Origin of the sequence: Streptococcus hillyeri (assembly GCF_003686955.1) — a bacterium.
GTDB classification, from domain to species: domain Bacteria; phylum Bacillota; class Bacilli; order Lactobacillales; family Streptococcaceae; genus Streptococcus; species Streptococcus hillyeri.
The window spans coordinates 1-53,951 of record NZ_RCVM01000013.1 but is presented as its reverse complement, the minus strand read 5'-3'; the positions used below and the strand labels follow the sequence as shown (position 1 = coordinate 53,951).

The 53,951-nt window shown below is 40.3% G+C and carries 51 protein-coding genes and 3 tRNA genes; all 54 read right to left on the bottom strand.

Annotated elements, in window-relative coordinates; translation table 11 throughout:
* Positions 1–374: 374 nt before the first annotated feature.
* The gene (locus EAF07_RS07215; protein WP_121835908.1) at positions 375–1,655 is read right to left on the bottom strand and encodes an MATE family efflux transporter; all 1,281 of its coding nucleotides are present in this window, start codon (positions 1,653–1,655) and stop codon (positions 375–377) included.
* 46 nt (positions 1,656–1,701) lie between these two features.
* Entirely contained in the window at positions 1,702–3,042 is a 1,341-nt protein-coding gene (locus tag EAF07_RS07210) for a sensor histidine kinase (protein WP_121835907.1), read from the bottom strand.
* 31 nt (positions 3,043–3,073) lie between these two features.
* Positions 3,074–3,265, bottom strand: a complete 192-nt coding sequence (locus tag EAF07_RS07205; RefSeq protein WP_142925597.1) for a hypothetical protein — start codon at positions 3,263–3,265, stop codon at positions 3,074–3,076.
* A gap of 11 nt (positions 3,266–3,276) precedes the next feature.
* Positions 3,277–3,801: a DUF3278 domain-containing protein gene (locus EAF07_RS07200; protein WP_121835905.1), complete on the bottom strand. Its 525-nt coding sequence runs from the start codon at positions 3,799–3,801 to the stop codon at positions 3,277–3,279.
* A gap of 379 nt (positions 3,802–4,180) precedes the next feature.
* Positions 4,181–4,933 (bottom strand): response regulator transcription factor, encoded by a 753-nt coding sequence (locus tag EAF07_RS07195; protein ID WP_121835904.1) that lies wholly within the window; start codon positions 4,931–4,933, stop codon positions 4,181–4,183.
* Between the two features lie 3 nt (positions 4,934–4,936).
* Positions 4,937–6,424 (bottom strand): threonine synthase, encoded by a 1,488-nt coding sequence (thrC, locus tag EAF07_RS07190; RefSeq protein WP_121835903.1) that lies wholly within the window; start codon positions 6,422–6,424, stop codon positions 4,937–4,939.
* A gap of 360 nt (positions 6,425–6,784) precedes the next feature.
* A complete protein-coding gene (gene adhP, locus EAF07_RS07185; protein WP_121835902.1) occupies positions 6,785–7,801 on the bottom strand; it encodes an alcohol dehydrogenase AdhP in 1,017 nt (338 codons plus the stop codon).
* 305 nt (positions 7,802–8,106) lie between these two features.
* Positions 8,107–10,755 carry a bifunctional acetaldehyde-CoA/alcohol dehydrogenase gene (gene adhE, locus EAF07_RS07180; protein ID WP_121835901.1) on the bottom strand — a complete coding sequence of 883 codons (2,649 nt, stop codon included), beginning with the start codon at positions 10,753–10,755 and terminating at the stop codon, positions 8,107–8,109.
* Between the two features lie 410 nt (positions 10,756–11,165).
* Positions 11,166–11,633 carry an 8-oxo-dGTP diphosphatase gene (locus EAF07_RS07175; RefSeq protein ID WP_121835900.1) on the bottom strand — a complete coding sequence of 156 codons (468 nt, stop codon included), beginning with the start codon at positions 11,631–11,633 and terminating at the stop codon, positions 11,166–11,168.
* 8 nt (positions 11,634–11,641) lie between these two features.
* A complete protein-coding gene (locus EAF07_RS07170) occupies positions 11,642–12,262 on the bottom strand; it encodes a V-type ATP synthase subunit D (protein ID WP_121835899.1) in 621 nt (206 codons plus the stop codon).
* A gap of 3 nt (positions 12,263–12,265) precedes the next feature.
* Positions 12,266–13,651, bottom strand: coding sequence for a V-type ATP synthase subunit B (locus tag EAF07_RS07165; protein ID WP_121835898.1), 1,386 nt, complete (start codon positions 13,649–13,651; stop codon positions 12,266–12,268).
* Positions 13,638–15,422, bottom strand: coding sequence for a V-type ATP synthase subunit A (locus tag EAF07_RS07160; RefSeq protein WP_121835897.1), 1,785 nt, complete (start codon positions 15,420–15,422; stop codon positions 13,638–13,640). The genes EAF07_RS07165 and EAF07_RS07160 overlap by 14 nt, the downstream gene beginning before the upstream one ends.
* A 38-nt stretch (positions 15,423–15,460) precedes the next feature.
* A complete protein-coding gene (locus EAF07_RS07155) occupies positions 15,461–15,772 on the bottom strand; it encodes a V-type ATP synthase subunit F (RefSeq protein WP_121835896.1) in 312 nt (103 codons plus the stop codon).
* Positions 15,762–16,745 carry a V-type ATPase subunit gene (locus tag EAF07_RS07150; protein ID WP_121835895.1) on the bottom strand — a complete coding sequence of 328 codons (984 nt, stop codon included), beginning with the start codon at positions 16,743–16,745 and terminating at the stop codon, positions 15,762–15,764. The genes EAF07_RS07155 and EAF07_RS07150 overlap by 11 nt, the downstream gene beginning before the upstream one ends.
* A 13-nt stretch (positions 16,746–16,758) precedes the next feature.
* A complete protein-coding gene (locus tag EAF07_RS07145; RefSeq protein ID WP_121835894.1) occupies positions 16,759–17,310 on the bottom strand; it encodes a hypothetical protein in 552 nt (183 codons plus the stop codon).
* A 13-nt stretch (positions 17,311–17,323) separates the two neighbouring features.
* A complete protein-coding gene (locus tag EAF07_RS07140) occupies positions 17,324–17,797 on the bottom strand; it encodes a V-type ATP synthase subunit K (protein WP_121835893.1) in 474 nt (157 codons plus the stop codon).
* A gap of 4 nt (positions 17,798–17,801) precedes the next feature.
* On the bottom strand, positions 17,802–19,733 hold the full coding sequence (locus EAF07_RS07135) for a V-type ATP synthase subunit I (protein WP_121835892.1): 1,932 nt from the start codon (positions 19,731–19,733) through the stop codon (positions 17,802–17,804).
* Complete coding sequence (locus tag EAF07_RS07130) at positions 19,720–20,043, bottom strand: hypothetical protein (protein WP_121835891.1); 324 nt, start codon at positions 20,041–20,043, stop codon at positions 19,720–19,722. Before EAF07_RS07130 ends, EAF07_RS07135 begins: the two co-directional genes overlap by 14 nt.
* 633 nt (positions 20,044–20,676) lie before the next feature.
* A complete protein-coding gene (locus EAF07_RS07120) occupies positions 20,677–21,003 on the bottom strand; it encodes a hypothetical protein (RefSeq protein WP_121835889.1) in 327 nt (108 codons plus the stop codon).
* A complete protein-coding gene (locus EAF07_RS07115) occupies positions 21,000–21,761 on the bottom strand; it encodes a hypothetical protein (protein WP_121835888.1) in 762 nt (253 codons plus the stop codon). Before EAF07_RS07115 ends, EAF07_RS07120 begins: the two co-directional genes overlap by 4 nt.
* On the bottom strand, positions 21,743–22,066 hold the full coding sequence (locus EAF07_RS07110) for a hypothetical protein (RefSeq protein ID WP_121835887.1): 324 nt from the start codon (positions 22,064–22,066) through the stop codon (positions 21,743–21,745). The genes EAF07_RS07115 and EAF07_RS07110 overlap by 19 nt, the downstream gene beginning before the upstream one ends.
* Positions 22,067–22,074: 8 nt before the next feature.
* A complete protein-coding gene (locus EAF07_RS07105; protein ID WP_121835886.1) occupies positions 22,075–22,398 on the bottom strand; it encodes a PadR family transcriptional regulator in 324 nt (107 codons plus the stop codon).
* A gap of 279 nt (positions 22,399–22,677) precedes the next feature.
* Positions 22,678–23,640, bottom strand: a complete 963-nt coding sequence (locus EAF07_RS07100) for an oxidoreductase (RefSeq protein WP_121835885.1) — start codon at positions 23,638–23,640, stop codon at positions 22,678–22,680.
* A 471-nt stretch (positions 23,641–24,111) separates the two neighbouring features.
* Positions 24,112–25,113, bottom strand: coding sequence for a Holliday junction branch migration DNA helicase RuvB (ruvB, locus tag EAF07_RS07095; protein ID WP_121835884.1), 1,002 nt, complete (start codon positions 25,111–25,113; stop codon positions 24,112–24,114).
* Between the two features lie 266 nt (positions 25,114–25,379).
* Complete coding sequence (locus EAF07_RS07090) at positions 25,380–25,610, bottom strand: hypothetical protein (protein WP_121835883.1); 231 nt, start codon at positions 25,608–25,610, stop codon at positions 25,380–25,382.
* Positions 25,611–25,865: 255 nt separating this feature from the next.
* The gene (locus EAF07_RS07085; protein ID WP_121835882.1) at positions 25,866–26,780 is read right to left on the bottom strand and encodes a helix-turn-helix domain-containing protein; all 915 of its coding nucleotides are present in this window, start codon (positions 26,778–26,780) and stop codon (positions 25,866–25,868) included.
* Positions 26,781–26,968: 188 nt separating this feature from the next.
* Positions 26,969–28,264, bottom strand: a complete 1,296-nt coding sequence (purB, locus tag EAF07_RS07080; RefSeq protein WP_121835881.1) for an adenylosuccinate lyase — start codon at positions 28,262–28,264, stop codon at positions 26,969–26,971.
* Between the two features lie 23 nt (positions 28,265–28,287).
* Complete coding sequence (locus EAF07_RS07075) at positions 28,288–28,971, bottom strand: hypothetical protein (RefSeq protein WP_121835880.1); 684 nt, start codon at positions 28,969–28,971, stop codon at positions 28,288–28,290.
* Entirely contained in the window at positions 28,958–30,163 is a 1,206-nt protein-coding gene (locus EAF07_RS07070) for an AAA family ATPase (RefSeq protein ID WP_121835879.1), read from the bottom strand. Before EAF07_RS07070 ends, EAF07_RS07075 begins: the two co-directional genes overlap by 14 nt.
* 9 nt (positions 30,164–30,172) lie before the next feature.
* A complete protein-coding gene (gene purK, locus EAF07_RS07065) occupies positions 30,173–31,243 on the bottom strand; it encodes a 5-(carboxyamino)imidazole ribonucleotide synthase (protein WP_121835878.1) in 1,071 nt (356 codons plus the stop codon).
* Positions 31,230–31,718: a 5-(carboxyamino)imidazole ribonucleotide mutase gene (purE, locus tag EAF07_RS07060; RefSeq protein WP_121835877.1), complete on the bottom strand. Its 489-nt coding sequence runs from the start codon at positions 31,716–31,718 to the stop codon at positions 31,230–31,232. The genes purK and purE overlap by 14 nt, the downstream gene beginning before the upstream one ends.
* A 291-nt stretch (positions 31,719–32,009) precedes the next feature.
* The gene (gene purD / locus EAF07_RS07055; RefSeq protein WP_121835876.1) at positions 32,010–33,272 is read right to left on the bottom strand and encodes a phosphoribosylamine--glycine ligase; all 1,263 of its coding nucleotides are present in this window, start codon (positions 33,270–33,272) and stop codon (positions 32,010–32,012) included.
* Between the two features lie 523 nt (positions 33,273–33,795).
* Positions 33,796–34,779: a Gfo/Idh/MocA family protein gene (locus EAF07_RS07050; RefSeq protein ID WP_121835875.1), complete on the bottom strand. Its 984-nt coding sequence runs from the start codon at positions 34,777–34,779 to the stop codon at positions 33,796–33,798.
* A 59-nt stretch (positions 34,780–34,838) separates the two neighbouring features.
* The gene (locus EAF07_RS07045) at positions 34,839–35,102 is read right to left on the bottom strand and encodes a type II toxin-antitoxin system RelE family toxin (protein WP_121835874.1); all 264 of its coding nucleotides are present in this window, start codon (positions 35,100–35,102) and stop codon (positions 34,839–34,841) included.
* Positions 35,099–35,314, bottom strand: coding sequence for a type II toxin-antitoxin system RelB family antitoxin (relB, locus tag EAF07_RS07040; RefSeq protein WP_121835873.1), 216 nt, complete (start codon positions 35,312–35,314; stop codon positions 35,099–35,101). Before relB ends, EAF07_RS07045 begins: the two co-directional genes overlap by 4 nt.
* 232 nt (positions 35,315–35,546) lie before the next feature.
* Complete coding sequence (locus tag EAF07_RS07035; RefSeq protein WP_142925596.1) at positions 35,547–36,065, bottom strand: hypothetical protein; 519 nt, start codon at positions 36,063–36,065, stop codon at positions 35,547–35,549.
* Between the two features lie 151 nt (positions 36,066–36,216).
* Complete coding sequence (gene purH / locus EAF07_RS07025) at positions 36,217–37,764, bottom strand: bifunctional phosphoribosylaminoimidazolecarboxamide formyltransferase/IMP cyclohydrolase (RefSeq protein ID WP_121835870.1); 1,548 nt, start codon at positions 37,762–37,764, stop codon at positions 36,217–36,219.
* A 64-nt stretch (positions 37,765–37,828) separates the two neighbouring features.
* Positions 37,829–38,203, bottom strand: coding sequence for a hypothetical protein (locus tag EAF07_RS07020; RefSeq protein ID WP_121835869.1), 375 nt, complete (start codon positions 38,201–38,203; stop codon positions 37,829–37,831).
* Complete coding sequence (gene purN / locus EAF07_RS07015; RefSeq protein ID WP_121835868.1) at positions 38,200–38,751, bottom strand: phosphoribosylglycinamide formyltransferase; 552 nt, start codon at positions 38,749–38,751, stop codon at positions 38,200–38,202. The genes EAF07_RS07020 and purN overlap by 4 nt, the downstream gene beginning before the upstream one ends.
* Entirely contained in the window at positions 38,751–39,776 is a 1,026-nt protein-coding gene (purM, locus tag EAF07_RS07010) for a phosphoribosylformylglycinamidine cyclo-ligase (RefSeq protein ID WP_121835867.1), read from the bottom strand. The genes purN and purM overlap by 1 nt, the downstream gene beginning before the upstream one ends.
* An 87-nt stretch (positions 39,777–39,863) precedes the next feature.
* Entirely contained in the window at positions 39,864–40,073 is a 210-nt protein-coding gene (locus tag EAF07_RS07005; protein WP_121835866.1) for a hypothetical protein, read from the bottom strand.
* Complete coding sequence (gene purF / locus EAF07_RS07000) at positions 40,073–41,527, bottom strand: amidophosphoribosyltransferase (protein ID WP_121835865.1); 1,455 nt, start codon at positions 41,525–41,527, stop codon at positions 40,073–40,075. Before purF ends, EAF07_RS07005 begins: the two co-directional genes overlap by 1 nt.
* 152 nt (positions 41,528–41,679) lie before the next feature.
* The gene (locus tag EAF07_RS06995; RefSeq protein WP_121835909.1) at positions 41,680–45,405 is read right to left on the bottom strand and encodes a phosphoribosylformylglycinamidine synthase; all 3,726 of its coding nucleotides are present in this window, start codon (positions 45,403–45,405) and stop codon (positions 41,680–41,682) included.
* Positions 45,406–45,469: 64 nt separating this feature from the next.
* The gene (purC, locus tag EAF07_RS06990) at positions 45,470–46,177 is read right to left on the bottom strand and encodes a phosphoribosylaminoimidazolesuccinocarboxamide synthase (protein ID WP_121835864.1); all 708 of its coding nucleotides are present in this window, start codon (positions 46,175–46,177) and stop codon (positions 45,470–45,472) included.
* A 140-nt stretch (positions 46,178–46,317) separates the two neighbouring features.
* Positions 46,318–47,313: a phosphate acyltransferase PlsX gene (plsX, locus tag EAF07_RS06985; RefSeq protein WP_121835863.1), complete on the bottom strand. Its 996-nt coding sequence runs from the start codon at positions 47,311–47,313 to the stop codon at positions 46,318–46,320.
* Positions 47,314–47,371: 58 nt separating this feature from the next.
* On the bottom strand, positions 47,372–48,136 hold the full coding sequence (gene recO / locus EAF07_RS06980; RefSeq protein WP_121835862.1) for a DNA repair protein RecO: 765 nt from the start codon (positions 48,134–48,136) through the stop codon (positions 47,372–47,374).
* Positions 48,126–49,301, bottom strand: a complete 1,176-nt coding sequence (locus EAF07_RS06975; protein WP_121835861.1) for a pyridoxal phosphate-dependent aminotransferase — start codon at positions 49,299–49,301, stop codon at positions 48,126–48,128. The genes recO and EAF07_RS06975 overlap by 11 nt, the downstream gene beginning before the upstream one ends.
* A 74-nt stretch (positions 49,302–49,375) precedes the next feature.
* The gene (locus EAF07_RS06970) at positions 49,376–50,341 is read right to left on the bottom strand and encodes a ribose-phosphate diphosphokinase (RefSeq protein ID WP_121835860.1); all 966 of its coding nucleotides are present in this window, start codon (positions 50,339–50,341) and stop codon (positions 49,376–49,378) included.
* A 608-nt stretch (positions 50,342–50,949) separates the two neighbouring features.
* Positions 50,950–52,143 carry a peptidoglycan hydrolase PcsB gene (gene pcsB / locus EAF07_RS06965; RefSeq protein WP_121835859.1) on the bottom strand — a complete coding sequence of 398 codons (1,194 nt, stop codon included), beginning with the start codon at positions 52,141–52,143 and terminating at the stop codon, positions 50,950–50,952.
* A 111-nt stretch (positions 52,144–52,254) separates the two neighbouring features.
* Positions 52,255–52,749 (bottom strand): rod shape-determining protein MreD, encoded by a 495-nt coding sequence (mreD, locus tag EAF07_RS06960; RefSeq protein ID WP_121835858.1) that lies wholly within the window; start codon positions 52,747–52,749, stop codon positions 52,255–52,257.
* Positions 52,750–52,751: 2 nt separating this feature from the next.
* Positions 52,752–53,579: a rod shape-determining protein MreC gene (gene mreC / locus EAF07_RS06955; RefSeq protein WP_183121673.1), complete on the bottom strand. Its 828-nt coding sequence runs from the start codon at positions 53,577–53,579 to the stop codon at positions 52,752–52,754.
* Positions 53,580–53,643: 64 nt separating this feature from the next.
* Positions 53,644–53,731: transfer RNA gene (locus EAF07_RS06950), tRNA-Ser, on the bottom strand.
* A gap of 8 nt (positions 53,732–53,739) precedes the next feature.
* A tRNA-Ile gene (locus EAF07_RS06945) sits at positions 53,740–53,813 on the bottom strand.
* Positions 53,814–53,825: 12 nt separating this feature from the next.
* Positions 53,826–53,898 (bottom strand) — tRNA-Thr (locus tag EAF07_RS06940).
* Positions 53,899–53,951: the final 53 nt, after the last annotated feature.

The window sequence follows — 53,951 nt, the reverse complement described above, 5'->3', positions numbered from 1 at the left end:
AACAGTAATCAAGAAATTTAAAAGGTCTTCCATAACAAAATCCTCCACTTTTATTATAGCGAAGGATTTTGAATTCATCCATGAAAGTCTTTTCTGTAAGCCATATTTTCTTCATGCGTTTGTCGTGTCAGTTAGTGTCAAATGTTTACTTTTTGGTGTATAATAGTTTTGCATCTCAGAATCTTTCTAATTGTTGTTGTGGTGATTACAATTATATCTCTCTGAGATGTTTTTTGATACCCTTAGGTGGCTAACTTCATTTTAGAACTTTCCATTTTTTAACCTTGCTCTCACTTCTCTTAAAAAGTCAGAATTATCTTCGAAAATTTTCGTGTGATTTGTTCAAATGTATTAAACTGAACTCATCGTTTTAATCAATTTTTCGAGTGTTCGTTTTGATATCCCTGTCTTCTATAGATATAACTTAATACTAGCCATCTAAAGAGATTGTCCAAAATCGTTGCTATCCAGATACCCACAAATCCCTGATGTAGTACAATAACGATTAGATAGGCAAATAAGACTCTGACACACCACATTCCTATAGTTGTGGCATAGAATGGGAGTTTGGCATTTCCTACTCCTTGCCAGACTGCTGTATAGACTAAAGTCCCTGCAGTAGCCGTTGTTCCTAGAAACGACGCTAGTAATACTAACTCACTGGTTTCTGAGGCACTGCTATTTTCCGTAAAAAATGCAATAAGAGTTGGCCCAAACACTAGGACTAAACCACTTACCAACAGCATAAGGATCAAAGCTAGGACATAGGATGTCCTTATCAATTGTTTTCTATCTGCGTCAGATAATGTTCCTATCAAAATAACAACAGCTGTTGCAATCGAAACACCTGGTAGATAGTTAAACTGAGTAAGGGTTTCTCCAATTGCATTTCCAGATACTACTATCGTTCCTAAGGGGATAATAATCGAAAGAACGACAATATCTCCTGCCCTCATCATCAAGCGCTCCCCTGCCGCTGGTAGGCTTAAGCTCAGTAATTCTCTATTGATTCCCCAAGACCAAGGCTGAGCAGACCAGAGAGTTGGAAGCTGTTTAGTGATAATTATAATCCCTATAAAACGCGATAGAACCGTCGCTAGTGCAACACCAGTAATTCCAAAATCCCAAACAAATACCGATAAAGCTGATAAAAGAGCATTTAAAATATTCGTTGTCAAGCTAACATACATCGGTATTCTGGGATTTCCTTGAGAACGCAGGATAGCTCCAAGACTAGTCAGCAAACCTAAACTAATTGCCCCACCCCCAACAATAGCAAAATACCGATTCGCAGCTAAAAGAACCTCTCCCTTGACACCTAATAACGGCCAGATAAAATGACTTCCAAATATAGCTAAGATACCAAGAAAACCGCTAAGCAAAACGGTCAATATAACTGCCTGCCTTTGATAGAAAAGTAGTTTTTTAGAATCTCTTCTATTACGGGCAATCAGACTTGAGATCGCTGTTCCTAATGCGATAAAAAGGGCTTGGTAAATTGCTAGTAAATTGGTAGCTACCGATACCCCCGAGATAGCAATAAGACCAAGCTGAGCTATTAAATAACTATCAACAACTCCCATAAGGGTTTGGAGAATATTTTCCGCCATCGCTGGTAAAGCAATGGAGAGGATTTTTTTGGAATACTTGAACATTCTTCTATTATATAGAAAAAAACACTGAGAAAGCAACTCTCAGTGTTTAGGAATTCACCTCCAAACGTTGTTTGAAACGGTAAGCATCACTCTTTGTGTTCAATGATATTTGAGGATACCTATCCAAAATGCCTCTTACTTTAAATAAACCTAGCCCTCGATTTTCTCCTTTGGTCGAATAACCTTTATCAAACACCTTAGTAATGGAAATTTTTTCCTCTGCTGTGCTATTTTCAATAATGAGATGATAGGTACCGTTCTCCATAAAATAGGCCAGTATCAACTCAGGAGAGTCACTCACTTTAGCTGCTTCAATCGCATTTTCTAGGAATACCGATAACAACGTAATGTAATCTAATAAATCCATTGGTGGTTCATCAATCATCTCTTCTACTTCTACCGTTACAGCAATGCCTTCATACTGGGCTTCTCTTAATTTAGCAGAAATCACACTTTTAATAGCGGTATTAGCTATGCGTGAAAGGTTGCCAATTTCATATTTTTCTTGGTAGAAAGACTTCCCTGTATCCGCCAAGACACTGGTATAAATAGACTCAACCATTTCCATATCCTTATCCTCAATAGCACTGGATAGGCTACTTAAAATCGTCACATAGTCATGTCTAAAACTACGAATTTCTTGATACAACTGTTCAATATGCCGACTATAATCTGATAAGGAACGCAACTGGTGTTCATAACGGTCACGCGATTCTTTTTCTTGGTTGATACGGATGCGATAACTCAGTGACAGCATCGCTGCGATATACATCACACAACAAATCACTGCTATCTGCTCTGCAATGTGAAAAGCCAATTGCTCTGAAATCGTTACTGATAGTGTGAGACCTGCTTCAACCATGCCTTGTATCATGCCTAGCACAAATAGGCTAATAACTGTCGAAGACCAGTAAAATACCGTCAATATATTAATCGGTACTAATAGCTTGTCTAATAAGGCTTGCGAGGTGTAACGCCTAATCAAGGCATAATCAATATTCAACCATTTCGTTAATCCTTTGAATAACGCAAAGACCAACACGTAGCTCAATAGCGCAAACCAATCCTTATAGGAATTAACTATTGCTTCTCCGAAAAGCATTTTGAAATAAACCTCTAGGCTAATCTGAAAGAGACAAATCATCGTGTAAGGAGTGGCAGCATAGAAGAATCGCCGTGTCTTTGTTTCAAAAGGGAGCTTTTGGCGAACCAAGAGCCAGCAGTAACCAAAAACAAGTAACAGGGCAAAATCGTCAAAAATATACCAGATAGGAACTAGAAAGATGCTCTGTTGCCAGGTTATTGTAATCCCACTAATTGCTTTTAGCAGGTAGTTCAAACCAATAATCTGCATGGCAATAAGTAAGAGGTGTAAAACAATGTCCATATGTCTCCTTTGCTATTAGTCACCCACCACCCTATTTATGAAAATAGCGATAAAGTTCTCTGCCAAACTCATTGCCAACTTCATAAATTTTTGGCCACCATTCTGATATAAACCACATGATAGCTAAGAAAAACAAAATCCCAACGGTATAACGTAAAAACCAAGGTAGGTGATTAAAGCTAACTTCAATTTGTTTATCAATTCTTCTTATTAATTGTAACATATCCATTTTTCCTATTCTTTGATTACTTTAATTTTTCGACGATTACTGAAGAAGGCTATCATAAATATAATCGGTGTGTACAGCACCATAACGCCCGGCACAGCGATTTTCCAATAAACCTCAAAAGTGGTTCCAGCTTCTTGTGGAATCCCTGATTGCCAGAGCCAAACAGTTGTTAAAAGGAGAACAATAACATAAAACAGGGCCATTCTCAGTGTTTTACGAAACATTTTACGACGAGCCTCTTTCAGCTGAGAAGGAACTACTGTAAGCTTGTCCCAACCTAATTTTCGGGCAGTAGTCGCTTGATAGGCTAACGGATACCCAACAGCTATCAGATATGCCCAACTGGTTAAGTCAGTATAAAATAGCATAGATAATAAGAAACCTCCGATTAAGACTGTTATCATAAAAGGATAAACTTCTGATGACAATTTCTGAATCTCTAGCTCATGGTCAGTCGTAAAATCTCCTTCAATCCCGTAGAACCATTTCAAAAAACGATAATAGATCTTTGATTGGTATTCTTTTTTCATATTATTTACCTCCTAAACTTTATGGTCCAAGTATAACAAAAACCAGTTCTTGACTGGCTACCTTTCCCTAAACGGTCTTTTTTTCACCCTGAATGGTTGATTTATACTCATCCAAAATCAAAATTAGCATTTTAGAACCTCTAATACTTTTGATGGACTACCAAACGAAGTGAGGCTAAAATGTTTCTTTCGATATAGTGGTATTCATATCGAGAGTTTACCCTCGATATGAACGGATTTTTTGAGACCTAGGCTCAAAAAATAGCAATGAAACTCCGTAGGAGGTTGCTTGCGTCCGCACTTTTAAGAAAGAAACAAAAAGTAATTTTTGATTTTTGTTAAGTATTAACAGATAACTAAAAGGCTGAGAGTATGCTTCTCAACCTTTCTTAGTACTGCTTTCTAAAATGCGCTGTTTCAGCCCCTTCATCTTGAGACGTGACACCAGACAGGTCTCCTTATCTGGAAAGACGGCTACATTGTCCTTATAGTTCAACGCTAAAATATTTTCTGGGTTGACCACATAGGAGCGATGGCTCTGATAAAGTCGTTTATCTAAGGCGATGATATCTGACAGTTTTCCATAAAATTCTAAACGCTCTGTCTTTGTCCGAAGATTGATTTTATGGGATTTTTCCGAGGTCTCAAAATAAAAAATATCACGAAAGGGTACCTGAATATGAGCGTAAGCTGTTTTGAATAGAAAAATATCCTCCTGAGGAACCCCTGTTAACTGCTCAAGAACGTATGAAACAACCTCTTCCAAACATTCGGTCAGCTCTGCATCATTTTGCCCCTTATCAATAAAATCCAAGGCTGACACCTTATAGCGATAGGTCAAGGTTAGAAATTCAGAATGAGTCGTCACAAATACAATATGTGCTAACGGATCCAAGGCTCTAATTTCTTTAGCCAAATCAAGTCCTTTGCGTAACTCATCCTTAATTTCAATATCTAGCAAAAAGAGTTGATGACTACCCTTTTCAGAAATACTGTCTAATAGCTGACTAGGTTTTTCAAAAACATTCAGATGTCTTGCCTTGATACCTCTATTCGTTAAAATTCCCGCTACAATTTTTTCCAAACGAAACTGTTGTTGTAGATTATCTTCAAGAATAAAGATATTTAACATGCTCTACACCAAGCCTAGATAGCTTTCCACAGCTTTTTGCATGTCTGCTGTCGCAACGACTGTTTTGTGACGAACGTCAGCTGTTTCAAGACCATTTACCGCTGAAGGAATAGCAACAGTAGATAGGTCATGTAATTCTTGAACCGCTGTGAAATCATCACCTGAATCTTCCCCTGTCACAGCCTCAACAGCCACACGTGGGAATTTATATGGGCTAGCCGTTGACGCAATAACAGTTGGCGTTTTATCTCCTGTTTTGGCAACATAAGCTTGATATACTGCAGATGCTACGGCTGTATGAGGATCTTCGATGTACTTACTTTCTTCATACACACGTTTAATCTCAGCAACTGTCTCTTCTTCAGTCGCATAACCTGCTGCAAAGAGGTCAAGAATAGACTGATCAACATCCAAGAGCGTGTATTCTCCTGCTGTCGTCAAACTTTCCATTAAAGCCTTAGTTTTCGCTGCGCTATTGCCCACCAAATGGAAAATGAGGCGCTCTAAGTTTGACGATACCAAAATATCCATTGACGGACTTGTTGTCACTTTAAAGTCACGTTTTTTGTCGTAAGTCCCTGTTGCAAAGAAGTCTGTTAGAACCTTGTTTTCATTTGAGGCACAGATGAGTTTCCCAACTGGGACACCGATTTCACGCGCATAGTAGGCCGCTAAGATATTCCCAAAGTTACCAGTTGGCACCGTAATGTTAATCTTATCGCCGTTAGAAATATGCCCCGCCTTAACCATTTGTGCATAAGCATAAACATAATAAACGACTTGAGGTACCAAGCGACCAACGTTCATTGAGTTAGCTGATGAAAATTGCGCCTTGTTAGCTAAGAGTTTTTCACGCAAATCAGCGTCATTAAACATGCGTTTCACATCGGTCTGAGCATCATCAAAGTTTCCATCAATGGCAACCACATGCGTATTGGCACCTGTCTGTGTGGTCATCTGCAATTCTTGGATTTTTGACACGCCGTCTTTTGGATAAAAGACAATAATATCTGTTCCAGGGACATCAGCAAAGCCTGCCATAGCAGCCTTACCAGTATCTCCAGACGTCGCTGTTAAAATAACGATTTTATTGTCAACACCTTGTTTTTTAGCTGATGTCGTCAATAAATAAGGGAGAATTGACAGAGCCATATCCTTGAAGGCAATCGTTGAGCCGTGGAAAAGTTCCAAGTTGTACTGGTTCCCTAATTTAACAATAGGAGCGATAGCTGGCGTATCAAATTTGTCATCGTAGGCTGATGTGATACAGTGGTCAAGCTCTTCTTCCGTGAAATCATCTAAGAAAGCTGACAAAACGATTTTAGCAACCTCTTGATAAGACGCCTCTTTTAGTTGTTCAAAATCAAGAGCTACCTTAGGCATATTCACAGGGGTAAACAAACCACCATCTGTTGCTAAACCTTGTAAAATAGCCTGACTAGCTGTGACAGTATTTTTTTCATCTCGAGTTGATTGGTAAACTAGGGTCATGGGATATCCTCATTTTTTGATAATCTTTTATCTATTATAGCACAATGTTCAGAAAATTTACACAACTGACCATCTTGAACAGGACAAACGCATGAAACAGTTATTTCCGAATTATAGTACAGTTTAAAGTAGATACTCTCAATGCTTTTCCTATAGCAAAACAGCTCAATAATAAAACGTATTTTTGAAAAAGCCGAAAATTGAAATACAAAAAACTTTGCTTTCTTGCTAAAAATCTTTCATGCGATTGTCGTGCATCTTGAAAATCTTATCACTTTCCATCGGTCAAATCCTGCACTCAAAACCATAAACAAAGAGGTTGGCACCCCAACCTCTTCTTTTGCATGACTCTAATACTAATTATTTACTGAAGTCAAGTACTTTACGTCCTTGAATTTTACCTTCTTCCATTTCTTGGAAAACTTGAGGAGCACTATCAACTGGCACAGTTTCAACTACTGGTACCACCAAACCTTGCGCACCAAAATCAAAAGCTTCTTCCAAATCTTTACGTGTTCCCACAAGTGATCCAACAACCTTGATACCATCAAGAACTGTTTTCACGATTGACAACTCCATGTATTCTGATGGCAATCCAACAGCAACAACCGTACCACCAGCACGGACACTATCAACAGCTTGGTTAAAGGCTACTTTAGAAACTGCTGTTACAACAACACCATGGCAACCACCCGTTTTTTCTTGAATATAAGCTGCAACATCTTCAACTTCTTTACCGTTAACGATTAAATCAGCACCTACTTCTTTTGCTAGTTCAAGTTTGTCTTGATTGATATCAACTGCTACAACACGGGCGTTGAAAACTTTTTTCGCATATTGAACAGCTAGGTTTCCAAGACCACCAGCACCATAGATAGCAATCCATTGACCTGGTGCCGCACCAGCTTCTTTGATAGCTTTGTAAGTAGTAACACCTGCACAAGTGATTGATGAAGCTTGCGCTGGATCAAGTCCTTCTGGAACTTTAACCGCATAATCAGCTGTCACAACAGCATACTCACTCATCCCACCATCAACTGAGTAACCAGCATTTTTTACAGAACGGCAAAGTGTTTCACGACCTGTCGTACAATATTCACAGTGACCACAACCTTCAAAGAACCAAGCAATTGAGACACGGTCACCAACTTGAAGAGAGGTTACCCCTTCACCAAGTTCTGTCACGATACCGATACCTTCGTGACCAAGAATGCGGCCTGGTACTTGACCAAAATCACCGTGAGCCACATGGAGGTCTGTGTGACAAACACCACAATACTCTACCTTGACTAGGGCTTCACCATGACCAACTTTTGGAAGTTCATGGTCAACAACTTCAACACCTGTGCTTGCTTGATTTACTACTACTGCTTTCATAAAAGCCTCCAAATAATATTTTTTCGATTTTGAAATCGTTTACATATAAATTGTAAGCCATTTCACAAAAAATGTCAAGGTAATTTTCAAAGTTTTTTCTGAAAATATATTTAACCAGTTATATATTTCCTTAAAAGATTTATTGGACAACGCCATATCCCCACCAAAACAAAATGATGCAGATAAAACTGGAAGTCTTAGAGGGGATTAGAACTGACCTATCTTTTATTCCATTTACCCTAGTAACATCCAAACACTATAAAAAGCGGCCTTTCAGCCGCTCATTTGCTTAACATAAAATCTTATTATTTACGACGTCCTGGACGTTCTTCGTAACCATAGTAAGCATCTTCAATGATTTCTTGCATGTGGTCAACCATTGGAAGACGTGGGTTAGCTGGTGAACATTGGTCTTCGTAGGCAAGAAGTGCAAGTTCACGAGAGTATTCTTTTAATTCTTTCTCATCAATACCTTGGTCACGCAAGTTCATCTTAATGCCGAGGCGACATCCAAGATCATAAACTGCTTTAGCATAGGCATCAACAGCTTCTTCTGGTGTTGATGATGGTAAACCTAGCATTCTTGCAATGTCTTGGTATTTTTCATCCGCACGGTAGTAGTTGTACTTAGGCCATGTCGCTGTTTTAGCTGGGCGAGTACCATTGTAACGAATGACATATGGCAACAAGATAGCATTGGTACGACCATGCACCGTATGGAAGCGCGCACCAATTTTGTGAGCCATTGAGTGTGAAATACCAAGGAAGGCATTCGCAAAGGCCATACCTGCCATTGTTGAAGCATTATGCATTTTCTCACGAGACTCAAAATCAGCATCTTTTACTGATTTTTCAAGATAATCAAAGACAATCTTAATCGCTTGTAGAGCAAGACCATCTGTAAAGTCATTAGCCATCTGTGACACATAAGCTTCCGTTGCGTGTGTCAAGACGTCCATACCAGTATCTGCCGCAACAAAGTCTGGAACTGTCATTACAAGCGCCGGGTCAACAATTGCCACTGTAGGTGTCAATGAATAGTCAGCAATTGGGTACTTACGGTTGTTTGCTTTGTCTGAAATAACCGCAAATGGTGTCACTTCTGAACCTGTACCTGAAGTTGTTGGAATGGCGATAAATTTCGTTTTCTTACCAAGTTCTGGGAATTTGAAGGCACGTTTACGGATATCCATGAATTTTTGAACCAAGTCATGGAAGTCCACTTCTGGTTGTTCATAGAAGAGCCACATCACTTTGGCAGCGTCCATTGGTGACCCACCACCAAGCGCAATAATAGTATCTGGCTTGAATTGACGCATCAATTCTGTCCCTTTTTGAACTGTTGTAATATCTGGATCTGGTTCTACTTCTGCAAAGATTTGATAAGTTACATGGTTACGACGAAGGTGCAATTGCTCAAGGATACGATCTAAGAAGCCAAGTTCTACCATTGATTTATCTGTAACAATCATGACACGTTCAACGTCACGACATTTTTGAAGGTATTGGATAGAGTCACGTTCGAAGTATGTTTTTGAAGGAACTTTAAACCATTGCATATTATTTCTACGTCTTCCTACTTTTTTGATGTTCAAGAGATTGACAGCGCTAACGTTATCACCAACTGAGTTGCGACCGTATGATCCACAACCTAATGTCAATGATGGCAAGAAGGCATTGTAAACGTCACCGATACCACCAAACGTAGATGGCGAATTCCAGATGACACGGATAGCACGAACGCGTGTTCCAAATTCTTTTGCAAGGGCTTCATCATTAGTATGAATAGCTGCTGAGTGACCGAGACCGTGGAATTCAACCATTTGACGCGCTTTTTCAAGACCGTCTTCTGTTGATTCAGATTTCAATACTGCAATAACTGGTGACAGTTTTTCACGAGTCAATGGCTCTTTCTCACCTACTTCAGCGCACTCTGCTGCTAAAATATTTGTTCCTTCTGGAACGGTGAATCCTGCTTGCTCTGCAATCCATGCTGCTGGTTTACCAACAATGTCTGGATTCAATTTCGCACCAGCACAGTTTTTACTGTTAGCTTTCACCCCAAAGCAGAATTCTTCAAGGAGCGCTTTTTCTTTTTTATTCACAAAGTAAGTGTGGTAAGATTTGAACTCTGCTACAAAGTCATCATAGACTTCTTTATCAATAATAACGGCTTGCTCAGAGGCACAAACCATACCGTTATCAAACGATTTAGACATGACAATATCGTGAGCTGCTTGACGGATATTCGCTGACTTTTCAACATAGGCAGGGACATTACCAGCACCTACCCCAAGTGCAGGTTTACCACATGAGTAAGCTGCTTTAACCATAGCATTACCACCAGTCGCGAGGATTGTTGCAATACCGTCGTGGTTCATCAACGCATTTGTTGCTTCAAGTGATGGTTTTTCAATCCATTGGACACAGTTTTCAGGAGCTCCAGCTGCAATAGCCGCGTCACGTACAATTTGCGCTGCATGAGCAGATGATTCTTGAGCTGATGGGTGGAAAGCAAAAACGATTGGATTACGTGTTTTCAAAGCAATCAGTGATTTGAAAATAGCAGTTGATGTAGGGTTAGTTGTTGGCGTGATTCCACAAACAACTCCCACAGGTTCTGCAATCAAGGTCAATCCAGTAACATCATCTTCTTCAATGATACCAACTGTTTTTTGATGACGCATATTATTTACAACGTGTTCACATGCAAACAAATTTTTAGTTGCTTTATCTTCAAAAACACCACGTCCTGTTTCACGAACCGCATGGTCAGCAAGAATACCATGTGCATCTAAAGCAGCTACTGAGGCTTTGGCAACGATGTAGTCCACTTGTTCTTGATCAAGTTTACGGAACTCTTCAAGGGCTACTAGACCTTTTTTAACAAGTTCATCAACGTGAGCTTGTGCTACTGCTAATTTTTCTTCAGGGGTTACTGTTTTTCCCGCCATGTTGTCTCCTTTTTTAAAAAACTTTGTTAAGTTTTTCACATTTGTGATATGGTTTTATTATAGCATATATTTTAAGTTTGTAAATAGTTTCACAATAATTTTTTGATGTTTTTTCAAAAATCTGTTGTTTTTTGCAGCAAGCGTTTTCATTACTGGGCTTTCTTAGCATTATATCTAAACCTATTTTGCGTTATAGTTTTTTTCTGGGTAAACCTTAGGATTCCACTATGGCAAAAGAAGCGTTTTATCCTCGCTATGTTCATTAACCCACTACCTCACGATAATCAGGCTCGGGAATCGCTATTGGGTTCACCGGTAGCAGATACCCACAGAAGACATTCACTTCAGATATAAGACATCTTCCCATCTTACCAAAAAAGACCAAGTACCTCTGTACTCAGTCCTATTTTTTAATAAAAGCGTTTCACCCAGTCTCCGTTTTCCTTTTCGGGTGGGTAATAAAATTCTGAAAGATTCTCTTCGTCAAAGAGACGGAGCATCGCCAGTATATCATAAGCAAGGTCTAGCTGAGGCAACTCCTGACGAGAAATCCACGCGACTTCTCCTTCTTCAGAAGACTGTAACTCTCCTGAATAGTGACTTGCCTTGTAGCAAAAGACTAAATAGCGCTCGTCGTTTTGAGTCTGCCAGTGCTTCACACCAACAAGTTTAGGCTGACTAATCGTCAATCCAGTCTCTTCAAAAATCTCTCTGATGACTGCATCATGAAGACTCTCCTGATGTTCAACATGTCCGCCAGGCAAAGACCAGCCGCTCCAGCGATAACGGTTAGGATCTCGCCGTTGCATGACAAGGTTGCCTTGACCATCCTCAATCAAGCACATGTTTGTGATAATCGCTTGCTCCCTTCTTGGCATAACACTCCTTACTGAATATCTTTAACTTTCATCATACGGATAATGTTACTCCGTTCATTTTCTTCCAGCTTCATCTGGATGTAATCAATCGTCTCTTTCAGCTGAGGAATAATCATGTGTTCCAAGGCATTAACCCGACGACGCGTCTTTTCGATTTCATCTGCTAAGAGTTGACAGGTTTTTTCAATCTCTGTCAATTCTAACAAGTCTTGACTGATGGTTTGGAAAGTATCAATGGCATCATCCATTTCACTATTGGAGTTTAAGAAACCGTATTGGAACTCACTTGCCTTCTCAGGTAACTGGACGTGTAGCTGAGGAACATTCACGGACATGATATTCTTCTGATCAATCTGTAAGTTGACAGCCTGTGTTGGCAAAGCAAACGATTCCTCGATGAAACTTTCTGACAAGGTTGACTTGGCAAGGACGAAAGCCTGCATCGCACGCGTCAAGCGTTCTTCAACTGACTGACGCAACAGGTTATTTTGCTTGATCAAGTCAATAAAGCGACGCATCAATTCATCTTGCTTATCCTTGAGTAATTTGTGACCACGGGTAGAGGTTTTCAATCGTTTTTTCAAGACTGACAACTCCATACGAGTCGGTTTTACATTAAGTCTTGCCATAGACTAGCCCTCCGTTTTTGGAAGGTATTCGTCCAGCATATCGTCCTTAATCCGTTTCAACTCCGTTCGTGGCAAGATTGACAAGAGTTCCCAACCTAGGGTTAAACTATCAATGATGCTACGGTTGGTATAGAAGCCTTGGTTAATGTATTCTTCCTCAAAACGGGTCGTGAATTTCACATATAATTTATCCGTTTCAGAGAGAGCTGATTCCCCAAGCACCACTGCCAATTCCTTAACCTGTTTCCCTTGGGCATAGGCCGCAAAGAGTTGGTTCATGGTTGCTGCATGGTCAGCACGTGTCTTGCCTTCACCAGTTCCTTTATCTTTCAAACGAGAAAGAGATGGCAACACATTGATTGGTGGTTTGTAACCAGCATTGTACAAATCACGCGCCAAGATAATCTGACCTTCTGTGATATAACCAGTCAAGTCAGGAATTGGGTGAGTGATATCATCCTCTGGCATGGTCAAAATTGGAATCTGAGTCACAGATCCTTTTTTACCAACCAAACGTCCTGCACGCTCGTAAAGCGTTGACAAGTTAGTATAAAGGTAACCTGGGTAACCACGACGACCTGGAACCTCACGACGAGCTGCTGAGACCTCACGAAGGGCTTCACAGTAGTTCGTCATGTCTGTCATGATAACCAAAACGTGCATGTCCTTTTCGTAAGCCAAATACTCAGCTGTTGTCAAAGCCATTTTCGGTGTGGCAATACGCTCAATCGCTGGGTCATTGGCCAAGTTGATAAACATGACTGAACGCTCAATGGCACCTGTCTTACGGAAATCTTCCATGAAGTACTCGGCTTCCTCAAAGGTAATCCCCATTGCTGCAAAGACAACGGCAAATTTCTCATCTGAATTAAGTACCGTTGCTTGACGGGCAATCTGCGCCGCCAATTCCTTGTGAGGCAGACCTGAACCAGAGAACACTGGCAATTTCTGACCACGCACCAGCGTGTTCAAATGGTCAATAGCAGAAATACCTGTTTGGATAAATTCATCTGGATAGTCACGACGAATTGGGTTAATGGCTTGACCATTGATATCAAGGCTTTGCTCCGCCAAAATCTCTGGACCACCATCTTTCACTTTACCCATCCCATCAAAGACACGCCCAAGCATATCCTCTGACACCGCAAGTTCTAGCGGTTTTCCACGGAAACGAACTTTCGTATCACGCAAGTTAATTCCTGCAGCACTTTCAAAGAGCTGCACAACAGCCTTATCTTCTTGAACTTCCAAGACCTGACCACGACGGGTTGAACCATCTTGAATTTGAATGTCAACCAGTTCATCAAACTTGATACCCTCGACACCTTCGACCATCATCAGAGGGCCGACAACTTCACTGACCGTTTTGTATTCTTTAATCATTGGCAGTCATTCCTCCTTTCCCAACGATAGCTTTAAGCTCTTCTGGGATTGACAATAGCAGAGCTTCTAACTGATCAAGGTCTTTTTCAGCAACATACTTGGCACGCGCAATGCGGTCACGCAAGGCAACTGTCCCTGATAAAATTTCATTGTAGTAGGCACCTAGCTCTAACGCTTTACGCGCTTCTTTTTCAAAATTACTAATCAAGTCAAGCATGAGTGACTGTTTCGCGTATGATGTAAAGGTATCTATCTCATCAAAGGCATTTTGTTGAAGGTAATCTTCACGGATCATACGAGCAATCAACATGGTAATCTTGTCTTTATCTGATAACGAATCAAGACCAACCAAACGCACGATTTCTTCCAATTCTGACTCTTCTTGAAGAGTTTTCATGGCATGCGTCACTTTTTCAGACCAGTTTGTTCCAAGCTTCTCATCAAGATACTCACCAATTTCATCTGAATAAAGCGAGTAAGATGACAACCAGTTCATTGATGGGAAATGACGTTTTTGTGCCAAGAGAGCGTCCAAGCCCCAGAACACTTTAACGATACGAAGCGTATTTTGCGTAACAGGCTCGGAAATATCCCCCCCTGGAGGTGATACCGCACCGATAGCCGTCACAGACCCTTCACGCCCTGTGCTACCAAGTGAAATCACTTTACCTGCACGTTCATAGTATTCCGCAATACGGCTACCAAGATAGGCAGGGTACCCTTCGTCACCAGGCATTTCTTCCAAACGTCCTGACATTTCACGAAGCGCTTCTGCCCAACGAGAAGTTGAGTCAGCCATGATTGCCACATTGTAGCCCATATCACGGAAGTATTCTGCAATGGTAATACCTGTATAAATAGATGCTTCACGTGCCGCTACGGGCATATTAGACGTGTTTGCAATCAAAATGGTACGGTTCATCAACGACTGACCTGTATTTGGGTCAATCAATTCTGGGAACTCATTCAGAACGTCTGTCATTTCATTTCCACGTTCCCCACAACCAACGTAAACCACGATGTCCACGTCAGACCATTTCGCCACTTGGTGTTGCACAACGGTTTTACCAGCACCGAACGGACCAGGTACCGCAGCAGCACCACCCTTAGCAACTGGGAAGAAAGTGTCAATAACACGTTGACCAGTCAACATCGGCTCTTTTGGATTTAATTTTTGAGCAAATGGACGACCACGACGAACTGGCCATTTTTGCATCAAGGTAAAGCTTTCCTCACCAGTCGCTGTTTCAAGGACATAAACCGTATCGTTGAGAGTATAGTCACCTTCTTCAATAGACTTAATAACTCCTTCTTTACCAAAAGGTACCATGATACGATGCTCAATAACAGAAGTTTCTTGAACCGTTCCGACAATATCACCAGCAACTACCTTGTCACCAACAGCTACTGCAGGGGTGAAGTGCCATACCTTTTGACGGCTCAATGGTTTAATCTCAACACCACGCAAAAGGAAGTCACTGTTTGTTTCCTCATGGTAAGTATCTAGAGGGCGTTGAATCCCATCAAACATCTGAGAGAGGATACCTGGACCCAACTCTACAGAAAGGGCTTCACCAGTTGTCACAACTGGTTCACCAGGACCAATACCTGATGTTTCTTCATAAACCTGAATAGATGCGACATCTTTACGCATCTCAATAATTTCACCGATAAGGCCGATTGTCCCAACCTTACAGATATCTTGAATATTAGCATCTTCCATGCCACTAGCCATAACCAGTGGACCAGATACTTTTATAATTGTTCCAGTTTTCACACGAGCTCCTTTCATAAGATCTTTTCGTGTTTTATCTTCTAGAGAATATTTTGCCCAATGGCTTTTTCGACATTATCCTGAATATTTTGCATGCCAAGACCTAGGCTCCCCTTGTAGTTAGGAATTAGAATAACCGCCGGCACTGCCTGACTGCGGTAGCGCTCTAACGTTTCAGGGATTTCTTGAGCAAGACTCTCTGTCACATAGATAATACCATAGTCGTCCTGCGCAAGCTGATCAATCGTTTGACGAGCCACCTGACTCGTTTTGGCATCAAAAATCTCAAAGCCAATCATTTTGAAAGGTAGGATTGAGTCCTTATCACCGACAACAGCAATCTTATAAGTCATAAATTGGTCTCATCCTTTCTCTTAACATGGATTGGTCAAAGTCATTCACCTTACCTGTTAAAATCAAGCGCAGGTTTTTAACTTCCATCTCTTTATAATATTGATAAGCTAGTAAGGGTAAATAGCCAAAGGCTTCAAAACGAGCATCGTCTAAATAGGCATGAGACACACGATCACGTGCTAACTCTAGCGATAAATTTAAGTTTCCATTTTGATCAATCATACCTGTTAAAGCACTAGCATAGGCTGTCTCATTCAACAAGTTAAGAATCTCTTCATACCGATTGGCTTGCGCTAGCCCAATAAGTTCTAGTTGATTAAGTTGACCTTCGTTTGACAAAACGGTCATCAGAAAGGCTCGCGACAGCTTTTTATCCCGTAAACGGAAAATACAATTCAAATTATAAAGGTCCACCCAAGCCTGAACCATATTCAGAATAGTTGAATCGTTTAAACTTCTTGCAACAGCTACTAAATGCTTAAAGTAACGACGGTCAAGAAGGACATCGACACTTTCTAGGCGTCCATACTCACGATAATCTTGACAGGTATCTTGCACCGCTTGTACCAAAACTTCTGGTAAGGTTTCAGATTGTTCTGTCTTGACTAGATTTTTCAACTCATCAATAGGATATGCTCCCATGGGTAAGAGGAGGTCTGTTAACTCCAAACCTGCCAAATGATTTTTTAAAAGCACTTTTAGATTATGATAAGTATAAATCAGTGCAAAAATCTGAGCTACTGGGGCATCTTCAACTTGTTCTGTCACAAATTCAGCCGTTTTAGCCAACTCTGTCATTAATAGTGGTTCAAAATCCTCAGTAAGATCATGGTAATGAGTTGATTTCAACAGTTGCTGAGCTTGAACGAAGTCCTTAGCCTTTAGAAGACTTTCAAAGGTATCTCGACTCAATAAGTCCTTTTCACGAATACGGACAGCCGTATTGATACTTGCATAGTCAATATCTAGCATAGCAACCTCCTTGCTATCCAAGTTGACGTGACAAACGTCCCATCATGTCTTGGGTCAAATCAGTTAAAAGGGCACGGAAAAGATAATTGTAACGCACACCATCAGCTTCAAGAACAAAACCTGCTTCGTTTGGAATACTTTCTGAATCTAAACTCACATGAGATGGTAAATTCAGGTCATGTTGACTCTGTTCACCTAGCTGTAAACGGTAGTGTTTACTTTTATCCAACTGCTCCAAGACACCTTGTAAGAAACCATTAAAAGTTTGGCTATCCCAATTTGCCATGGTTTGATAGGCCTTGTCAAACAAACTACGCAACTGCTCTTGTCGATTTGAAAGAATGGTATTACGGCTTTTATTGTCAATACCTTGCAAGGCCGTTGCCGTCTCTAAAGCAAATTTACTATCTAGCTTTGCTTTTTCTGCTCTTTCTTTTTCAGAAATAGCCATTAAACCTGCTTCTAGTCTAGCCTTCTCATCAGCTGTTGCTTTTTCTAATAAAAGCGACAATTCTTCCTCTTTACGAGCTAAAATATTAGCTGTAAATTCCTGTAATTCTGCCATAAGCGCCACCCGCTTAGACAAGAATCATGATGGCAATAACGAGACCAAGGATGGCATACATCTCAACCATACCTGCGTAGATAGCACCTTTCATAAAGTGTTCTTCGTTTTTAGCCAAAATTTGAATACCAGTCGTAGCAACACGGCCTTGGGCAATTGCTGATGTTAATCCAGTGAATCCCATTGTGAAGCCTGCTGCCAAAAGCTTCGCACCAAGTTGGAAATCAATCTCGCTTCCTAATTTCAAGAAAATCATCAATGAGATGATCATGCCGTAAAAACCTTGTGTACCTGGCAACAATTGTAAAATCAATGATTTACCAAATTTTTCTGGTTGTTCTTTTGCAAGTGCAGCTGCTGCTTCACCTGTCATACCAACACCTTTAGCTGATCCAGTTCCTGCAAAAATCATTGAAATCGCCATACCTGTTACAGCCATAAGGACACCACCGTTAGCTGATGTCAAAAATTCTAAAAATGCTTTCATGTTATTATTTCTCCATTTTTCTAGTTTTTAAATCTGTGTATTTTTCGTAAGTTTTTAGTGGTTTAAAAGCACGCCCACCACCTTCATAGAATTTGCCAAAAAATTCAACAAATTGAAGACGGATCGCATGAACATAAGCTCCCAGTAGTGACATCCCTAGGTTTAGTGCCTGTAAAGCAAGAATTAAGGGAATACCGACTGAAAAACGTGCCAGAGGCGGTAATAAGCCAACAACCATGTTAAAGGAAGAAGCAATACTTGCACCTGACACACAAAGTGCCATCAAACGTGTGTAACTAGCCACATCACCAATATAAGAGGTTGCCCCATATAATTTATAAAGACCTGAGCCAAGACCTAGGAATTTATTTTTTGCACCTGCTGCAGTACCTAAAACAATAAGCACAGCATTGACAATAAGCACCCATTTCCCAACTTCACCAAGAATAGCCTGTCCAGTTACTGATTGTAAAACAAGTAAGATAACACCTACTAGTAATCCTAACCAACCAATACCATCTGAAACAGCAGCTGGGTAATCTTTTGCCTTAATTTGTAAGCCTGTATTGATGGCTAAACCAAACATCAATTGGATAAATCCAAATACCACTGACAAAATCAAAATCGAAATAACATCTGTCGATGTTGATAAGACGTGGAAAGGTAATTCAATCCCGAAGAAGGAACCAAAGAAAACTCCCCATAAAATGGTTGGGTAAGACAAAATATGAAACAACTTCATATTTTTACGCATCCCTTTGGACTGCTTCATTCTCGTTAGGGCATAACCAGTCCCTAAGAGCATAAGTAACCCATACCCAATATCAGCAACCATCATCCCAAAGAAGACAGCATAGAAAGGAGCCATATATGGAGTAGGGTCAACCTCAGAATACTTAGGCAGACTATACATCTCTGTCAAAAGTTCAAATGGTTCAACTAAAGGATGGTTAGATAATTGCGTTGGTATCTCTTTTTCAGGAACCTCTGTATCGTCAACCAAACTGATGTAAGATCCTGATGGCAGAGTCTCTGCTAAAAGCTCCTTCAAATGAGAAATGTCTTCCTCTCTGACCCAGCCAGATAAACCAACCAGCTCTTGACCAGATGCCAGTAATTGTTCTGCACGAAGACGCTCCTTTTGATTGTAAAGGTCTTCTTCTAAGAACATCAAATCTGCATAATCTTGACTGAGAACCCTTAATTTAGCAGCAACTGCTTTTTGTTCATCCAGTAGCTTTGAACGTTCAATCTTGAAATCTTTCAATTGCTCAGCAGGTAATTTTCCAAAAGGAAAATCAAACTGATCAAAGTGAAGAGTGTCCAAAAACTCCTTGAGCTCATGTTTGGCAGCACGGTTCGCATAGACCACTAAGCCTTGTTCCAAATCATTTTGGAACAAACGCTCCACATAGAAATCATCACGCGCCAAAAGTTGACTTAGCTTTTCTTGATTTGGATCCTCAGGCAAAGTCCCTATGATAGCATAAGTTGCCTTCAATGCTCTGCGATCTTTTTTCAAAAAAGAAAGTGTCTTCCACTTATTGGCAAGCTCGATATTTTCATCCAAATCATCCAGTTGCTTTTGCACCAAACCGGACTTTTGCTGAAGAGCCAGAACTTGCCCTAAAAGGTCACGTTCTTTTACCTCTGTCATTTTTTTGGCAAAAGCTTGCGCAGTTAAATGGAAACGATCACTCCAAATTTTTTTCGGGGTGACAGCTTTCAAATAGGTCTGAGCCTGCGCTACTTGAGCTAATTCTGTTTCAAGGGACTGTATTTGAGTTGTTAACTCACTCAATGTCTTGTCCCCGCAACGCATATCCTCTACCGCAGCCGGCTCAAAAGCTTGAAATTCTTGGACGGATTTTAAAAGTTCACCTCTCGTCTGATAATCCGTCAGAATGAGAAGTTTTTGCATTTTAGATACCGCCATACCGCGTCCTTACCTCCTCTAAAATGCTAGCAATGAGCTCAGCTTCTTTCTGAGCAACCTTGTCTGTTAATCTCGCAACTTCTTCTGAAATCTGTTGCTGAGATGCCGTTTCTTTTTGGGCAATTTCGCCAGTCAACTGAGACTCTTTAGCTTTTTGATATGCTAAAATCGCTTTGCCACTAGCTTCTGCCGCAGCTGCTAAATCTTGGTCTGTCTTATGACTAAGGGCTGAAATTGCCTCCTCATGCTCTCTTAGACGATCTGAAATTTTTCCTTCGACCTCTAAAATAGCTTGTGATGCAAGACTCATAGTCCACCTCCTTAGGAATTATCATAGCACTTTTTTCACAAAAGGTACACTCAAAATTTAATGTGGAAATCACATTTTTCCTTTTCTTCCTATTTACTATTCACTAAAAAAATTTTTTCAATTTAGAAATATTTAAAAAGTACCATTCATTAAAAAACATATAATTAAATAGGAAGAAAGTTGTCTTTTTAAAACGGTGAACATTTTTTAATACTCATCCAAAATCAAAATTAGCATTTTAGAACTTCTAATATTATTGATAGACCACCGAACGAAGTGAGGTTAAAACGTTTCTTTCGCTATAGTGGTATTCTTATTAGTGAAACTGTCCAGTGGACAGTTTTAGCCCAAGCTCAGAAATAAAAAAGCGAGGGTAATTTGCTTGATAAGAACGGACTTTTTGAGACCTAGGCTCAAAAAGTAGCAATGAAACTCCATAGGAGGTTTTGATATTGACTTTGTCAACTCTATTTCCCACCTCAAAAGGTTCCCCAAACCTTTTGAGCGTCCGCACTTTTAAGAAAGAAACAAAAAAGTAATTTTTGATGTTTGTTAAGTATAACGATACGTCCAGATAATAAAAGCTGGAGAAATTCCAGCTTAAACTATGATATCCTTTTGCATGCCCTGACATCACAAATTGAAATAGACTCTTCTTAAGTGCCACATGATTTTTAAATTACGCCAAAAGCGTCTGAGACTAAAGAGTAACAACCCTAGTAAAAAAAAGCCCAGCAACAGCATCCATCTAAAATTATCATCTCGCAATGAAATAGCAACAATTGCCCATGTTGTTAAGCCAACGATACCTGTCATTATCAGAACTGCTAGACAACTTAGCCACCCACCCCAGAAATAAAAGTGACGATATTTAGCTTGCTTGGCTACTTTTTGTTCTGTTACAAAATCCGCAAATTCAAAGACCAACATGCCTAATAGTTCAAAGAAAAATTCAATCATTTGTCACCCTCCTTCTGGTCAAAAAATTCCTGTAAGTTTGCTCGATAAGGCGCTGCTTTTTCCAGCCAACGCTCTCTTAATGGAAAACCACTTGTTGTGAGTCGCCGGACATAAAATACAATAGGAAAAACAACCGCTACCTCAATCGCTGTAAAAATGAGGCTCTCCACCAGCGAATCCTTCAGATAGATAGAAATAACAAAAAATAGAACTATCACTACTCCTAGCAACCAATACCACTTGGCAATGACTTTATCCCGTCGCAAATCCTTTTCCAACTTCTGGTAAAAGCTTTCTGATGAGTTGCCTTTGGCTAAGTGTTTTCGGAAACGTCTCGCATAAATTTTGTGCAATTCTTTTTTTAGTTGATTTGAAAATACTGTCTTCTTAGCAGCTTTCATTTCCTGCTTTAACAGTCTGTCATCTGGATTGTACCATGTTCCAAATTTTCTACGGTTTCGATAGAAAAGAAAGAGTTGATAGGGGAGAATATAAGCCCCCACAAGTCCCAAGGTCCAAAAACGAGGGACAATCCATACAAATTTCCGACCGAAGAAATAAATTCCCACCAGCAAAAAGAGTGTTATAAGGAAAATCACTACATAAAAGAACCCAACTTTCCGATTCCCTTTTTGAATCAGAAAATAATAAAGAAAATGGGCAATAGGAATGATGAGAAGAGTCGCGAGGATACCAAAAAGGTAGGTAGAAAGATTCAAAGATTCAACATTTTGTTCTGTCAACCAATCCCCCGCCATAAAGAAGACTTCCACTCCAAAATCCATTTTCCCCATCGGAAAAAACGATCTGGTAAAGAGGTAAGAAAACGGTGAAGCTTGCGTTGATCAAAATAGGACTGACAAAAAGCTTCAATGTCATCTCCAACAATCTGCTCAATTGGCTTCTTTTCCGCCTGTGCTGTATACAAAACATCGTATAAATTGAGCATGGCATCATTGCATACGTCATCAGGAATTTCTTGAATAGTTGCATACAAATATACTCGATTAAATACCGCCTTGTAAGGATCTGATAACTGCTCTGCTAATTGAAAGAAACTCATAAAACCTCCTATTTCGATTCTAAAATCTGCTCCACACTGGCTACTATGGTCTGAAAATCAGCTTGGAAGCTCTGCAATTTTTCACGACCTTCTGGAGTAATGCTATAATACTTTCGGATAGGACCAAGAGGAGATTTGCCTCTTCGACAAGTGATATAGCCCTGCTTATCCAAACGCGTCAAGACGGGGTAGAGGGTTCCTTCACCAATGCCAGCTAGTCCTGTCTTTTCCAATTCAGACAATATCTCATAACCATAGGTTTCCCCACGCACGATAATCCCCAATACACAGCCCTCTAAAATACCTTTTAGTAATTGCGTGTCAACAGCCATCTCCTCCTCCTTTCTGACTACTTTGTAATACCAAGTAGATTTTATATCCTTATCATAATCCATCTACTTTGTATTGTCAATTAGATAGGATAACTATTTTTATTATTACCCACTTGTTTTTGCTACAATATGTTGCAAGTCTTGTTTACAAAACTTGATGTTTAACTTAAAGATAACTTCCTCATTACAAAAATTTATACCTTTTTATCTAGCAGGAACAATTATCAAAAAACATAGCACTTTTTTTGAAGCGCTATGTTTTTAATAAATCTTTTAATCCTATCTGACCTGTCCACGTTTGTATGAATTATTATAAACGTTATAATCATGATCATGGAGGATTTCCGCTGCATCTGCTAACCAATTCGTATTACGAATCAGACCTCGTCCAACTGCTGTCACTGGAATTGTGACAACTTCCTTGATTTTTGCTGAAAATCCTGCTTGGTATCCACCGTAAATTGGGATATTCGGTCTGATTGGTAAAAGGCCTCCTGTCGAAATATCAAGCGCTGCAACGCCTAACTCTTCTAACCACTTTGCAATTTGCTGATAATCTTCAAGTGTATTTCTATTTTCATCGTATGATGTTACAGATAGGCGAACCCAGATAGGTTTTGAAAAGACTTTTTTAATCTCTTCAACGATTTCCTTTAAGAAGCGGAAGCGATTTTCCAAAGAACCTCCATAAGCATCTGTACGTTGGTTTGTTATTGGTTCTAAAAATTGGTTAATGAGGTAACCATGAGCCCCGTGAAGCTCAATCATGTCGTATCCTGCTTGGTCGGCACGAATAGCTGACGCAACAAAAGCCCCTTTAATACGCTCGATATCATCACGAGTCATCTCTTGAGGAGCATGGTAGCTATCATCAAAAGGAATGGCACTTGGAGCATAGGGGTTTGGTGCATCCGCAGACTTACGGCCACCATGACCTAACTGAACACCTACCTTAGCTCCAAACGTATGCAGTTCAGTTACTAATGCTGATAATGCGTCCTTTTGCTCATCATTCCAAAGCCCTAAATCATATTTAGTTAGACGTCCATCTGGTTCAACAGCTGTCGCTTCTTGAATGATAAGACCGACACCTCCAATCGCACGCGCTCCGTAGTGAGCATGGTGAAAAGCTGTTGGAAGACCATCTTCTGCTTTAACTTCGTACATACACATTGGCGGCATCACCACACGATTTTTCAGTGATAGACCAGATAATTCAACTGGTGATAATAACATTGACATAGCAATCTCCTTCTCTGTGGATAAGACCAAAAAGATACTTATATTCATTTAAAATCAAAATTAGCAGTTTAAGTCAAATCAAGAACCAATAAATGGCTTGATTTACCAGAGCTTCTTTCGTCATGGTGGTATTCTTATCGAGAGTTTACTCTTGATAAGAACGGACTTTTTGAGACCTAGGCTCAAAAAGTAGCAATGAAACTCCGTAGGAGGTTGGGACACTGACTTCGTTAGCTTTATTTCCCACCTCAAAAGGTTCCCCGAACCTTTTGAGCGTCCGCACCTTTTTAGAAAGAAGTAAAAAAGTAATTTTTGAATTTGGTTAAGTATTACCCTATTCTTGCCGTTATTGTAGCAAAAAATAGCATGATTGTCATAAAAGAAAAATAGCGTAACACTAGGATTACGCTATAAAATCTAGGTAGCAACCTAGCTTTCAAGTATTAGTTATAGATTGGACATTCAGATAAATTAAGATTTTTCCTGATAAGGATATCCCAAATGTTCATAGGCTTTTGCTGTGGCAACCCGTCCTGTCCGTGTCCTCATAATAAACCCTTTTTGAATGAGATAAGGCTCATACATATCTTCTACCGTATCTCGTTCTTCAGCGATATTGACAGAAAGAGTCCCTAGACCAACCGGACCTCCTCCATATGTCTCAATCATGGTACGTAAAATTTTTTGGTCAACGTAATCCAAACCTTCATGGTCAACATCTAACATATTGAGAGCCTTATCGGTCATTTGGTCATCAATTAAACCATCCCCCATAATTTGAGCAAAGTCACGCACGCGTTTTAATAGACGATTAGCTATACGAGGCGTCCCTCGGCTACGTCTAGCCAACTCGATTGCGGCCTCATGCGTAATTTCCGCCTCAAAAATATCGGCCGTACGTTCTACTATTTCCGCCAAATCATCCAGCTCATAATACTCCATATGACCACTAATCCCAAAGCGAGCACGCAAAGGGTTGGAAAGCATCCCCGCCCGAGTCGTCGCCCCAATTAGCGTGAACGGCGGCAAATCAAGGTGAACACTTCGGCTAGTCTCGCCAGAACCGATCATGATGTCGATGTAAAAATCTTCCATGGCACTGTAAAGCACTTCTTCAACCGCCATCGGCATCCGGTGGATTTCATCAATAAAAAGGACATCCCCAGGCTCAAGATCATTAAGAATGGCCACCAAATCGCCAGCCTTCTCAATAATTGGACCCGAAGTTTGCTTGAGATTAACACCAAGTTCATTGGCAATCACGAAAGCCATCGTCGTCTTACCAAGACCAGGAGGACCAAAAAGCAAGACATGATCCAGCGCCTCATCACGCAACTTAGCAGCCTCAATAAAGATTGAAAGCTGGTCTTTAACCTTATCCTGACCGATGTATTCCCTAAAATATTGCGGGCGAAGCGTGCGCTCAACAGTAGCTTCATCACCCATTGTTTCTGCATCTAAAAATCTAGTCATAACAGTATTTTATCACTTCGGTAGTTAAAAATAAAGGCAGAGCATTGGCACAAAAAAGACTCTTATTTGATTGATATCGACATTTAGTGTTTATGGAGTCACTACTATAATTTTTCCAAACTATATTCTACCAATAATCAAAATAGAAGTTCTTCTGAAAGGTCAGCTCTATCATTCAATCATAAAAGAACCACTTACAAGGAATCAGGTCAAAGAAGCATTCTAATTCCTTATAAATGGCTCTTTTCAAAAAATTTTAGACAAATTTAGCCAATCGTCTTAATGCTAAAATGTCTGCTCATACGCTTCTTATCAAGTTGTCCCAAACGATAGTCAACACTTCTATCCCAAACCGTTACATCACGTAAAGAAGAATTTCCTCTCACACACTTTGTTTCACGAGATTTTAACAGAACCACCTCTTCAGTGAGCGTATCAGGTGACGAAATCCAAATGAGCTGTGGAATAAAGGTTTTGTTGGTAATCATAAGTTGCATGTTTGTTCTCCTTGTAAAATATTGATAATATGTTGAATCATTGTTTATCTCTACAATCCTTCCCACCAATTAGATTCCCCTAACTTTTGCAAAACACAAGCCAATAAAGGTAAAATTAGTAGATAGTAATAATAGATTTTTTTCATTTGTAAATTGCTCCTCATGAATATTATTTTTTATTTACAAATGTTATTCTACAGTATCAACCAAAGAAGTAACATGACAAAAATGTCATATTGCAAATTAAGCTTAAATTTACATCTCCTCACCGATATTCTTCTTCCACTCATCTTTTAATTTTTTGACTAAATACAAATCACTAGTCATCTCTGCAAAAAGAATAGCGTGCGCATAAAATTCTTCAGCACTATTTTTATCATCTAAATAAGATAAACTGTATTTCCAACGATACATATAATAAAGTGGCATTCGTTGGAAATCCTGACTTTTTAAAATAAGGTGATATAACTCATCTAAATAATCCTCCAATTGTGCATAGTCTCCTTTTTTGACCAATACCGAGCAGATTATAAGATAAATTTTATTTAAGAAAAATAAATCCTCAACATTTAAATATGATCCTTGATTCCTTAAATTTTGAATAAATTGATTATAAGTGACCTCATCATAAAATTCTACATCAAAATTTTCAACAAGCACACAAATCAGATAAAGATCAATTAAAGCCATATCATTAATACCATAAAATTTTTTCTTTTTTACTTGTTCAAAATAATCCTCTAGAATACTTGATCCGAACTCTTTATTGCCACTATTAAAAACTTCAAATCTTGCTTGTACAATATCAACTAACACTTGTTCAGCTTCTGGCAACTTATCATAATATTCCTCAAAAATCTCATCAAATTGCTCTTCGCGAACTTTTAAGCGCTCTTCGTCTAGATAAGTGGGAGTTCTTAATATCAGGTACTTTAACTCCTTATATCTCTTGGGCAATTCTAAGTTTTCTCCATCTGTGAGACTTCCTACAGTTACTCCTAGTTGTTGAGCAATGTATTCTACTTTAGCTAGCGTTGGAATAGACTGCCCACTTTCAATACGCGCTAATTGCCGAATAGACAACTCGGTTTCATCGCCACAAAACTCTTCTCGAGTAATATGCAAACCTTCACGTAAATCTCTTACTTTTTGACCACAACCATTTAGCATTTCACGCTCTCCACATATTTATTATCTACATTGTATCAAATTTCAGAATGTTTTTTTCAATAATAAGCAGAATTTATGTAATCTTATGGTTATCTTAAGATTATCTTAATGTTTCAATAGTAATTTACGAACATTATATATTTCACACACAAAAAACTGACAGCTTTTGCCATCAGTTTCGTTAGTGATTAGTCTAGTCCTAGACGTTTAAAAATATCATCCACTCGTTTTGTATAATAAACCGGGTTGAAGAGTTCGTCGATTTCGTCTTGGGTAAGTTTGGCAGTGACTTTTTCGTCTGCTTCAAGCAACGGTTTAAAGTCCACTTGGTTGTCCCATGAGTAGGCTGTTTTTGGTTGTACCAAGTCGTAAGCTTCCTCACGCGTCATGCCTTTTTCGATGAGTTTCAACATCACACGTTGGCTATAAATCAAGCCAAAAGTAGAATTCATGTTGCGGATCATGTTTTCAGGGAAGACCGTCAAATTCTTGACGATATTACCAAAACGGTTGAGCATGTAGTTGATGAGGATGGTCGTGTCTGGTGTGATGATACGCTCCGCAGATGAGTGCGAAATATCACGCTCGTGCCAGAGAGCCACGTTCTCATAAGCCGTCACCATGTGCCCACGAATGACACGCGCAAGCCCTGTCATGTTTTCTGAACCGATTGGGTTACGTTTGTGAGGCATAGCAGAGCTGCCTTTTTGACCTTTGGCAAAGAACTCTTCGACTTCACGTTGCTCAGATTTTTGCAGACCACGGATCTCTGTTGCCATCCGTTCAATGGATGTCGCGATGCTAGCCAATACCGCAAAATATTCGGCATGGAGGTCACGAGGTAACACCTGCGTTGAAATTTCTTGCGGGCGGATGCCTAATTTACTACAAACATACTCCTCGACGAAAGGAGGAATGTTGGCAAAGTTCCCAACGGCACCAGAAATTTTACCAGCCTCAACACCAGCTGCTGCGCGCTCAAAACGCTCTTGGTTGCGCTTCATTTCACTGTACCAAGTCGCTAATTTGAGACCGAAGGTCGTTGGCTCCGCATGCACCCCGTGGGTACGCCCCATCATGATGGTCATCTTGTGCTCTTTTGCTTTCTCTGCCACGATGTTGGTAAAGTTTTCAAGGTCACGACGGATAATATCGTTAGCCTGCTTGTAGAGGTAGCCGTAAGCCGTATCCACCACATCAGTAGAAGTCAAGCCATAGTGCACCCACTTGCGCTCCTCACCGAGGGTCTCAGACACCGCACGGGTGAAAGCCACCACATCGTGACGCGTCTCCTCTTCAATTTCTAAAATGCGGTTGATGTCAAAGCTCGCATTGGCGCGAATCTTCGCCACATCTTCCTTGGGAATCTCACCCAACTCAGCCCATGCCTCATCAGCGAGGATTTCCACCTCTAACCAAGCACGGTACTTGTTCTCTTCACTCCAAATGTTCGCCATCTCAGGGCGTGAATAACGTTTTAGCATTTTTACTCCTTACATTTCACTTACTATACTTGCTTACGTACTGATTTATCAATTACTAAGAAGCGATTGTACTCATCTTTAGATAAAATTTCTTTTAATGATTTATCATTAATATAGTTATGTAAATCATTAATATACTGTATATTTTTTTGAAATTTCATCTTTAAATATCTACTCGTTCCTTCAACAGCTACTTTTAAATTTTTATACTTAATCAAGGAATCAACAGATGTAATCGTTCCCTGAACGTAGTTAATACGAGTATCTTCTGTATATTTTCTACCAAGCAGTAATTCAAAATTGGCATTTTCAATCTCTTGTGGAAAAAAATTAACCTTTATATCATGGATTTTTAACTCTTCTAATTGGTTCTTCTTTAACTCATTTTTAAGACAAGTGAATTCAGGAACCTTTTGTAAAGCAATATTTTCAATAGAATAGTAGTCAATTTTTACAATGTTATCAAAATGTTTAGTTTTGTCTCTATAATCATTGTCAATTATTCCTACTTTATCTTTGTCATGTTCTACCTTTTCTATTATATCAATACAATTCCCACCATTGTCTACAACATAAGGATACAATTCTTTAATTTGCTGATAAAAAAATTTATTATTTCCTTCTACAAAGCAAAATGGTTTTGAACTAACTTCTTCAAGAAATTCGTCGTAAGTTTCTAAACTTTCATCACTTTCAATATCTAACATTGTTTTCTATTTTTACCACCTTATTATTAGTACTATAAGATTTAAAATCCTTGTAAATATATGGAGCATGTGTCGCAATAATTACAGACTTTCCTTTAACTACATCAAAAATATCTCCAACTATTCTCTTTTGAAAAGATAAAGATAATGAAATTTCTGGCTCGTCTATAAGATATATATCCACATCTATGAATATTAAATTAAAAAATAGAAATATAATATTCCGTTCACCTGATGAAAATTTTGATATTTCAAGTTCACTTCCTGATTTGTAAAAAGTAAATTCTCCACTTCTATCAAGCTCAATCACTAAATTAAAATATCTGCTGATCACATCATTAAAACGTATTACTTTTCTTTTCAACAAATTAATCTCGTCAATCACTTTAGATGGGGTTCCACTCTGTTCCCATAATGAATTAAATAGACTCGTTTTAAAATCCAACACTCGTTTTCGTATTTCTGTAAAGAATAATTCAAAATCTTTTTCCCCAGTTGAAATAACTATTGAAGACTTACTAGCTAGTTCTTTTTTTAGTTTAGATTTCTTATTATCTAACCTTTGTGTTTTTGCTAAGGCGTTGATAGCTCCAAAATTATGTACGTAATTATTTATTACTTGTTCAATTATACGCTCATATTCATATAAATCACGCTCAATCCTACTTGAATGAATGCTATCATCTTTCAATAAACTTACCGATACTCGACTAGTATCATATGCCCACCTTCTTATAAGGTTTGGGGAAAAATCATTTGGAAAGTCACTCCTTACAAAGTAATCTAACGCTTCCCTGCATCTTCTAATATCAGCATTAGAAAAATTATCAATTACTAAACCCGTAGAAATAAAATCCATTTTCATTTCCACATACATTTTGAATAATTCTTTATACTCTTGAAAATACTCTCTAAATCTATCATTCTCTCTTGAAACTAGTCGAGTTTTTCCTTTGAACAGTTCATCATATTTGACACCATTCAACTTAAAGTTTTCTATATTTAAATCTTTTAAAATATTGCTTAATTTTGCACTTGATGATGCTTTAGATAATTCAATTATTGAATGAATAGTTCTCAAAACACGAGTTTTTCCTGCTCCATTTTCTCCAAATAACACAACATTCTCTCCTAGCGGAATATTTACAGTTGAATTTGTGTCTCGAAAATCAATAAATAATTCTTGAACCATAGTAACCTCCTAAAACTCCACACTATCAGGCTCATCACTAAACACCGTTACATGTCCCATCTTGCGGTTGTGCTTTGCTTCTATTTTACCATAGAGGTGGAGGTGGGCGCTAGGTTTTTCTGCGATATAGGCTTGGGCTTGTTCCATGTGTTGGCCGAGGACATTGAGCATGACGGCTGGGGCATGGAGTTTGATGGCTGGTAGTGGCTTTCCTAACACACCCAAGATATGAGTGTCAAATTGTGAAAAGTCACAGGCTTCGATGGAATAATGCCCTGAATTGTGGGGACGAGGGGCGATTTCATTGACCAGAATCTCATCGCCTGCCACAAACATTTCCACACAGAGAGTGCCAGATAAGTTAAGCTGCTCTGCTATTTTCACTGCCATAGCCTGCGCTTTAACGCTCAACTTGTCTGAAATTCGGGCTGGGACGATGGTTTTTGACAGGATATTGTTACGGTGGATATTTTCCTGAACAGGAAAGACAGTGACATCTTTGCCATTGCCAGACACGATAACGGAAATTTCCAAATCAAAGCTCACAAATTCTTCCAAGACGCACTCGGCAGAGTTTGCTAGTTTGTTAGCATCTTCAAGGTCTGCTTCCGAGCGAATAACGACTTGACCATGTCCATCATAGCCACCTGTCGCTGTTTTGAGGACATGTTTTTTTGACAGGTCAAGATGTTCCAAGTCAAGGCTAGAAGTCACCACCTTGTAAGGTGCCACGGTCACGCCAGCTTTATTGGCCAAGAAATCTTTTTCAAAAATACGGTTTTGCGATATGCGAAGAAGGTCTGTCCCCTGAGGCAATTGTCCTTCTTTGGCGACAGCATCCAGCGCATCCGCATCAACATTTTCAAACTCATAGGTAAGCACATCACAATGCTCTGCCAGTTGGCGAAGCGCCTCCACATCGCTGTAAGGCGCTACGATCACCTCACTCACGCGCGACGCTGGACAATCCGCTGCTGGATCAAGGGTGATGACCTTGTGCCCCATATAGATGGCAGAAATCGCCATCATCTGCCCCAGCTGACCGCCACCGATAATTCCAATTGTTTTAGTTGAGTTCATGGGTTGACTCCTCTGCGATGCGTCCTTGTTCCTCGTGGAAATGGCTGAGCTGCTCTGCTATTTTTCCATCCTCGATAGAAAGGATACGAAGGGCAGTTAGTGCTGCGTTGGTTGCTCCCGCTTCTCCAATCGCCATGGTTGCTACAGGCACACCGCCAGGCATCTGAACAATGGAATAGAGGGAATCCAAACCACTAAGGGCACGTGATTTCACAGGCACACCGATGACAGGCAAAGTTGTCTTGGCTGCGACCATACCAGGAAGGTGGGCTGCTCCGCCAGCACCTGCGATGATGATTTTGATGCCACGGTCGCGTGCTTCTTCCGCGTGTTTGAACATAAGGTCTGGTGTGCGGTGGGCAGAGACGACTTTTTTCTCGTAGGCTATGCCAAACTGGTCGAGGACTTCAGCTGTTTTTTGCATGGTCGCCCAGTCTGATTTTGAGCCCATGATAATGGAAATAATTGGTTTCATTTTTTAATTCCTTTTTTTCTTTTTGATAAGGTGTTTAAGTGCTGTGGGACGTCAGGCAGTGCTGAGTTTGGTTGGTGAATACTTCACTCAACCAACTACGGCTATTCCTATCGGACATAGCCTAAGCACTGCACTAACTCATCAGCGATTTATTATCGAAATCGCTTCTTCGTGTCGCAAACCTTCTAATGTCAAATTTCTTTCTAAATTCTTTCTCATTTATGCTTTTCTGAACGGCAACAACTGACGGGTTTATCTCGCTTACGCTCGTTCTTCTGATTACATTATATTTTATTTCACGGCTTTGCTTCCGATGTCATTTCGGTAAAAGAGGCCTTCGGTGTTTTGGTTAGTGAGTTCAGCATAGATTTTTTCCTGCGCTGCTGGGACAGTATCGGCTGTGGTGACGAGCATATAGACGCGACCGCCATTAGATAGCAATGCTTTGCTATTTTCCGAAAACTTAGCCCCTGCATAGTAGGTGACGATATCGCCAGTAGTCTTTTCTGGAAGGACTACGCCTTTTTCGTAATCGAGCGGGTAGCCGTTTGATGCGACGACAACGCCAAGGGTCACGCTGTCTTCGTGCCACGTGATGTTGGCTGGTTTGCCCTCTAAAATATCCGTGATATTCTGCGCAAAATCTGAGGTTAGGCGAGGGAGGATAATCTGAGTCTCGGGATCTCCAAAGCGAGCGTTGAACTCGATGACCTTCGGTCCGTCAGCTGTCAAAATCAAGCCACAGTAGAGAATCCCAAGGTAAGGACGCCCTTCTGCTATCATCCCCTTGAGGACTGGCTTCACGATAGTCTCAACCGCTGTGTCCACAACACTTTGCGGGAGATGAGGAACTGGCGCATAAGCCCCCATACCACCCGTATTTGGCCCCTTATCGCCATCAAAGGCACGTTTGTGATCCTGAGCCGTTGGCATGAGGTAAAACTGCTCGCCATTAACAAAGGCAAAGAGCGAAAATTCCTCACCGTCCAGAAACTCCTCAATCACCACGCGCGCACCTGAATCGCCGAACTTATTGTCCAAAAGCATGTCACGCGCCGCCTCAACCGCCTGCTCCACCGTCTCAGCCACGACCACACCCTTACCGAGCGCTAGGCCGTCCGCCTTCACCACGATTGGTGCACCCTTTTCTTCGATGTAGGCCTTTGCTTTGTCAAAGTCGGAAAATGTGCCATAGGCTGCTGTCGGAATACCGTATGTGACCATGATTTCCTTAGCAAAATCTTTTGACCACTCCAGCTCCGCTGCTAAACGTGATGGCCCAAAGGCTTTGAGTCCCGCTTGATTAAACTCATCAACGATGCCAGCTGCCAAGGCAGCATCTGGTCCAATAAAAGTCCAAGCAATGTCATTTGCTTTAGCAAAATCAATCATCGTAGAATGTTCGGAAATTCCGATATTAACCAATTGCAAGCCATCCAAGGTCATGCCATCATTTCCTGGCGCGACAAAGACATCTGTAACTTGGGGACTCTCTAGCAATTTCTTAGCAATCGCATGTTCACGACCACCTGAACCAACAACAAGTAATTTCATTTCGATTACCTCACCTTAATCCTTCAAACCATCACATCAGTGATTACGGATTTAACTTACGAATAATATAGTTACATTATAACATATTTGTTCGTTATTTTTAAAATAATATGCGGTGGTATCAAAAAAAATCACCCAAAACTGGGTGATCTGATGTAAAACGTAAAAAAGAGAGGGGGACAAAAATCGTTAAATCGTCAAAAAATGACGATTTCGATTTTGTCATCTCACCTCCGCACAGTTGATTAGGATGACCGCTAACGATTGCGTAGTACTAAAACAGTCCGGTGAACTGTTTTAGGTGGACACTTGAAAATGAAGAAGTGCCCAGTTGGAGACTTCCAATCAACCACTGCGTCAATCTGTTATTACCATTAAAAATAGAAGGTTGAGATTTATGTCCCAACCTTCTTCTTAGGAGATTTATAAAAAAGAAAAAATTTATTTAGGATGGTTATAGTATAGCTTGTCATCCTTAAGCATTCCTAAAAGTTTTCTTTAAAAATTCTTAAAATCATTTTATTTACTCTTCCTCTGGGTAAGTCATGCCCCATTCCCTGCGGAGCCGCGTCATCATCGCCATGACATCACGGGTATAATCAAGATACATACGATTCTCAATACCTGCGACAGCTTTTTCCATATCAGCCAGTTCATAAGAAAGGGCCTGTGCGGTATCACCAGCTTCAATCACTTCTTGGTGACCATCCTCAGTGTAAGTAATGACCGCCTTTTGCCCACGTGGGTACTCGTAGAGCTCGATGTAACCTTTGTCGTAAGCGATGGTTCCGCGTTTTGGTTGCTTGGCGTGAAGACTGAGCGCAATCGTCGCCATCTCTCCTTCGGCATTGGTCAGAAGAATCCCCACCTGCTCATCCACGCCAGTCGGCGCCAGCTTGACCTGTGAAGCCATCTGATTTGGGATAGAACTCATGAACCAACGAACAAAAGAAAGAGCGTAAACACCGATGTCAAGTAAAGCACCGCCTGCTAGCTCTCGGCTGAAAAAGCGATTGGTCATGTCGTAGTCCTTATAACTCCCAAAATTCATCTGAATCAGCTTGAGCTCACCCAACTTGCCAGAAGCCACCACCTCTGTCAACTTACGGTAAATCGGCATATGGAAAATAGTCATAGCTTCCGCCAATACCACATGGTTTTCTTCTGCTAAAGCAATCGCCTCTGCCAATTCTTCAGAATTCAGCGTAATGGACTTCTCACACAGCACATGCTTGCCCTTAGCCAAAGCCTTTCGCAAGAAATTGATATGGGTATTGTGTGGCGTCGAGATGTAAATGATATCCACCTCAGGATCCTCAAAAACCTCATCAATGTTCTGATAAACTTTCTCAATCCCATATTTTTGGGCAAAAGCTACGCCCTTATCATAGGTCCGATTGGCAACCGAGTAAAGCTTTTTACCTTGACTCTCCAAGGCTTGCGCTAACTCATTTGCAATCACACCCGTCCCCAATGTCGCCCAGTTGTACTGTTTTCCCTCTGTCATAATGACCTCCTGTGAGTTTCTGATTTCATTATAGCAAAAAACAAGCCAGACAGCTTGTTTTAGTAGATTTCTTTACGATATCCGACTGCAACACTTTCAATCACGATGACATCGTCATAAATGTTGGATAGGATACAATAAAGTCCGACACGATAGCACCACTTATCAGAGTAATTAGCGGCTAGACCTTTGCCATATTGGAGAGGATTGTCTGTATTCGCTAAATGCTTATCAATCCAATACAAAATTGTAGAACGAGTGAAAGCATCTAATTTTTTAAGTTGCTTGACTGCCTTTTGGGTATAAGTTACCTGATAACTCATAGACCGAATTCCTTCATCAGTTCTTCGTGAGAAATTCTCACCCCATCATCCTCGGCCATCGCCTGACGAAGTACTTGCAAATCGTACTCTTCTTCAATTTTTTCCAACATAGCCTGACGCGCAAATTCTGAAATGGTCAACCCGTTTACTTGGATATATTTCTTAATCAATTCACCATCTTGATCATTGATACGTAGTGTCATTGTTGCCATATTTTCCACCTCTTGAATACTTTGATTCTTATTTTGGAACTTTTCCCTTCTCTTGTCAATAAAGCAGTCATTTTATAATTAATTCGTAAAATAAAAAAGAAAATCCCAACTCTTGTGAATTGAGATTCTCTAGGAGATTATGAAAAAAGAAAAGTTATTTAGGATTGATTCTAGTATAGCTTTCCTTGTTTAAGTAAAGCTAAATATCTAAAATTTCAATATCCTTGTATCCCTACTCAATTATTTTTAGTCCAAAAAAACTGAATAGTAGTGAAATTATTATAGCTATCCATGGCAAAATATTAGGTATCTTTTTAAATCTAAAAGTTCCATATGCAATAGCAACCGGAGATAAGAGAGAAAGTGCATAACATATGCTATACAAAAATAAATAGACAACCAACTGAGAATTTCCTTCACTAAAATAACTAGCAAAAGCATTTGAAAAGTTGTCTGCTCCTAATTGTCCGTTAGAATATTGACTCAAATAATTGGTTAATTCCTCTGGGAAATGAAGATTCTGATTAATAATATTCGCAATCACAACTACAACAATCTGCACTACTGCAATAATTGTATTTTTTATTTTATAATCACCTGATTTTATAACAATATAGATTAACGGAACTAAAGAAACAACAACAAGATATGACCACACATAGTTGATATTATTATTTAGAAAATCCATGACTGGATTAAAAAATATAACTAAAATTGCCATTACAGCTAGTGCAAGAATTCCAAATTCCAAACATTTCCGCCTCACCACTTGATGAGCCACTCTCACCAACATTAGTTGTTATATTGGTAAGAAAATAATTATTTGTTTGTTTTATTGAATTATCAATGTTATTTACATTCCCATTAACTTTCTTGTTTATTACATTTTTCATATATTCTCCTTAATGTCTAAAATGTCTCACACCCGTAAAGATCATTGCAATACCGTGCTTATCTGCAGCGTCAATCGAGTCTTGGTCGCGGACGGAGCCACCTGGTTGGACGATGGCTTTGATGCCTGCGGCTGCGATTTCTTCGATGTTATCTGCAAATGGGAAGAAGGCATCTGAGGCAAGGACTGCACCATCAAGGCGGTCTTTAGCCTGCTCAATCGCGATACGGACAGAGGCCACACGGTTGGTCTGACCCGGGCCAACGCCAAGGGTCATGTGGTCGTTGGCAATCAAGATACCGTTTGATTTCACATACTTGATGGCCTTCCAAGCAAACTCAAGAGCCACTTGCTCACGCGCATCTGGTTGACGTTTGGTCACGACTTGCCAGTCGGCTGGATTTTCCTTGATGACGTCTTGGTTTTGCACCAACATTCCGCCAACTACACCTGTGTATTCCGCTTCATTCTCACTCGCCTCTTGTGCGTCAAATGGCAACTCCAAGATGCGCAAGTTTTTCTTTTTATTGGTCAAAATAGCTAGCGCTTCTTCTGAATAACTTGGTGCAATGATGATTTCTAAGAAAATCGGATGCATTTTTTCTGCGGTAGCCGCATCCACCTCACGGTTGAGAACGACAATTCCACCGAAAATCGAAACTGGGTCAGCAGCGTAAGCATTGTCCCAAGCCCCTTCAATCGTGTCTGCTTGACCGATACCACAAGGGTTCATGTGCTTGAGCGCCACCACTGTCGGTTTGTCTGTGAAATCACGGATAATGCGAATAGCCGCATCAGCATCACGGATGTTATTGAATGAAAGTTCCTTACCGTTGAGCTGTTTCGCTGACGCGATAGAATACTCCGTCAGAATCGCTGACTGGTAGAAATCAGCATCCTGTTGAGGGTTTTCGCCGTAGCGCATCGGCTGTTTGAGGTCGTAAGTGATGGTTAGTTTTTCAGGCTTGGTTTCACCAACTTGCGCTGTAAAGTAATCCGCAATCAAGGCATCATAAGCTGCTGTGTGACGGTAAACTTTAGCCGCCAAACGTTGACGAGTAGCGTAAGTCGTTTCACCATCTGCCTTGAGCTCATCAAGAACCACCGCATAGTCTGCTGGATCTACCACAACCGTTACGCTAGCATGGTTTTTCGCAGCGGAGCGGAGCATAGAAGGGCCACCGATATCGATATTTTCCACCGCCAAATCGTAAGTCACATCTGGACGCAAGATCGTCTCTTTAAATGGATAAAGGTTGACCACCACAAGGTCAATCAAGCCAATCTCATGCTGGCTTGCCGCTTCCAAATGGCTATCCAAATCACGACGTGCCAAAAGCCCACCGTGGATTTTTGGATGAAGGGTCTTAACACGACCGTCCATCATTTCAGGGAAACCTGTCACATCGTCGATAGCAATGGTAGCTACCCCTGCATTGTCAAGAGCAGTTTTTGTACCACCCGTTGAGATAATCTCCCAACCAAGGGCTGTTAATTCCTGGGCAAATTCTACAATGCCCGCTTTGTCAGATACACTGATCAGTGCACGTTTTGTCATGATATCTCCTTTTCAATGAATGACCTCCAGTCACTCAATCTCTAGTTTATTAACGTCATAAAAACTAGTCTATGTCATATAAAAGATAGTGATTGTATCCTATCACTTCCTTGAGGTAAGCTTGATCTTCTGAGGATACTTCAAATTCTGGAAAGGTTGCTACTAAACTACACAAATATAGGTAATTAGGATGCCTACGATAAGAAAAACCATTTCCTCCAAATCGCCCTTGGCAGAAATCAAAAGCAAGCTTTAACTCTTGACTGGTTCCTTTTACCAATAAACTATCGAGATAAGCCAACTGACATTTGTCTGTATTGACAACCATAGCCCGCATGGTATTTGCCAAAACCAATAGCCAGTCCGATTGACTCTCTAGCTTTTTGGGTTTCGACTTTAGCATCTCTTTTAAAGCAATATAGTGCGTTTCAACAGTCATCCTTCCACTCCCAACTCTCTCAACACTTCTGGATAAAGCTGATACTCCGCCTCATGAATTCGCGTTTCAAAACTGTCAAGCGTATCATCTGCTAAACGCGGTACACGGACTTGTTTGATAATTTGTCCTGTATCTACCCCTGAATCCACCCAGTGAACAGTTACTCCACTCTGAGAAACACCAGCTTTCCAAGCGTCTTCGATACCGTGAGCACCCGGAAATTCTGGCAAGTAGGCTGGGTGAATATTGATGATGCGTCCTTCATAGGCAGATAGCAAGGTGTGACTCACAATTTTCATATAGCCTGCCAAAACAACCAAATCAATCTGGTGCTTATCTAGCAATTCCACAATGGCTTCTTCGTAAGCCACCTTGTTTTCAAATTCTTTGAGTTCAAAGGTATAGCTAATCACACCCAAGTTCTGAGCACGTTCTAGCACATAGTCCTCTCGTTTATCAGCGAAGAGGAACTCAACTGGAAATTGCTCTGCAATGACCTGAAAGTTAGAACCGTTACCCGAAGCAAATACTGCTATCTTTTTTGCCATTAGCGAACCACCACACTTGCGTCAGCTTTTTCCACAATACGACCAATCTCATAAACTGGTTCATCCAAAAGCTCTGTCACACGCGCCACATTTTCCGGACTAACCGCCAACATGAGCCCAATCCCCATATTGAAGATTTCAAACATTTCCTCATGCTTAATGTCACCGTATTTCTCAAGGGCTTTGAAAATCGGCAAAACTGGAATTTTATCCTCATCAATTTCTGCCGCTAAATTATCCGCAAACATACGAGGCACATTTTCAATGAATCCACCACCCGTGATGTGGGCAATCCCATTAACCAGTTCTTCTTTGATCAATGGCAGAGCGGCTTTGACATAGATGCGGGTTGGTTCAAGAAGAACATCTTTCAGTTTTTGCCCCTCTAACTCAGGCAATACTTCGTCACCTGTGTAATCTGCAAAAACACGACGAACGAGAGAATACCCATTCGAATGAATCCCGCTAGAAGCAAGTCCAAGAAGAACATCGCCTGCTTTAACTTTTGAGCCATCAATAATCTGAGACTTCTCAGCAATCCCTACTGCAAAACCAGCTAAATCATAGTCGTCTTCGCCATACATTCCAGGCATTTCAGCGGTTTCTCCACCAATAAGAGCAGCCCCAGCTTGCACACAGCCTTCTGCCACACCAGCCACGACTTGTTCCAACTTTTCAGGAACATTTTTACCCGTCGCCACATAGTCAAGGAAGTAAAGTGGCTCAGCACCAGCAGCGATGATGTCGTTGACACACATGGCCACACAGTCCTGACCAATCGTGTCATGCTTATCATACTTGATCGCTAGCATGAGCTTGGTCCCAACACCGTCTGTCCCAGAGATAAGGACTGGCTCTTTGACACCTGTTGTCGTTAGGTCAAACATCCCACCGAAGCCACCGAGAGCTCCCATCACACCAAGACGCTCTGTACGCGCCACATGCTTCTTAATTCGCTCAACAACCTCATAACCAGCTTCAACATCCACACCAGATTGGGCATACGCATTTTTGTTTTCAGACATTTCTTTCTCCTTTTTGATGTTGACAAACCTGTCAACCTTGTAAACCAACCGTCAATTTACCGTCAATCCTTTTGGAAAATAGCAGTGCTATTTAACCTTATCGTCTTTTAATAGTTTTAAAATTTCATTCCACTGATAGAGAGAGTAGAGCCAAACCAAGACCGCTACACCATAACCTAATCCTGCCCAGATATGTTTCTCCATGAGAGAGACAACCGTTAAAATACTCAATATCGGTAACAGTATAAGACTAATGCCAGCCATGAGATGATGTATTTTGTTAATAGCCTTCTCCATTACTTCACCTTTTCAATATAAAAGCTTGTCTTCTCATCAAGGCTACGAAGATATTCTGCTTCATAATCGTAAAGTGGTGTTGGGTAGTTCCCGTCAAAATAAGCCACACAGAGCCCACCATTTGGCGCATCGGTTTCAAGACCAATAGACTCAATCAAGCCATCAAGAGAGAGGTAGGTTAGGCTATCTGCCCCAATAATGTCACACACTTCTTCCACACTATGATTGGCAGAAATCAATTCCCGATGCGTCTGGATGTCAATCCCGTAAAAACATGGGTATTTTAGTTCTGGACTTCCAATCGCCACATGGACTTCTTTGGCACCAGCTTCACGCAATAATTGAACAATACGGCGTGACGTTGTCCCTCGAACAATCGAGTCATCAACCATGACCACACGTTTATCCTTGACGACACCAGATACCGCTGAGAGTTTCATGCGAACACCCTGCTCACGCAATTCTTGCGTTGGTTGGATAAAGGTCCGCTGCGTGTATTGATTTTTGACCAATCCCATTTCGTTTGGCAGACCTGATTCTTCAGCGAAGCCCATAGCTGCTGATAAGGATGAGTTTGGCACACCAACCACAATGTCAGCTTCATGCTTGAATTCCTGCGCCAGCCTTCTTCCCATATTCTTACGAGCCGTATGGACGTTGACACCCGCAATGGTGGAGTCAGGACGCGCAAAATACACATATTCCATCGAACAAATAGCCAACTGTGTATCAGTGGTGTAAGTATCGTACTGGATGCCATTGTCATCAATGATAATCACTTCACCGGGATTGACATCACGAACCCACTCGGCACCAACCACTTCAAAGGCACAGGTTTCTGAAGAGACTACCCAAGCGCCATTTTTCATTTGTCCAATAGAAAGCGGACGGAAGCCATTAGGATCAAGCGCCGCAATGAGCTTGTCCTCTGTCATCAAAAGATAAGCAAAGCCACCTTTGACAGTATTCAAAGCCTCTTTAACCTTACCCATAAATTCTGGATTGTGGCTACGGCGAATGAGGTGCATCAAGATTTCCGTATCTGATGAAGCATTAAAAATGGCCCCTTGCGCTTCCAATTCTTTTTTTAACGACACCGCATTGGTTAAATTCCCATTGTGGGCAAGGGCTAGTTGCTCATTGGTAAAGGTGTAAAGGAAGGGCTGAATGTTATTGATTGAGGCTGCGCCTGCTGTCGCATAGCGCACATGCCCAATCGCTGCTGTTCCTGTTAATTTTTCCAAATCAGCTGGATTTTTAAAGACCTCTGAAAGCAACCCCGTATCACGGTGGCCCAACAGATGTCCTTGGTCATTTGAGACAATCCCCGCCCCTTCTTGACCGCGGTGCTGCAGGCTATGAAGCCCAAAATAAGTCACTTGGGCTGCCTGTGGGTGTCCCCAAATGCCGAAGACACCACATTCTTCGTTTAATGATTTTACTTCGTATGTCATTTGATTTTTCCTTTTTGGGTGTTTTTCTGATGTGGTGATGGCATCATTTCATGACTAAGTCAATAGCCTTTGACACCTCAAGAGTGATGTTATCACTTTTTATCACGGTGAAAAGCACCTACTACGAGTTTACTTTCGTTCGCTCATTCATTTTATTTCCCTGTAAAGTACTTCACGGCACTTTCAAAGAGTTTTTGATCTTTATTTCCTGGAATATTTTGGAAAAGACCTTCTTCCCAACGTTCTGAGTGTCCCATCTTACCAATGATTTGCCCGTTCTTGCTCGTAATGCCTTCGATGGCATGAAGAGAACCATTTGGATTATATTGGCTATCCATACTTGGCTGACCCGTAAAGTCCACATATTGGCTCCAAATTTGCCCATTGTCACGCAACTCTGCAAATTCTTCTGCCGTCACAACAAATTTTCCTTCACCGTGTGATACTGGAATCGCATAAACATCGCCTACTTGGACACCTGCAAGCCATGGAGAGTTGGTATTCGCCACACGAGTTTCCACCATTTTGGCAACGTGCTGGTTAGCATCGTTATAGAAAAGGGTTGGGCTGGTTTCAGTCGTATCCTCAAAATTACCATAAGGTAGGAGGCCTGATTTCACAAGAGCTTGGAAACCATTACAGATTCCGATGATAAGACCACCACGCGCGATAAAGTTGTCAATAGCAGAGCGGACCTTCGCATTTAGCAAGATCGTCACGATAAACTTAGCAGACCCGTCTGGTTCATCTGCAGCAGAGAAGCCACCTGCAAAGAAGAGGATATTGGCTTGGTTAATATGGTCAACCATGGTGTCAACAGACTGCTCAATCGCTTCACCATCAAGAGTGACAAACGGAACCATGTTCACCTTAGCACCAGCCTGTTCAAAAGCCTTAGCCGAATCATATTCCGAGTTTGTCCCTGGGAAAACTGGAATGTAAACCAAAGGTTTGTCAACGATTTCTTTAGCTTGTTTCACGGTATCAGTGACAATAGCGGGTACTGTTTCCAAGGTTGTTTCTTGTTCAAACACCGTTGGATAGATATCTTCTAGTGTGCCTTCAAAGGCTGCTAGTAGGCTCTCACCAGATAAGTTGACACCATTGACAACCACGTTAAAGTCCGCTGTCGTTTGACCAATTTTCACAGCGTCAGCAATCTCCTCTTTTGAAGTAAAGATGAAACCACCCAATTGAGCTGTCAAGCTACTGTCAAGCTCTGCTATTTCCACAGAAACACCGATACGATTACCAAATGTCGCTAGAGCTAGAGCTTCAATCAGACCACCATATTTGACAGCGGAAGCTGAGGTCAACGTATGTTTTTCTTGAATAGCAGACAAGGTTTCAAAATTCTGCTTAATCAGTGCAAAATCAATATCAGCAGTAATGCCTTGACCTGGTAAGTAGTAAATGTTCTCTCCGGCAGCTTTGAACTCTGGCGACAAGACCTTACGAGTATCCGCAGTCGTTACCCCAAAGGCAACGAGCGTTGGAGGGACAGTTAAATCTTCAAAAGTACCTGACATCGAATCCTTACCACCGATTGATGGCAAACCAAGCTGAAGTTGAGCTTCAATAGAGCCAAGGAGAGCTGCTACTGGTTGACCAAAACGATCAGCTTGTTTATCCATACGCTGAAAATATTCTTGGTAAGAGAAACGCGCCTTAGACCAGTTAGCTCCTGTTGCTGCTAACCGTGCAGTCGCTTCAATGACCGCATAAGCCGCCCCATGATATGGAGACCATTCTGCGATATAAGGATTAAATCCTTGTGCTATCACAGAAGCTGTCGTTGTCACACCATGTTGAACTGGTAATTTCTGTACAGAGGCCTCTGTTGGAGTCACTTGATAACGGCCACCAAGCGGATGATTAACAGTAGAGCGACCAACAGAACTATCAAAAATCGTCTGCAACCCTTTTTGACTAGCGTGGTTCAAATCAGCCAAAGCAGCTAGAGTATCTTTTTCAAGAGTTTCTGCTGAAGTGACGCGTACTTCTGGAACAGCTACTTCGCTGTCCACCACATTAGCATCTACTACCACGCGCACCCCATTGGTATCAAGGAAGCGACGCTCAATATCTACAATCGTTTGCCCATTCCACGTCATGACAAGATTTGGTTTTTCAGTCACTGTTGCCACAACTACAGCATGAATATTTTCTGTCGCACAAGCTGAGATAAAAGCATCCACATCACTAGGACGCACCACAACCGCCATACGTTCCTGTGATTCTGAGATAGCAATTTCTGTACCGTTTAGACCAGCATATTTAAGTGGCACCTTATCAAGATCAATTTCAAGTCCGTCAGCCAATTCACCGATGGCGACACAGACACCACCTGCACCAAAGTCATTTGATTTTTTAATAAGCCGAGTCACTTCACCATTACGGAAAAGGCGTTGAATTTTCCGTTCTTCAATGGCATTTCCTTTTTGAACCTCTGCGCCAGCTGTTTCAACCGATTCGACTGTCTGAACTTTAGACGACCCTGTCGCACCACCAACGCCGTCACGACCTGTTTTTCCTCCAAGAAGGATAACCTCGTCACCAGCTTCTGGTTTTTCACGGACAACATTTTCCTTTGGAGCCGCACCGACAACCGCACCAAGCTCCATGCGTTTAGCCACAAAGCCTGGGTGGAAATATTCACGAACATAAGTCGTTGCTAGACCAATCTGATTTCCATATGAAGAATACCCATGAGCTGCTGTTTTTGAAATGACCTGCTGTGGCAATTTTCCTTCACGCGTCTCCGCAAGCGGAGCTGTAATATCGCCAGCCCCTGAAATCCGCATCGCTTGGTAAACATAAGAACGCCCCGACAAGGGATCACGAATCGCACCGCCAATACAAGTCGCTGCTCCACCAAACGGCTCAATTTCTGTTGGGTGATTATGAGTTTCATTTTTAAACATAAGAAGCCACGGCTCTTTGACGCCATTGACATCAACCTCAATCTCTACAGAACAGGCATTGATTTCATCTGATACCTCCATGTCATCCAAGCGACCATTAGCACGCTCATAACGTCCAAAAATCGTCGCCATATCCATCAAAGTTTGTGGCTTTTCAGAACGACCCAATTCCTCACGCATCGCCAAATATTTATCATAGGTTGCTTGTAACTGCGATTGAAATTGTGATTCCGAAAAATTGATTTGCTTCAATTCTGTTTCAAAAGTCGTGTGACGGCAGTGGTCTGACCAATAAGTGTCCAAAACCTTCAACTCAGTTTCAGTCGGCACGCGCCCAATGGATTTAAAGTAATCTTGAATAAAGACAAGGTCCGCAACCTCCATAGCCATTCCCTGCTCTGCCTTATAAACCGAAAAATCTTCTGCCGTATAAGTTTCAAAGAAATCCAAGGTTGGAATCGTTTTATCTGACACTGAAAATGCCTGCGGTTGAATCGCTACCGTAATATCCTTGAAACGTGAATCAACTGGATTTAAAAGATAGTTTTTTACAGCAGCAAATTCCGCTTCTGCAATATCCTGATTCACCAAATAAAGTTGAGCGGTATTCACGACGACATCACTCTCACTGCCGAGCAATAGCAGAGCTTCTTGAGCTGAGGCTGCCCGTTGATCAAATTGTCCAGGCAAACTTTCAATCGCAAAAAAGGCTGATTGACTAAGAACTTCTGCTACTTCAGTTTCTGACAAAATGTTATCGGTCACCTGCTCAGAAAAAATGTGTTTCTCAGCGCGTTCAACGAGATTTTCTACTAAATTGAACACATCATAAACCTGCACAATGCGAACAGTTGACAAACTAGTCAACTGCAAACGATGGGTCAATTCCTTAACCAAAGCCTGTGATTTTACCTGAAAATCAGCCTTCTTTTCAACGAAAATACGTTTATCCATTTCTTTCACACCAGCTCGATGGGTTATGCCAATCGAATTTCCTTTCTTTCCTAAAACACTGCGACTAATCTAGAGCTTTCAATTTATCCAAAACCACTTGATAAACATCAGTCAAATTGCCTAAATCACGACGGAAAACATCCTTGTCCATATGATTACCGTCAACATCCCAAAGGCGACAGTTATCTGGCGAAAATTCGTCCGCTAAAATAATCTTACCATCCTTATCAAAGCCAAACTCCAGTTTAAAATCAATCAACTGCAAACCTATTTGAGCAAACCAATCTTTCAGCAAATCATTGATACGACGTGTCTCAGCCTTGAGATAGGCAATCTCTTCCTCTGTCGCAATCTTCAAGAACTGCACATGCTCATCATTAATAAATGGGTCGTCCAAGTCATCATTTTTATAATAGAATTCCACAATTGGCGTTTCCAAAGCCATCCCCTCTTCGACTCCAAAACGTTTTGAAAATGACCCTGCTGTCACGTTACGAAGGACAACTTCCAAAGGAATAATCGTCACTTTCTGGTTTAATTGTTCCGTTTCTGATACTTGTTTAATAAAATGCGTTGCCACACCAGCTGCGTTTAATTTGGTAAAAATAAGAGACGAAATCTGATTATTAAGCATGCCTTTGCCTTCAATCGTCTCCTTACGAGCACCATTCAGCATTGTGGCTTGGTCCTTATAGACTGCTTTAATCACATGTTCGTCTTCTGTCGTATAAATATCTTTAGCTTTTCCTTGATAAATAAGTTGATTGGACATGAAAATGTTCGCCTTTCATCAGTTGTTGTTACGATTTTACCAAAAAATTCGCCTTTCATCAACCAAAACACTAAAAATAGATAAAATAAAAAGTTATTATTCTTAAAATCCGAACAATAACTTATTTTGGTTATTTATTTTTATGTTTTATCTGCAAATTCTGTCACTAACTGTGACACCACATCTGTCTCCAACATGGTACGAATTTGTTTAATCGTATAGTAAATCGAAGTTGCATCGCTAGAGCCATGAGCCTTAACCACCGGTGCTTGCACACCAAATAACACCGCACCACCAGCTTTAGAATAATCCATCGTATCCTTCAAACCATAGAGACTATCCTTCAACAAAAGAGCCCCTAATTTCCCTTTGACTCCTGCCGAAGTAATCGCTGATTTCAAAGCTCCCATGACAGACTTTGCTGTCCCTTCAATGGTTTTCAGCACAGCGTTTCCCGTGAAACCATCCGATACCACCACATCCGCAACATCATTCAGTAATTCACGCGCTTCCACATTTCCAATGAAATGAATCGACGGTTCATTCGCTAGCAAGCGATAAGCTTCTTGATGTACTGGAGTTCCTTTGGTCTCCTCCGTACCATTATTTAATAAACCAACACGTGGTTTTTCAATACCACGCACATTCTTAGCATAAAAAGACCCTAGAATACCATACTGATGTAAGTGAGTTGCCGTATTTTCAGCATTAGCACCTAAATCAAGCATGTCAAAATTTTGACCACTCATTGTTGGCAAAGTCGTCATCAAACCTGGACGCTCTACCCCCTTAATACGCTTCACAATCAATGTCCCAGCAGTCAGCAAAGCACCTGTATTACCAGCTGATAAAACAGCATCTGCCTCACCATCCTTAACCGCTTTGGCAGCCAAAACCATGCTAGCTTTCTTTTTGGTACGGATAGCCTTAGTTGGCTCATCATCTGAATTGATTTTTTCCTCCGTATGAACAATCGTCACACGCTCAGTTGCTGTCAAATAAGGACGAATCTTCGTGTCATCCCCATACAAAATCACTTCAATATCTGCGAAATCTGCCAAGGCACGGTTCACACCTTCTACAATAGCCTGAGGAGCATTGTCACCACCCATAGCATCTACTGCAATTTTTTTCATAATTTCCTCACCAAATCATTTGATACTCATATTATACCACAAAACCAAAAAGACAACATTAGTTGTCCTTTCGTATCATATTTCCCCATTCTCCCAAACCATCAATAAACTTCTTACTTTTTAGATGAATACCCACATAATTATCATAGATATCGTCTAAAAAATGGCGGAGCTTCTGCTTCATTTCTGGCTTTACTGAAATGGTTTTCAACTCTTCAAATTTAACTGACTGAAACTGATTCAACAAGTAAGGAACATTGGGATCCAAGTGACTCCGACGTTCATCACGATCATAGTGCTCAGGACATAAAAGACCTGAATACTGATAAGAAAAATCAAATCGTTGACCAACACGATGGCAAAAAACACAGTCGTGAAAGTTCAAAGCAACCCCAAAACGCTCTAAAATTTGGACCTCAAAAATATTGGTTAAAATTTCATAATCCAACCCCTCATTCATCAATGCCAAGGTCTTAACTAAAAAAGCAAATAAATGAGGATCTGGTTGATTATCATTTATAGCAGCATCTGCTAAAGCAACCACATAAGTTGCGTAAGATAAGATAAAAATATCCTCGTTAATCATTTGATAGGCCTCTGAACCATGATAATCGTCAATATAAGATAATCCCGTATCATTCAATTTTACTAAAAAATCAGCCTGTGTTAAAGGTTGGATAACTGAAGCTAATTTTGATTTACTAGCATGCTTGATAAAAAACATACGCTTACCAGCAGTCTCCGTAAATATCTTAACTAATTTATCATCTTCACGGTAATTACGATTATAGAGGACTATTCCTCGCGTTTCCTTAATTTCCATATTGCTCCATAAAGACTTCCAAGCGGCGCATAGCTTCTTTAATAATCTCCATACTAGCAGCATAAGAAATACGTAAATACCCTTCACCATATTGCCCAAAAGCAACACCAGGAATAAAGGCAACAGACTGCTCACGTGCTAATTTTTGAAGAAAAGCAAAGGAATCTTGACCTTCGGCTACAGGAATTTTAGCAAAAATATAGAAAGCCCCATTTGGTCTAATAATTTTGAATCCCATCGCTGACATCTTCTCAATAATGTAATCACGACGTTTAATATATTCCACTTTCATTGGCTTTACATCATCTTTACCAGCTGTTAAAGCTGCAATACCAGCAAATTGAGCAGAAGTAGTTGCTGCAGTCACGAGATACTGGTGACTCTTGATAATCTGTGCTACTAGAGCCTCTCGTGCAAAAATCAGACCCAAACGCCATCCTGTCATCGCATGTGATTTGGAAAGACCATTGATGACAATTGTTTGATCTGGTAAAAATGATGCTATCGACACATGAGGTTCATTGGTATAATTCAGTTCTGAATAAATCTCATCACTCACAACAAAAACAGGGTACTTTTCCAAAACAGCTGCAAAAGCTTTAATTTCATCACGCGAATAAGTCACCCCTGTAGGATTAGCAGGATAATTAAGCAATACAGCTTTAACTCTCTCTCCATACTGTTTAAGAGCTCCTTCAAGCATTTCTGGTGTTAGGACAAAGTCATTAGCAGTTGTATCTATCTCGACAATCTCAGCCCCTACAAGAGTCACAATAGGCTCATAACCAGGATAAGCAGGAGCAGGTAAAAGCACCACATCTCCAGGCTCTAAGATAGCCGTTAAAGTCGCAGATAGCGCTTCTGTTGCTCCCACAGTTACCAAAACCTCATTTTCTGGCGCATAGTCAAGCCCATATTTTTCTTTGACAAAAGCTGACGCAGCTTGACGCAATTCTAATAAACCAGCCATCCCAGTATAATGACTCTGATTAGCATCAATAGCTACCTTAGCCGCTTCCTTAACATGATCTGGAGTATTAAAATCAGGCTCACCTAAAGTCAATTTCAAAATACCAGGAACATCTGAAATAGATTGATCAAATTGACGAATCAATGACACTTCAATCTTATTTAAATTCTTATTAAAACGTTGTGTAAGGTCCATAAAACTCACCTCATAAAGATAATAGACCCATTATACCAAAAAAATCTGCCCATAGGACAGATTTTATACAAGTCTTACTTTTGGCCCAATTCAAAAAGTGGTGACAACGGACGTTTTTCATGGATACGAATAATAGCATCCGCTAAAAGATCAGCAATTGAAATTTGTTCAATTTTATCAATCAAGCGCTCCTCTGGAAGATAAATCGTATCAAGGACCACTAACTTCTTAATCGCAGATTTCGTAATATTTTCAAGTGCTGGACCAGAAAGAACTGGGTGAGTACATGAAGCATAAACAGCCGTTGCACCAGCTTCAGCCAAAGCGTCAGCCGCATGACAAATCGTACCAGCCGTATCAATCATATCATCAATTAGGATACACGTCTTACCTGCTACATTACCAATGATATTCATCACTTCTGAAGTATTCATTTTATCCACACTACGGCGCTTATCAATGATGGCAATTGGAGTTTTAAGGAACTGCGCTAATTTACGCGCACGTGTCACACCACCATGGTCTGGACTGACAACAACAACATCCTCACCAGTCAATCCCGCACGGTCAAAATAATCCGCAATAAGTGGCGCTCCCATCAAATGATCTACAGGAATATCAAAGAATCCCTGAATCTGTGCAGCATGAAGATCCACCGTCAACAAACGATCTACACCAGCGACTTCAAGCATATTAGCTACCAATTTTGATGTGATTGGCTCACGAGCACGTGCCTTACGATCTTGACGTGCATAGCCATAATAAGGCATCACAACATTAACTGTCTCTGCACTAGCACGTTTTAAGGCGTCAACCATAATTAAAATTTCCATTAGATTATGATTAACTGGGGCAGAAGTTGATTGAAGAATATAAACATGGTGCCCACGAATAGATTCTTCAATATTAACTTGAATTTCACCATCAGAAAATTGACGAACAGATGATTTTCCAAGTGAAATTCCCATGGAATCTGCTACCTTTTTTGCCAATTCTTGATTAGACGACAAAGCAAAGAGCTTCAAGTTGTTGTAAGACATGACTTCCTCCAAGATTTTTCTTCAAACTCTATTTTAACCCTTTTTAAAGGATTTTTCAATGAAATAAAGTCAACAAAAATAGAAATTAAAACTAATACTCGTTAAAAATCAAAATTAGATACCAGAAATCCATTGTCTCTTAATAACCGATTTCAATACAGACCAATGTAACACTTGACAAAGCCAGCAATATATATTGTTAACAAGTGATAATAATTTTTAAATAGATTATGACTTCTAGAACTTTCCATATTGGTAAATAATTTCATCTTGAGCTTAGAAATTAGAAAATGAATGAAAACTTTGGCTCTCCAAAAAGAAATTGAACTCCTTAAAATGTTTTGATACTGACTTTATCAGCTTCATTTCACACCTCAAAAACTCTACGAAACCATTTAATACTCATTACTTTTAAGAAAGAAACATTTTAGCCTCACTTTGTTCGGTAGTCCATCAAAAGTATTAGAGGTTCTAAAATGCTAATTTTGATTTTGGATGAGTATGAGATCCTATTGTCATCTAAACAAAAAAAGAAGACTAATTTTAGTCCTCTCTTTAGAAATAGGAAGTTATTCAACTTCAAATAATTCCTACCTTACCTCAAAATTTTATGGATAAATGTATCCAGCAATGCTACTTGGATTAAAAGCACCACGATAATTAGCAATTGGTTGTGTTCCAGTGCCATCCATATTACATTCCATAACTTCAATAGTACCATCAGAATGAACAGCCGTTACAACTGCAACGTGTCCATAATAAGAGTTTGTCCATACTGCTACAGAACCAACTTGAGGAGTTGTACCAGTTGAATAACCAGCAGAACGTGCACTACCTAACCATTGTCCAGCATTTCCCCAATAATTTCCAACCCAAGGTGCAAGAGCTTTTACTCCCCAAGTACATTGACCTGCAGGATAAGTATTTGAAGCAGAATAAGTTACTTTTGCACTTGATGATGCAACAGCAACTGGCGCAGCAGTTGGACTAGCTACTACAGCTGGCGTTGCTTGTGCTACAGGAGGCTGAGCTTGAACAGCTTGAGCTGATTGTGCTTGCGCAGCAGCTGCGGCTGCAGCTTGTTCACGTGCTGCTTTCTCAGCAGCTGCTGCAGCAGCAGCTGCGGCTTCTGCGGCAGCCTTTTCTTGAAGAAGAGCAGATTTTTCATTCTCAGCGGTTGTCAACTGAACAGCTAGATTAATTTGAGCCACCTCAAGTTCTGCTTGTTGCGTTTTCAAAGCAACCTCATTAGCAGCAAGAGTTTTTTGATTTTCCCAAACCGTATTAATAGCTGCTTGGTTCTCTTCTTGTTTTTTTTCAAGAGAAGATTTATCTTCTTCTTGCTGTTTCAACATACTTTCACTAGCTGAAACAAATTCTCTAATAGCGACAACTCGACCAATAGCATCTGAAATAGAGTCTGCATCGATAATAGCTGAAATGTAATTTGTAGCTCCACCATTTTGTTGAGCACTACGAGCCTGATTTTCTAAAGCTCCTGTACGAGCAATAATTTTATCTGATAAAACCTTAATTTCACTAATCAATCGTTCAGATTCAGCTTCCAAACGTTTATTTTCTTCCTCTAATTTCGTTTTTTCACTTTGAAGAGAAGATACTTGTGTTTTGATTGCTGTAACCTGCGCTTTAGCAGCAGACTGCTCTGCTGAAAGTGTACTAATAGTTGCTTCTTTTGCAGCAATTTGTGCTTCATAATCAGTTGCAGATACGAGAGTCAGATTTGAAGCTGTACTCAATGCGATACCACTGAGTAATATTACTGATAAGATACGTTTCTTCATAGAATAATAATTTCCTTTCGATAAGACAGTATACATTCTACCAAAAAAAAGCAGGCACTATGTTACGCTATTGTTACAGTTTATTGATAGTTTAAAACACAAGAAATAATGCTATGTAACACTTTTAAAAATAGGAGATACTCCTAATAAAACAAGACTATTGAGCACTAAAGTTGGCATAAGGTGATAGGCCATCGCTAAATTAATAGGGTATTTTGTTAAACCATAGACCACTGCTAAAAAATAAGTGCCACCTTCAAAAATTAAAATCAGAACTACCATCATTAAAAACCTGGTAAATCCCATTGAAATCAAACCGCTATGCTTCTTTACCAAATAAACCAGTAGAGGATAAATAAAAATAGCTAATCCAACGGTATGGTAAAAATAGCTATCAACAATAAGACCTAGTATAACTGAAATTAAATAAAGTCCAAAACTTGAATATTTCTTCTCAAAATACAACAAAGCAATAAGACTCATATGACTTGAAAACAGGAAAGGACCTGGAATCACACCTTCAAGAAGTAACACTATCTGACTATCAAAAATAAAAGATAGAATCAAAAAAAACGATATCACAAAAAATGATTTTAATTTCACCATAATTATTCACCCAATAGTGTCACATAAGTCAAATGATCAAAATCAGCACCAGGTGAAACATAAACCGTTCGATTCAACTCATCTTCAGAAACAATATCTAAAACTTTACCCACTTTTACATTAGCTGCTGATTTCCCATCTAAACCACTTGTAAAAACTGTAGCATCTTTAGATACATCTAACTTTTTATTCAATTTCGTAACTATAAAAGTATTTTTATCCAAATCAAATCCAGATAATATACCATAAACATCACCTGAATTCGTCGATATTTTAACCGGGATTTCACTAACATTATCAGTATTAGTTAATAAATTAACGGTTGAAAAATAAGATGTTACCTGAGAAATTGTTCCCACTAAGTATCCATTTGATAAGACCAACATATTTTCAGAAACATCTTGTTTTTGGCCAATATCAAGAGAAACCCAATCCAACCAAGCAATTGTAGACCGACTAATTACTTTTCCAGTTAATACCTCTTGATTCTCATAAATATTTTTAACCCCTAAACTAGCCTTTAAAGACTCATTCTCCTCAGTTAGATCCTTCAATTTTTCTTCATGAGGCTCTAAAGATAAAAGTCTCTCTTTTAGCTTAGAATTTTCTTCCCTAACTTCATCTAATGACTTAAAATCAAAAATAAAATTTTTTACCGTTGAAACTGGATAAGAAATCAGGGACGACAAAGTTACTGAAACATTAGATAAATTTTGCGAAAAATTCTTCCTTATTTTAACATCCCTTAAAAGAAAAAAAATAAGTGAAGCAACAAACGTTACAGTCACTACACTAATCAATAAAAAACGAGAAAAACGTAATTTTCGCACAACAAACCCCAAAATCTAGCAAAAATAAAACGAGTTACCTAAAAGATAACATCGTTTGAACATACGGAGAATAAGGGATTCGAACCCTTGCGCCAGTTACCCGACCTAACGATTTAGCAAACCGTCCTCTTCAGCCTCTTGAGTAATTCTCCAAATTTGATGGGCACGAGTGGACTCGAACCACCGACCTCACGCTTATCAGGCGTGCGCTCTAACCACCTGAGCTACGCGCCCAAAATAAAAAAATGCCGGCTACATGACTTGAACACGCGACCCTCTGATTACAAATCAGATGCTCTACCAACTGAGCTAAGCCGGCTTATATTTCCTATGCGGGTTAAGGGACTTGAACCCCCACGCCCTTCGGCGCCA

Excerpts from the sequence above, each read along its gene's own strand:
- EAF07_RS07215 (WP_121835908.1), bottom strand. The coding sequence starts at position 1,655 with ATGTTCAAGTATTCCAAAAAAATCCTCTCCATTGCTTTACCAGCGATG.
- EAF07_RS07210 (WP_121835907.1), bottom strand. The coding sequence starts at position 3,042 with ATGGACATTGTTTTACACCTCTTACTTATTGCCATGCAGATTATTGGT.
- EAF07_RS07205 (WP_142925597.1), bottom strand. The coding sequence starts at position 3,265 with ATGTTACAATTAATAAGAAGAATTGATAAACAAATTGAAGTTAGCTTT.
- EAF07_RS07200 (WP_121835905.1), bottom strand. The coding sequence starts at position 3,801 with ATGAAAAAAGAATACCAATCAAAGATCTATTATCGTTTTTTGAAATGG.
- EAF07_RS07195 (WP_121835904.1), bottom strand. The coding sequence starts at position 4,933 with ATGTTAAATATCTTTATTCTTGAAGATAATCTACAACAACAGTTTCGT.
- thrC (WP_121835903.1), bottom strand. The coding sequence starts at position 6,424 with ATGACCCTAGTTTACCAATCAACTCGAGATGAAAAAAATACTGTCACA.
- adhP (WP_121835902.1), bottom strand. The coding sequence starts at position 7,801 with ATGAAAGCAGTAGTAGTAAATCAAGCAAGCACAGGTGTTGAAGTTGTT.
- adhE (WP_121835901.1), bottom strand. The coding sequence starts at position 10,755 with ATGGCGGGAAAAACAGTAACCCCTGAAGAAAAATTAGCAGTAGCACAA.
- EAF07_RS07175 (WP_121835900.1), bottom strand. The coding sequence starts at position 11,633 with ATGCCAAGAAGGGAGCAAGCGATTATCACAAACATGTGCTTGATTGAG.
- EAF07_RS07170 (WP_121835899.1), bottom strand. The coding sequence starts at position 12,262 with ATGGCAAGACTTAATGTAAAACCGACTCGTATGGAGTTGTCAGTCTTG.
- EAF07_RS07155 (WP_121835896.1), bottom strand. The coding sequence starts at position 15,772 with ATGACTTATAAGATTGCTGTTGTCGGTGATAAGGACTCAATCCTACCT.
- EAF07_RS07150 (WP_121835895.1), bottom strand. The coding sequence starts at position 16,745 with ATGCTAGATATTGACTATGCAAGTATCAATACGGCTGTCCGTATTCGT.
- EAF07_RS07145 (WP_121835894.1), bottom strand. The coding sequence starts at position 17,310 with ATGGCAGAATTACAGGAATTTACAGCTAATATTTTAGCTCGTAAAGAG.
- EAF07_RS07140 (WP_121835893.1), bottom strand. The coding sequence starts at position 17,797 with ATGAAAGCATTTTTAGAATTTTTGACATCAGCTAACGGTGGTGTCCTT.
- EAF07_RS07135 (WP_121835892.1), bottom strand. The coding sequence starts at position 19,733 with ATGGCGGTATCTAAAATGCAAAAACTTCTCATTCTGACGGATTATCAG.
- EAF07_RS07130 (WP_121835891.1), bottom strand. The coding sequence starts at position 20,043 with ATGAGTCTTGCATCACAAGCTATTTTAGAGGTCGAAGGAAAAATTTCA.
- EAF07_RS07120 (WP_121835889.1), bottom strand. The coding sequence starts at position 21,003 with ATGATTGAATTTTTCTTTGAACTATTAGGCATGTTGGTCTTTGAATTT.
- EAF07_RS07115 (WP_121835888.1), bottom strand. The coding sequence starts at position 21,761 with ATGGCGGGGGATTGGTTGACAGAACAAAATGTTGAATCTTTGAATCTT.
- EAF07_RS07110 (WP_121835887.1), bottom strand. The coding sequence starts at position 22,066 with ATGAGTTTCTTTCAATTAGCAGAGCAGTTATCAGATCCTTACAAGGCG.
- EAF07_RS07105 (WP_121835886.1), bottom strand. The coding sequence starts at position 22,398 with ATGGCTGTTGACACGCAATTACTAAAAGGTATTTTAGAGGGCTGTGTA.
- EAF07_RS07100 (WP_121835885.1), bottom strand. The coding sequence starts at position 23,640 with ATGTCAATGTTATTATCACCAGTTGAATTATCTGGTCTATCACTGAAA.
- ruvB (WP_121835884.1), bottom strand. The coding sequence starts at position 25,113 with ATGACTAGATTTTTAGATGCAGAAACAATGGGTGATGAAGCTACTGTT.
- EAF07_RS07090 (WP_121835883.1), bottom strand. The coding sequence starts at position 25,610 with ATGCAACTTATGATTACCAACAAAACCTTTATTCCACAGCTCATTTGG.
- EAF07_RS07085 (WP_121835882.1), bottom strand. The coding sequence starts at position 26,780 with ATGCTAAATGGTTGTGGTCAAAAAGTAAGAGATTTACGTGAAGGTTTG.
- purB (WP_121835881.1), bottom strand. The coding sequence starts at position 28,264 with ATGCTAAAACGTTATTCACGCCCTGAGATGGCGAACATTTGGAGTGAA.
- EAF07_RS07075 (WP_121835880.1), bottom strand. The coding sequence starts at position 28,971 with ATGTTAGATATTGAAAGTGATGAAAGTTTAGAAACTTACGACGAATTT.
- EAF07_RS07070 (WP_121835879.1), bottom strand. The coding sequence starts at position 30,163 with ATGGTTCAAGAATTATTTATTGATTTTCGAGACACAAATTCAACTGTA.
- purK (WP_121835878.1), bottom strand. The coding sequence starts at position 31,243 with ATGAACTCAACTAAAACAATTGGAATTATCGGTGGCGGTCAGCTGGGG.
- purE (WP_121835877.1), bottom strand. The coding sequence starts at position 31,718 with ATGAAACCAATTATTTCCATTATCATGGGCTCAAAATCAGACTGGGCG.
- purD (WP_121835876.1), bottom strand. The coding sequence starts at position 33,272 with ATGAAATTACTTGTTGTTGGTTCAGGTGGTCGTGAACATGCGATTGCT.
- EAF07_RS07050 (WP_121835875.1), bottom strand. The coding sequence starts at position 34,779 with ATGACAGAGGGAAAACAGTACAACTGGGCGACATTGGGGACGGGTGTG.
- EAF07_RS07045 (WP_121835874.1), bottom strand. The coding sequence starts at position 35,102 with ATGAGTTATCAGGTAACTTATACCCAAAAGGCAGTCAAGCAACTTAAA.
- relB (WP_121835873.1), bottom strand. The coding sequence starts at position 35,314 with ATGGCAACAATGACACTACGTATCAATGATCAAGATGGTGAATTGATT.
- purH (WP_121835870.1), bottom strand. The coding sequence starts at position 37,764 with ATGACAAAACGTGCACTGATCAGTGTATCTGACAAAGCGGGCATTGTA.
- EAF07_RS07020 (WP_121835869.1), bottom strand. The coding sequence starts at position 38,203 with ATGACTGTTGAAACGCACTATATTGCTTTAAAAGAGATGCTAAAGTCG.
- purN (WP_121835868.1), bottom strand. The coding sequence starts at position 38,751 with ATGGCAAAAAAGATAGCAGTATTTGCTTCGGGTAACGGTTCTAACTTT.
- purM (WP_121835867.1), bottom strand. The coding sequence starts at position 39,776 with ATGTCTGAAAACAAAAATGCGTATGCCCAATCTGGTGTGGATGTTGAA.
- EAF07_RS07005 (WP_121835866.1), bottom strand. The coding sequence starts at position 40,073 with ATGGAGAAGGCTATTAACAAAATACATCATCTCATGGCTGGCATTAGT.
- purF (WP_121835865.1), bottom strand. The coding sequence starts at position 41,527 with ATGACATACGAAGTAAAATCATTAAACGAAGAATGTGGTGTCTTCGGC.
- EAF07_RS06995 (WP_121835909.1), bottom strand. The coding sequence starts at position 45,405 with ATGGATAAACGTATTTTCGTTGAAAAGAAGGCTGATTTTCAGGTAAAA.
- purC (WP_121835864.1), bottom strand. The coding sequence starts at position 46,177 with ATGTCCAATCAACTTATTTATCAAGGAAAAGCTAAAGATATTTATACG.
- plsX (WP_121835863.1), bottom strand. The coding sequence starts at position 47,313 with ATGAAAAAAATTGCAGTAGATGCTATGGGTGGTGACAATGCTCCTCAG.
- recO (WP_121835862.1), bottom strand. The coding sequence starts at position 48,136 with ATGGAAATTAAGGAAACGCGAGGAATAGTCCTCTATAATCGTAATTAC.
- EAF07_RS06975 (WP_121835861.1), bottom strand. The coding sequence starts at position 49,301 with ATGGACCTTACACAACGTTTTAATAAGAATTTAAATAAGATTGAAGTG.
- EAF07_RS06970 (WP_121835860.1), bottom strand. The coding sequence starts at position 50,341 with ATGTCTTACAACAACTTGAAGCTCTTTGCTTTGTCGTCTAATCAAGAA.
- pcsB (WP_121835859.1), bottom strand. The coding sequence starts at position 52,143 with ATGAAGAAACGTATCTTATCAGTAATATTACTCAGTGGTATCGCATTG.
- mreD (WP_121835858.1), bottom strand. The coding sequence starts at position 52,749 with ATGGTGAAATTAAAATCATTTTTTGTGATATCGTTTTTTTTGATTCTA.